Consider the following 57,671-nt stretch of genomic DNA (forward strand, 5'->3'; position numbering starts at 1 on the left):
ATTACAGCAGTTGTGCCTATCGGTGTTGCCGCTGTGGGCGGATCAGATTCACGCTGCAAAAACACTGACCAGCAGCTCAATTGATGAATTGAGTGCCAAGTTTGCTGGGTTGTCGCAAAGTGTACGTACGGTCACCAGCCATGGGCAATCGCAGAGTAATGCGCAATTGCTTGAATTGCTCAATTTAAGCCAGGAGCAGTTAGCCACGGTGATTGCCTTGCTCAAAAACAGCATCGAAGAAAAGCAGACGCTGCTAGAGGCCGTGTCTACCTTGTCCAGTTATACCAAAGAGCTGTTGGATATGGCGGATATCGTGACCCGCATTGCCAAGGAAACCGGGATGGTCGCTGTGAACGCGGCGATTGAAGCCGCGCGTGTAGGTGAGCGCGGCCGAGGCTTTGCTGTGGTGGCGGATGCCGTGAAACGACTTTCCTCAGATGCTGGTCGCACCGGCTCGCATATTTCTGAAACCGTGAATCGCGTGTCGCAAGCGATTAAAAATGTGTCGCAAGTTTCAAAAGAGTTTGAAAAGAAAGATGCGCAAACCTTGATCGAGGCAGAGCAGATTGTGAATACGGTGCTGGATAAATTTGGCCATACCGCGAATGAGGTGGTCGAAGAGAGCCAGCAGATGGTGAAAGAAAGCCAGCATGTGGCCCAAGAGATCGATCATGTTTTGTATTCATTACAGTTTCAAGACCGCGTCAGTCAAATGTTGGGCCATGTGCAGCAGGATATCGAAAAACTGAATCAGCGCGTGGACGATGTGAAAGGACTGGGTGGTGTCGATGAATGGTTAAAACAACTGAAGTCCACTTACACCATGCGTGAGCAAACCCAGATTCACGACAAGCGCTCCAGGCCAACTGCAGGCGCCAGCAAAAAATCTTTCACTGCGAGTGCCGCGCCACCGGCCAGCACTAGCAACGATGCAGATGACATCACTTTCTTTTAAACGCTTTAAATAATAAGGAATTAGCCATGGCAAAAACCATACTTATTGTAGATGACTCTTCTTCTTTGCGATCCGTAGTTGGCACCGCCCTCAAAGGGGCAGGTTACGATGTGATTGAAGCCGAAGACGGCAAGGACGCACTGACCAAGCTAAACGGGCAAAAAATCCACCTCATCATTAGTGATGTGAACATGCCCAATATGAACGGCCTTGAGTTCCTCAAAGCCAGCAAGCAAATCCCCGCCTATAAATTTACGCCAGTAATCATGCTCACAACCGAGAGTGCCGAAGAGAAAAAGATGCAGGGTCAGGCCGGGGGCGCCAAGGCATGGATGGTGAAACCTTTCCAACCGCCACAATTGTTGAACGCCGTGTCCAAGCTGGTGTTGCCATAGCGCATCGCCCACAGCCATCCATCGATTTTCTATCTTAGGGAGTTCCAGTATGCCAGTCATGATTGATACCAATGAAGCGCGTTGTGCGCTGACCTTTAGTGGTGAATTAAATATTTACAACGCGGCAGAGACCATGGCCCAGGTGAAGGCCGAGTTAAGCAAGACCTTGCCCTTGCAGCTTGATTTGGCAGAGGTGGACGAAGTCGATGCGGCCGGCCTGCAGATTTTGATGGCGATCCGCTTGCATGCGCTTTCACATGGGGTGGATTTCCAACTTGCAAATCCCAGTGATGCGGTCATGGATTTGATTGAGCTCTCTGACACCGCTGGCTTTTTTGGCATCACCCAGGTGCTGACAGAAGTTGCCGCTTGAGACCACTATTTAAGGAGGAAACAAGATGCAACTAGATGAATCCCTGCAGATTTACATCATTGAAAGCCGTGATTTGCTACAGCAGATGGAAGAAGCGCTGCTGACGCTGGAACAGAATCCCGGAGACGAAGAAAAGATTAATGCCATCTTCCGTGCGGCCCACACCATTAAAGGCTCGGCCGGCTTGTTTGGCTTGGACTTTATCATCAGCTTCACCCATGTGGCTGAAAGCGTGCTGGATAAAGTGCGGAATGGTGAAATTGAAGTCACTGAAGAGATCGTGGCCCTGTTTCTTGAAGTGGGCGACTTTATCAGCAAGCTGATTGATCATGTGGCCGAAGGCACTACCCCAGATGCCGACACCCTGGTGGTCAACGACAGTTTGATTCACCGGCTCAATGTTTACCTGGAAGCCAAGCAGACGGCCAAAGCCGTGGCTGAGTTGCCGGTTGCAAGTGACACTGCCGCTACCGAGCCGGGCGCGCTAGAAAGTATGGACACCGCAGAAACCGGTTGCTGGCATCTCTCCTTGCGCTTCGGCCCGGATACCTTCCGCAGTGGCATGGATCCGTTCAGCTTCTTGCGTTACATGAATACCATGGGCCGCATTGTGCACATGGTCACCCTCACGCAAGCCCTGCCTGCACTCGAAGACATGGATGCCGAAAGCTGCTTTCTGGGTTTTGAAATCAGTTACGAAAGTCAGGCCAGCAAAGTCGAGATCGAAGGTATTTTTGATTTTGTGCGTGATGATTGCGAGATTCATATCCTGCCGCCGCATGGGCAGATTCAGCACTATATCGACTTGATCGACCGCCTCTCCAATGAAGACATGAAACTGGGTGAGATTTTACTCAAGTGCGGCACACTGACGCCCAATGAGCTAGAGGCGGCGCTTGCCAAACAGGCCAACCCTGCAACTGGCGACAAGCAGCCCATCGGCCAGACACTGGTCAATGAGCAACTGGTGCAACCCGCGGTGGTCAATGCGGCGCTGGAAAAACAGCGTCAGGTCAAAGAAACCAAAAATGCCGAATCCAACTATATCCGCATTGATGCCAACAAGCTGGATGAGCTGATCAATCTGGTGGGCGAACTGATTATTGCAGGGGCCGGCGCCACACTGATTTCCAATAAGATCGGTGATAGCGCCATGAATGAAGCCACTTCCAATATCTCTACGCTGGTGGAGCAAGTGCGTGACTCAGCACTGGCCTTGCGTATGGTGCAAATCGGCGCCACCTTTAGCCGCTTTAACCGTGTGGTACGTGATGTCAGCAAAGAGCTGGGTAAAGATATCCGCCTGGAGATCAGTGGCGAAGAAACCGAACTCGATAAAACCGTGGTGGAGAAAATCAGTGATCCACTCACGCATCTGGTACGCAACTCCATGGACCACGGCATTGAATCGGCCGAGGTGCGTGTTGCCAAAGGCAAACCCGCTTATGGCACGCTCAAACTCAATGCTTTCCACGACTCCGGCAGCATCGTGATTGAAGTCAGTGATGATGGCGCGGGCCTTAACCGCGACAAGATTCTGGCCAAAGCCATAGACAAAGGCTTGGTCAGCCCTGAGCAGTCACTCAGTGACAAAGACATTTATAACCTGATTTTTGAAGCAGGCTTTTCTACCGCAGACGCCGTCAGCAACCTGTCTGGCCGCGGGGTGGGCATGGATGTGGTCAAACGTAATATTCAGGCCCTGCGCGGCACCATTGATATCCAGTCGCGGCCTGGCTTGGGTTGCACCATGAGCATCCGCCTGCCACTGACGCTCGCTATTATTGATGGCTTTCTCGTGGGCGTGGCCGACTCTTCTTACGTGGTCCCACTCGATATGGTGGTGGAATGTATTGAGCTTTCTGCAGCGGATTATGAATCCTCTGTCAATGATCAAAGAAACTTTATTAACCTGCGGGGCGAGGTCTTGCCTTACCTCAAACTCAGGGATGAGTTCGAAAGTAAAGGTGAGCCTCCTGCACGGCAAAACATCGTTGTGATGCAGTATGCAAACCAAAAAATAGGATTAGTGGTGGATAAGTTGATTGGTGAATTCCAGACTGTGATTAAACCCCTGGGTAAGGTGTTTGAGAACGTCAAAGGTATTGGTGGCTTCACCATTCTTGGCTCAGGCAGCGTGGCACTGGTATTGGATGTGCCGCGCATGATGCAACTGGCCAATATGGAAAGCATAAAAGAACAGGCGCTTCTCGACAGTTAAGTAAGCTCCAGCGATTTAACCAAACAATTTATTAATTAAAGAAGGCGGGTTTGTAATGAAAGTTTCTCAAAAAATATCACTCATGATTGCTATTGCAGTTCTTGGACTATTTAGTTTGATCGGCCTCAACTACAGCAGTCTCGAAAAAGTGTTTGAAGCGACCAACAATGCCAACGTGAACGGGATTCCAAGCATCAGTACTTTAAACGAAGTCATGAAGAAGTTTGGTCAATTGCGGGTCAGGGTGTATCGCCATGTGCTGAATACCGATCAAAATGCGATGACTGCCATTGAAACTGCGATTAACGAGGCGAAAAAAGGTGTTGAAGATGGCCTGGTGAAATATAGCAACGAGAACATCTTTGATGCAAAAGATAAAGAGCTGTTAGACCGTGTGCGTAAAGGCTATGAGGCTTATTTACCTGGTATGACTGAAGTCATCAAGCTCTCGAGAGAAGGTAAGCAAAAAGAAGCGCTTGCTATTTTAACTTCAAATGCAAAAGTGGCTGAAGAGTTGAATGCTGCGATTGATGAGCATATGGCTTACAACCAGGCATTGGCTAAAGCCTCGGCTGAAAATGCGATTGAAGTTAAATCTAGCGCTGTGACAACTGGCTTGATTGTGGGTGGTTTACTTTCGTTTGCTGTATTGGCTCTCGCGCTCTTTATCATCAGATCCATCACCCGCCCACTCAATAGCGCTGTGATTTCTGCTAATGCCATTGCCAATGGGGATTTAACGCAAACCGTTGAAGTGACCTCCAATGATGAAATCGGCCAGATGATGGCCTCCATGAAAACCATGTCTGAAAAAATCAGCACGGTGATTAATGAGATCAAGGCCTCTGCAGACAATATTGCCAGTGCCTCCGAGCAAGTGAGTGCGACGGCGCAAAGCATCAGCCAGGCCACCAACGAACAAGCCGCTTCTGTCGAGGAAACCTCTGCGTCAGTCGAGCAAATGAGCGCATCTATTAACCAGAATGCTGAAAACTCCAAAGTGACCGACGGCATTGCCGGTAAAGCAGCCAAAGATGCTAACGAGGGTGGAGCTGCGGTGAAAGACACGGTGGTGGCGATGAAGAGCATCGCTGACAAGATCAGCATTATTGATGACATTGCCTACCAGACTAACCTGCTGGCCTTGAACGCTGCGATTGAAGCGGCGCGTGCCGGTGAGCATGGCAAAGGCTTTGCTGTGGTGGCGGCAGAAGTGCGCAAGCTGGCTGAGCGTAGCCAGGTGGCGGCACAAGAGATTGGCGAAGTGGCGAAAAACTCCGTGGGTCTGGCAGAGCGCGCCGGAGACTTGCTGGATGAGATCGTGCCTAGCATCAACAAAACCAGTGATCTGGTACAAGAGATTTATGCAGCAAGTGAAGAGCAAAGCAGTGGAGCCTTGCAGATTACGGCTGCGATGAATCAACTGAGCCAGGTGACCCAGCAAAATGCCAGCTCCAGTGAAGAACTGGCGGCGACGGCTGAAGAGATGAGCGGTCAGGCTGAGCAACTGCAACAACTGATTGGATTCTTCAAGGTGGGGGTGGATGATCATCTGGTCTCGGCAGCCACTAAAAAGGTGATCAAAAAAGTCTCTAAACCAACGATTGGTCATGTGACTGGTGCCAAGTCAACTAACGACTATGCAGCTCAAGTCGATGAAGCACAGTTCGTAAAGTTCTAAGGAATATTGATTGTCGACATTTGCAGCAGCCTACTGGCGAGCTTGCGAGAACTGCCGACAACCTTGAAAGGAAAAGTCATGAGTGAACTGAGTGTGGCAGAGCCACCAAAAACGCAGCAAGCAGTGTTAGAAAACGGGATTCAGCAGTACCTCACCTTTGTCCTTGGGCGGGAGACCTTTGCCCTCAATATCCTCAATATCAAAGAGATTATTGAGTATGGGCAATTAACCGAGGTCCCCAAAATGCCAGCGTTTATTCGCGGCGTCATTAACCTGCGCGGTGCAGTGGTGCCGGTGATTGATATGGCTGCCAGGTTTGGCAAGCCTAGTGCCGATATCACACGTAAAACCTGCATTGTCATTATAGAAGTTGCACATGTAGAGGCGACGCAAGTGGTTGGTGTCATGGTCGATGCTGTCAATGAAGTGGTGGATATTGAAGCGGCCAATATTGAGCCTGCGCCAAGCTTTGGTGCCAATATCCGTGCGGACTTTATTGAAGGTATGGGCAAAATTGATGGCAAGTTTGTAATTATTTTAGATGTGAACAGCGTACTGTCGGTGGATGAAATTGCCACGCTGGCAGGCAGTAACGTCAGCACTGCTGCTGAGTAATGATAAAGGGCTTTATCAAGTAAAGCGCTAAAAGAACTTTTGGATTGTAAATCCATAAAAACGAAAGGTAGTTAGATATGAAACTGACTGTTGCAAAAAAAATGCTGTTTTTAATATTCACTGCGGTGGTTGGTATGGTGGGCTTGGTCATCATGGCGAGCACGCAAATGGAGAAAGTGTTTAACACTGTCAATGTCGCTAACGTGAACTCCATCCCCAGCCTGATTGATCTGGATCAGATACGCAAACACACTTTGCGCTTTCGTATCCAGTTAAATCGCCATATTGTCACTGATGCTAGAGATATCAAGGCCTTAGATGACACAGAGGCCAAAATTGAAGAGCATAAAAAAGCGTCACTAGAGGCATTTGATCATTACATCCAAAACAATGTGGCCGATGAAAAAGATAAACAGCTGGTCACCAAAAGTCGTGATTTGTTTGTGCAGTACATGTCGCATGCGCCCGCAATCATTGCGCTTTCCCGCGCCAATAAATCTGAGCAGGCGCGTGAAGCCTCTGCCGAATTGATGGGGTTGGCAGATGAAGCGGCTAACGTACTTAATGAGGATTTTGATTACAACGTAGGGCTGGCTAAACAGGGCGCTGAAAAGGCACAAGCAGTTAAAGCACAAGCCAGCTTGGTTGCTTTCACTATCGCCGCGATCATCATCGCTATTGCAGGGGTCGTCGGCTGGATAATTACTTCAGGCCTGCTTAAACAACTGGGCGGTGAACCTGATTATGCAGCTTCTGTGGTCAAAACGGTGGCCTCTGGCGACTACACCGTTCAAGTAGAAACCAAGCCAGGCGATACCAGCAGTATGTTGTATTCCATGAAGCAAATGGTCGAACAATTGTTGACTCAAATTGGTGGTGAGCCCGCCTATGCCGCAGGCATTGTGAAACGTGTCGCTGAAGGGGATTTAACTGTTAAGACGGATTTACGCCCCAATGATAACAGCAGCATTTTGTTTGCCATCGACAATATGGTGAACCGCCTGACCGGCATTATTTCTGAAGTGCGAGGCTCTGCCGACAATATCGCTAGTGCCTCTGAGCAAGTAAGTGCCACCGCACAAAGTATCAGCCAGGCCACTAATGAGCAAGCAGCCTCTGTCGAAGAAACCTCTGCCTCTGTTGAGCAAATGAGTGCGTCTATTAACCAGAACGCCGAAAACTCCAAAGTCACCGATAGCATTGCCGGTAAAGCCGCTACAGACGCCAACGAAGGCGGCGCAGCGGTGAAAGATACCGTGGTTGCCATGAAGAGCATCGCTGACAAGATCAGCATTATTGATGACATTGCCTACCAGACTAACCTGCTGGCCTTGAACGCAGCGATTGAAGCTGCGCGTGCGGGCGAGCATGGTAAAGGCTTTGCTGTGGTTGCGGCAGAAGTACGCAAGCTAGCCGAGCGTAGCCAGGTCGCTGCGCAAGAGATTGGTGAAGTGGCCAAGAACTCCGTGGGCCTGGCAGAACGTGCTGGTGACTTGCTGGATGAGATTGTGCCTAGCATCAACAAAACCAGTGATTTGGTACAAGAGATTTATGCGGCGAGTGAAGAGCAAAGCAGTGGTGCCTTACAGATTACTTCTGCCATGAACCAACTGAGCCAAACCACCCAGCAAAACGCGAGTTCGAGTGAAGAGCTGGCCGCGACGGCAGAGGAAATGAGTGGCCAGGCTGAGCAACTGCAACAACTGATTTCCTACTTTAAGGTAGGTTCCGAAGGCAGTGGTGGTTTTTCAGCTGCAGTGAAAAAGAGCGTTAAAAAAGTGACCACACCAGCCAGCAGTAAAGCACCACTGCATGTCGCGACTGCGGCGGCCGATATTGATGAGTCACAGTTTGTTAAATTTTAATGATTGAGTGCAACACCAAACGAGTCCCTGATGGCATCTCCCTCGTTTTAGAGCCAATCTCCGTGCAGATTTTGTAGGCGGCACGGAGCAGAGTCAGGGACAGTTTGTAATGAGTTTAAATGTGAATAGTGTTTTGTCTGTATGCAGGATAGCAATCTTGGCTGGTACGGTTGAGAAGTATCACTAAATGTTGAAAAGGAAGTTGAAATGAAAATGACCGTTGCAAAAAAAATGATACTGCTGATTGGCACAGCGGTATTTGGCCTGATTTTAATCGCTTCCATGGCGCAGTATTACCTGGACCAGGTATACACCAAAACCAATTACCTCAATATCAATACCGTGCCCAGCATTATTGTTTTGGATGAAATGTCCAAAGCTTATGCGGATATGCAGGAAACAGTTTATCAGCATATCGTCAATACAGATGACGCGACCATGACACAGTTGGATCGCGTGATTCTGGAATACCGGGCCAAGCTTGATGAAGGCGTTAAGAAGTATGAGTCCGAGAATATCACCGACGATAAAGATCGTAGCTTGATTGAAGGGATTAAATCTGAGCTGAGAAGTTACGATACAGTGCGTGAGCGTGTATTGTCGCTCTCACGTGCCAACAAAATTGATGAGGCACGTAAGGCTGTCTTCGCTGCGAAAGATGACTTCCTTAAAGTTTCACAAGCGATTGAAGCGGATAGAAAGTACAACGTGGAAATCGGTCAAAAGGCTTCAAAAGACGCCTCTGACACACAGGCCACCGCTTTACTGCTCTCCCGCACAATCGCCTTGGCCGTCATCGCGCTAGCCGCCGCAATCGGCTTCTTTATTACCCGTAACCTGTTAAAACAATTGGGCGGGGAGCCGGATTACGCAGCCGCTGTTGTGAAAACGGTAGCCGCGGGGGATTACACGATTCAAGTGGAAACCAAGCCTGGCGATACCAGCAGTTTGTTGTACTCCATGAAGCAAATGGTTGAGCAATTAATGTCTCAAATTGGTGGCAAGCCAGAGTACGCTGCTTCGGTCGTGAAAACAGTCGCTTCCGGCGACTACACGGTTCAGGTAGAAACCAGACCCGGCGATACCAGCAGTCTGTTGTACTCTATGAAGCAGATGGTCGAACAATTGCTGTCTCAAATTGGTGGCGAGCCTGCTTATGCTGCGGGCATTGTCAAGCGCGTCGCTGAAGGGGATTTGACTGTTAAGACGGATTTACGCCCCAATGATAACAGCAGCATTTTGTTTGCCATCGACAATATGGTGAACCGCCTCACCGGTATTATTTCTGAAGTCCGTGGCTCCGCTGACAATATTGCCAGTGCTTCGGAGCAAGTGAGTGCGACGGCACAAAGTATCAGCCAGGCCACCAACGAACAAGCCGCTTCAGTAGAGGAAACTTCTGCTTCAGTGGAGCAGATGAGTGCTTCTATCAACCAAAACGCTGAAAACTCTAAAGTGACCGATGGCATTGCCGGTCAAGCAGCTAAAGACGCCAACGAAGGCGGGGCCGCGGTGAAGGATACCGTGATTGCCATGAAGAGCATCGCTGACAAGATCAGCATTATTGATGACATTGCCTACCAGACCAACCTGCTGGCCTTGAACGCGGCCATTGAAGCGGCACGTGCGGGCGAGCATGGCAAAGGCTTTGCGGTGGTAGCGGCCGAAGTGCGCAAGCTGGCAGAGCGTAGCCAGGTGGCGGCGCAAGAGATTGGTGAAGTGGCTAAGAATTCCGTGGGTCTGGCTGAGCGTGCCGGTGACTTGCTGGATGAGATCGTGCCTAGCATCAACAAAACCAGTGATCTGGTACAAGAGATTTATGCCGCGAGTGAAGAGCAAAGCAGTGGAGCCTTGCAGATTACGGCTGCGATGAATCAACTGAGCCAGGTGACCCAGCAAAATGCCAGCTCCAGTGAAGAACTGGCGGCGACCGCTGAAGAGATGAGCGGCCAGGCTGAGCAACTGCAACAATTGATCTCCTACTTTAAGGTGGGTTCAGAAGAGAATGCTTTTTCCTCTTCAGTGAAAAAGAGCGTTAAAAAAGTGACCAAGCCAGCCAGTAGCAAATCAGCGCTGCATGTAGCGACGGCCAATGCCGCCGATATTGATGAGTCACAGTTTGTGAAGTTTTAACTTGATCGAGATGTATGTGGCTGATGTTGGGAAGCATGAGCCACACGGCCAGTAGGCTAAAAATTTGTTAAATCAAGTGTAATTATGTTGGGAGAAACAGTATGTCTATTTTGAACTACAGGGCAGTCAATAAAAGTCGCATTCAGGTTGCGCAGCAATATTTAATGCAATTGGGTAAGGGACAGTTGAATCAATCACTGGACTTAAGTGTTCAAGATGAGTTAAGTCCTCTTTTTTTGCAAATTTACGAGTTGCAACAGCAATTGGCGCAGAAACAACAGGTGCTGGATGATTTCATGAGTGATCTTAAGCACATGTCCAAAGAGCATGATACTGGAGATATTGATGTAGCGATGAATGCAGATAAATTCCAAGGCGATTTCAAAACCATGGCGGTAGGGGTGAATACCATGGTTGGTGGACATATTGCGGTGAAGAAAAAAGCCATGGCGGTCATTAAGGCCTTTGGTGAAGGTGATTTTGATGCACCGATGGAGCAACTGCCAGGTAAAAAAGCGTTTATCAATGAGACCATTGAAAAGATGCGCAGTAATCTCAAGGGCTTTATTGCCGACATGAACCATATGTCGAAAGAGCACGATGCCGGTGACATTGATGTGGCGATGAATGCAGATAAATTCCAAGGCGACTTCAAAACTATGGCAGCGGGCGTGAACACCATGGTTGGTGGCCATATTGCGGTGAAGAAAAAAGCCATGGCGGTCATCAAAGCCTTTGGCGAAGGTAACTTTGATGCGCCAATGGAGCAATTGCCAGGTAAAAAAGCCTTTATCAACGACACCATTGAAAAGATGCGCAGCAATCTTAAAGGCTTTATTGCCGACATGAACCATATGTCGAAAGAGCACGATGCGGGTGACATTGACGTGGTGATGAATGCAGATAAATTCCAAGGCGATTTTAAAACCATGGCGGTAGGGGTGAATACCATGGTTGGTGGTCATATTGCGGTGAAGAAAAAAGCCATGGCGGTCATCAAAGCCTTTGGTGAAGGTAACTTTGATGCGCCGATGGAGCAACTGCCCGGTAAAAAAGCGTTTATCAACGACACCATTGAAAGCATGCGCAGTAACCTTAAAGGTTTTATTGCCGACATGAACCATATGTCCAAAGAGCACGATGCCGGGGATATTGATGTGGTCATCAATGCAGATAAATTCCAGGGCGATTTCAAAACTATGGCAGTCGGTGTGAATACCATGGTCGGCGGCCACATTGCAGTGAAGAAAAAAGCCATGGCGGTGATTAAGGAGTTTGGTGAGGGTAACTTTGACGCGCCAATGGAGCAATTGCCTGGCAAAAAAGCCTTTATCAATGACACCATTGAAATGGTCCGCAGCAATATGAAAGCCATGTCAGGTGAAATCAATATGCTGATTGAGGCCGCTTCACAAGGTAATTTGACTGTACGTGCAGACTCAACTTTGTATAAGGGCGATTACCGCAAGATGGTGCAAGGCCTCAATGACATGCTGGATAACATTGTCAATCCGCTGGTAGAGGTCATGGCATTGATGAAAGAGGTTGAGCAAGGCGATTTGACCCAACGCATAGACAATGAATATCAAGGCCAACTTGAAGAGCTGAAGCTGTCCGTGGTCAATACGGTAGAGCGATTGATGCAAGTCATCCTCGAGGTGAGAGGCTCCGCTGACAATATTGCCAGTGCCTCCGAGCAAGTGAGTGCGACCGCGCAAAGCATCAGCCAGGCCACTAACGAACAAGCCGCTGCTGTTGAAGAGACTTCGGCCTCCGTTGAGCAGATGAGTGCCTCAATTAACCAGAATACCGAAAACTCTAAAGTGACCGATGGCATTGCCGGTAAAGCCGCGAAAGACGCCAACGAAGGCGGGGCTGCGGTGAAAGATACCGTGATTGCCATGAAGAGTATCGCTGACAAGATCAGCATTATTGATGACATTGCCTACCAGACCAACCTGCTGGCCTTGAACGCGGCCATTGAAGCGGCACGTGCGGGCGAGCATGGCAAAGGCTTTGCTGTGGTTGCGGCAGAAGTGCGAAAACTGGCAGAACGTAGCCAGGTGGCAGCGCAAGAGATTGGTGAAGTCGCCAAGAACTCAGTGAGCCTGGCAGAACGTGCCGGTGACTTGCTAGACGACATCGTCCCTAGTATCAATAAAACCAGCGACCTGGTACAAGAGATCTCAGCGGCCAGTGAGGAGCAAAGCAGTGGTGCATTACAGATTACGGCTGCGATGAACCAGCTGAATGAGGTGACCCAGCAAAACGCGAGTTCTAGTGAAGAACTGGCAGCGACGGCAGAAGAAATGAGCGGCCAGGCCGAGCAACTGCAACACTTAATCGCTTTCTTTAAAGTGGGCAGCGAACATCATGCACCTGCAGGATCAGAAAGACAAAGGACGAAGTCTTTAAGTAGTAAACCAGTTGGTAAAAAATCTAAGGGGGGCAAGCCAGTCATTAGCCAGTCTATACCAACGCCAAAAACTGGCACCTATGGTGGCGGCATTGATGAGGAGCAGTTCGTTAGGTTTTAAGTGATTGGGCACACATTGACGTGTGTCCATTCGGTACTTAAAACAGAAAACGAAAGGATCTAAAATGAGTGAATTGGTCGTTGTAAAACAAGAAAGTAATCCGCTGAATGGTTTGTCTGGGGCTGTGCAGCAATATTTAACATTTATGCTTGGACGCGAAGTGTTTGCCCTAAATATCCTCAATATCAAGGAAATTATCGAGTATGGGCAGCTGACTGAAGTGCCCAAAATGCCTGCGTTTATCCGAGGGGTAATTAATTTGCGTGGTGCGGTGGTGCCTGTGATTGATATGGCAGCACGGTTTGACAAGCCAACGGCGGACATCACGCGCAAAACCTGTATCGTGATTATTGAAGTTGCGCATGCTGAGGGGACACAAGTCGTCGGCATGATGGTGGATGCGGTGAATGAAGTGGTGGATATTGAGGCTGGCAATATTGAGCCGGCGCCGAGTTTTGGTGCCAATATCCGCGCTGATTTTATTGAAGGCATGGGCAAGATAGAGGGTAAGTTTATTATTTTACTCAACGTGAACAAGGTATTGTCTGTCGATGAGGTCTCTAGTCTGGCGACTGGCGCCGCTTTGGCGAATTAACGCTTGAAGCAAGTGAGAGATTGGAAACTAATCGCTAGTCTGATAAACATTGGCGAGTTAAAGGGTAAATAAGATGGATCAGATTGAATCATTAACCGTCAAAGAGTTTGGCTTGTTTAAAAGCTTTATTTACTCACAAGCAGGCATTGCCCTGTCTGACGTTAAAAAACCGTTGGTGAGTGGCCGGCTCAGTAAGCGCCTGCATTTTCATAAACTGCATTCATTCACGCAGTATTACAAGTTGATTAATGATCCGGCCAATGCGACGGAAAAGCAGATTGCGATTGATTTGCTCACCACCAACGAAACGCATTTTTTCAGAGAGCCCAAACACTTTGACTTCTTTAAAGAAGTGATTCTGCCCAAGCGTAGCAAAGGCAAGCCTTTCCGGGTCTGGAGTGCGGCGTGCTCGTCTGGTGAGGAGCCCTATACGATTGCCATGTTGCTTGATGAACATCTGGGCAAAGAGCCCTGGGAAATTGTCGCCTCTGATTTAAGCACCAAGGTGTTGCAGCAAGCGCACAGCGGTTGTTACAACATGCAGCGTGCCTCCGAGATCCCCAGGCCTTATCTGACCAAATATTGCCTGAAAGGCACCGGCGATCACGACGGCGAGCTGCTAATTGTGAAAGAGCTCAGGCAACGGATCAAATTTTTGCAGGTTAATCTGACCAAGCCTTTTCCTGATCTGGGCCAGTTTGATGTGATTTTTTTGCGTAACGTGATGATCTATTTTGATGTCGAGACCAAACGGCAGATTACAGATCAAATGTTGCCCTTGCTCAAGGATGGCGGCTACTTCATGATCAGTCATTCCGAGAGCTTGAATGGCGTCACTGAGAAATTTGTCTCTGAAGCGCCTTCTATTTATAAAAAAGCTGCTAATTAGTTGTTATGTTGATGCGTACCCAGCCTACCTTGAGTTTTGGATTATTCGATAAAAAGCCTGAAGAGGTTTTTGAGGTTTTTTTGCAGCCTGGTGAATGGTACTGGGGCGATGCTGATACCAGAGTCCGAACCATTCTGGGCTCCTGCGTGGCAATCACCATCTGGCACCCGGTAAAACAGATGGGAGGCATGTGCCATATCCTGTTGCCGCAGCGGCATGCCTCACGTAAAGACAAGAATGAAACAGCTTCTGGCAGGTCAGGCAAATATGCCGATGAAGCGATTGCCTTGATGATGGAAGAAATGGCCAAACTCAAGCTTCGCCCGCAAGACTGCCAGGTGAAAGTGTTCGGCGGCAGCAATATGTTTCCGCAATTGCAGATAAACCAGAAAAACAATATTGGGGACCGGAACTTGCATGCCGTTTTGATGCTTCTGGCCGAAAACGGCTTTCAAATCCATGCCAATCATTATGGCGGTGAGGACTCACGCTATATTATTTTTGATATCTGGAGTGGGTTTGCCTGGGTGAAAAGCAAGGCTTAACGAGAATATTAATTATGAAAAAAATCAGGGTCATGATTGTGGATGATTCAGCAGTGGTCAGAAAAGTCCTTGCTGAGAAAATTACAAAATGTTCAGAGATTGAGGTCATTTCTGCGGCTTCCGATCCCATTTTCGCCATGGATAAAATGATGAAAGATTGGCCGGATGTGGTGATTCTTGATGTGGAGATGCCTAGAATGGATGGCATCACCTTCCTCAAGAAAATCATGTCGCAGCGCCCCACGCCGGTCATTATCTGTTCGACACTGACCGAGAAGGGCGCCGAAACCACCATTCAGGCGCTGGCAGCTGGGGCGGTGAGCATTGTCACCAAGCCCAAGGCGGGCTTGAAAGACTTTTTAGAAGATGATGCCAACGACATTATCAATGTGATCAAGGTTGCGGCAAAAGCCAATCTGAAAAGAATCACGCATGCTGAACCTGTGGCCAAGGTCGCCCCCAAGCTGACAGCGGATGCGGTACTCGCTGCGCCCAGTAACCGGGCCATGGCACAGACGACAGAAAGCATTATCGCTATTGGCACCTCCACTGGCGGCACCCAAGCGCTAGAGGCTGTGCTCACCAGCTTGCCACGCGTCTCGCCTGGCATGGTGATCGTGCAGCATATGCCAGAAAATTTTACGGCCGCATTTGCCAAGCGACTCAATGAACTCTGTGATATCGAAGTCAAGGAAGCTGCCCATGGTGACCGCGTCATCCCTGGCCGCGCCCTGATTGCCCCGGGCGGCAAGCACATGCTGCTTAAACGCAGTGGCGCGCAATATCATGTTGACGTGATTGATGGCCCGCTGGTCAGCCGCCATCGCCCCTCGGTCAATGTGCTGTTCCGTTCGGTCGCCCAGCAGGCAGGTAAGAATGCCTTGGGCATCATCATGACGGGCATGGGCGACGATGGCGCACAAGGCCTGAAGGAAATGCTGGAGGCAGGGGCCGAGACACTGGGGCAGGATGAAAGAAGTTGTGTGGTTTACGGCATGCCCAAAGAGGCACACAAATTGGGCGCGACACAAAGAGAAGTGCCGTTGTCGAAAATCCCTTCTGAAATTATGAATTACTGGAACAAGAAATGACGTGCTTTTTAACAGCCCTGCCAGCCAAGATATTTCTTCAACGACTACCGCGCTTGTTTACGTTGTTGCTGGTCGGGATCACCGGACTTGCTCGGGCAGAAGTCGAAGAAGACGGCCGTTATTGGCTCAATATTTATGCCCAAGGTAAATTGCCGGTAGAGAATTTATACTGGAGCATGGACACGCATCCGCGCTGGCGTGATGAGGGCAAGCATTTTGATACGCTGATTCTGCGCCCGTCCATTTTTTACAAGGTGACGCCCAAGGCCAGTGTCTGGTTAGGGTATGACACGATTATCAACCATCCGGCAGGCGCCTCGGCCTATCAGGAAAACCGCTTGTGGCAGCAGTTTTCTTACCAGTTTGACCCGATTGGCGGGGTAAGCTTGAGCAGCCGTTCCAGGCTGGAAAACCGTGAGCGGGAGGACTTTAGCCAGCACGCCTATCGCTGGCGGCAAATGGTGCGCGCCAGTCTGCCTTCGAGCTTGAATCCGCAATTATCCTGGGTGGTGTATGACGAGTTGTTTATCAACTTTAACGATACGCACTGGGGTCCACGCAAGGGGTTTGACCAGAACCGCCTGTTTCTGGGCGTGAACTGGAAATTCAGTGACTTTAGCAATGCCGATATCGGCTATCTGAACCAGTTTATAAATACCAAAACCGTAGACCGTGAGAATCATGTCCTCATGACAGCGATCCGTTTTAATTTTTAGCGGAATTTGTCGTTAAATGGTTGTGATTTTAAGAAAGATGTTTGTCGTACTGTTGGCCTTGGCCGCAGGTTTGCCGCTGGTTGTCAGCGCAGAAGAGACGCCTGCAGCGGAGACGGTTGCACCATTGACGCTAAGTGGGTATGTCGAGAGCTATTATGTGCGTGATTTTAATGATCCGCCCAACCATAAACGGCCCGACTTTATCTACAGCCATAACCGGGCCAATGATTTGAGCATCAACCTGGCCATGGTCAAGGCCAGTGTGAATACGCAGCGCGTGCGCGGTAACCTGGCGCTGGCTTCTGGCAGTTATATGCGCGCCAATTACGCTGCCGAGCCTAAAGATTTGCAACATATTTTTGAAGCCAATGCGGGTGTCAAGCTTTCAGCCAACCACGATCTCTGGCTGGAGGCCGGGGTGATGCCCTCGCACCTGGGCTTTGAAAGTGCGATCGGCACCGAGAACTGGACGCTGACGCGTAGCTTGATGGCAGAGAATTCGCCTTATTTTGAAACAGGGGCCAAACTCAGTTATACCTCTGCTGATGGCAAGTGGATGGCGAGTGGCTTGGTGTTGAATGGTTGGCAGCGCATCCGTGCGCCGCAAGGCAATACGACGCCGTCCATCGGCCATCAACTGACCTATAAACCGAATGACCGGGTGACGCTCAATAGCAGCTCGTTTATCGGCAATGACAAATCTGACCGTGCGCGGCAGATGCGTTATTTTCATGACTTTTATGGCATCTTTAAGCTGGATGAGCAATGGAGCCTGATTACCGCGTTTGATATTGGCGCCGAAGAAAAACCGCCAGGAGCGGGCGACGGCTACAATGTGTGGCTGGCGCCGGCTGTACTGGCCAAATACCAGTATTCCAGCCAGTTCAGTGTCACCGGGCGCGTGGAATACTATCAGGACAAACAAGGGGTGATTATCAACACCGGCACCCCTCACGGTTTTAAAACCATGGGCTACTCGGTGAATGCGGATTACAAAATATGCCCGCGTGTGACCGTGCGCGCCGAGCTGCGGCAGTTGCAAAGCCGGGATGATATTTTTAATGAGTCTGGCCGTCGTCAGACGGACCATAACCTGACCGCGGCCACGGCCATTGCCGTCCAGTTTTAGCCTTGCCTGGTCTGCAGGCTAGCCTGGGCCTGCTAATACGATCAGGATGTAAACGTTTTTATGAGGATGCAGTGATGAATGCAATGACACAAAACAGCAGCGCGGATAGCGCGAGCGCCAAACAAACTGCGGGCGAATACCTGACTTTTATTCTCGGCAACGAGCAATACGGGATTGATATCCTCAAAGTACAGGAGATCCGCGGCTATGATCCGGTGACCCATATTGCCAATATGCCTGCGTTTATCAAAGGCGTGGTCAACCTGCGCGGCAAAATTGTGCCTATCGTGGATTTGCGTATCAAGTTTGATCTGGGCGAGGTGGTCTATAACGAATTCACGGTCGTCATTATTCTGAACCTCAGTGGTCGCGTCGTCGGCATCGTTGTCGATGGCGTATCGGATGTGCGGGAGTTGTACGAAGAAAATCTGCGTGAAATGCCGACACTGGTGACACGGATTAACACCAACTATGTGATTGGTCTGGCAACAGTTGAGAGTGAAATGATTATTCTGGTGGACATCGAGCGGTTGATGGCCAGTGATGAAATGGAATTGATGGACAAGCCCGCCGAATAAATGCACCGCTGCCAAACAAAAAATAAACCTGCGCAAGCAGGTTTATTTTTTTGTGGCTACCCAAGCTTACTTTTTAACTGTCTCGCTAGGGTTGTGATATCTCGCCAGCCAATGGGCATAAGGGGCTGGCAACACCCAGGCGGCCTGATCCTTGCCTAGCGCCTTGGCCGCAAAATAAGGCCAATGCGGATTTTCAAGGTGCGCGCGGCCGATCATGGCCAGATCCAGTTGCTCGTTGCGGATGGCACCATCCGCCAGGGTGGGGGCACCAAAGCCCCAGGCGGAAGACACCGGAATCCCGGCTTCTTGACGCACGCGCTGTGCAATCGGCGCCAGAAAAGCGGGCCCCCAGGGAATATTGGTTTCAGGGATGGTAAAGCCGACACTCACACTGAGCATATCCAGGCCACGATCACGCCAGGCTTTCACCAACTGGATAGACTCACTCAAGGTTTCTTCATCTTTGCCATCATACTCAATCACGCCAAAGCGGGCTGTCAGTGGCAGATGCTCCGGCCAGACGGCGCGAATGGCTTCCAGGGTCTCAATTGTAAATCGTGAGCGGTTTTCAAAACTACCGCCATATTGGTCGGTACGCTGGTTAGAGTGCGCCGAGGTAAAGCTTTGGCCCAGGTAACCATGCGCAAAGTGGATTTCTAGCCATTCAAAACCAGCGGCCAGTGCACGTTTGGCTGCCGCCACAAAGTCATTTTGTACGCGGGCGATATCTGCAAGCGTCATGGCTTGGGGGACACGTGGCAAGCCACCGCCAAAGGCCAGGGCAGAAGGTGCAATCGGTTGCCAGGCACGCGCATCACTTTCGGCCATATGGTCATCGCCCTCCCAGGGTTTGTTGGCACTGGCTTTGCGGCCGGCATGCGCAATCTGGATGCCGGGGACTGCGCCTGCAGCTTTGATGGCCGCCGCAATCTTACGCAATTGCTCTGCTTGCGCATCATTCCAGATGCCCAGACACCCAGGTGTAATGCGGCCTTCAGGTGCTACGCCGGTCGCCTCCACAATCACCAGGCCACTGCCACCGCGGGCCAGTGTCGCGTAATGCGCCTGGTGCCAGTCGTTGGCGACGCCATCTTCGGCCATGTACTGGCACATAGGTGGCACCGCAATACGGTTTCTGAGCGTAACGTTTTTTAATGTGTAGCTAGAAAATAAGTCAGTCATAAGCGTCCTTTAGGTGAATTTTTCAATTGGTTAATGCGTTAAAGTGGCCAATTAAATCTTGGCTTTGTGCGGAAAAAACTGCATTTCTAAGACGGCCAGTGCGAGGCCAGCTGAGACGATACATGCGGCAATCCAGCCTATGGCGGTCAAGCCCAGTCCTGATGAAATGACCAGACCACCCACCCAGGCGCCTGCTGCATTGCCAATGTTAAAGGCGCCAATGTTCATGGCAGAAGCCAGCGTCGGCGCGCCACTCGCCTTTTCCAGTATTTTGATCTGCAATGCAGGCACCACGGCAAACCCCGCAATCCCGAGTAAGCCCACCAGGCTGACGACGGCGAATTTGTCCTGCGCAAAAAATGAAAAGCCCGCCAGAATGGCAATGATGCACATCAATGCCCCAATCAGCGTGTGGTCCAGATGGATATCCGCTAGTTTGGCACCTATGATATTGCCGACCACCATGCCTGCGCCAAAGAGCAGAAACACCGGCGAAACTGCCGCAGGAGAGAAGTGCGCTACATCGGTCAGGATAGGCGCAACGTAGGTCAGAATGGCGAACAAGCCTGTATCAGAATGATGGTTAACAGTAATCCGGCAATGACTTGCGGTTGCAGCAGGGTATGGATTTCGGAGGCCACATCCACCGTTGTCGCGTGGTGATCTTTGGGCACCAGCAAGTAGATGGCAGCGAGCGCGATTGGGCCTATCATCGTCACCGCCCAAAAGGTCGAACGCCATCCCAGCATCTGGCCTAACCAGGTTCCGGCTGGCACGCCAACCACGTTCGCAACCGTCAGGCCGGTAAACATCAAGGCTAGTGCAAACGCCCGTTTATCTTTGGCGACCAGATCTGTGGCCACGATGGCACCTATGCCAAAAAAAGTGCCATGTGCGAATGAGGTAACGACCCTGGCCAACATTAAGGTCGCATAATCTGGCGCGATGGCGCAGGTCAAATTGCCTAAGGTGAAAATAGCCATGAGCCATAACAGGGCGTTTTTACGCGGGAATTTTGCCATCAGGATGGACATGATCGGTGCGCCAATCGCAACCCCCAGCGCATAACCGGTGATTAACAGGCCGGCGCTAGGAATGCTCACGTGCAAATCCCGGCTCACGTCAGGTAACAATCCCATGATCACGAACTCGGTCGTCCCGATGCCGAATGCCCCCGCCATCAGTGCGAACAGGGCCAACGGGATCCCTTGGGTGGACGTTTCTTTTTTCATAGGCTCTTTCAATCAATCGTCTGACTAAATTCTATTGTTCGAATATAATCGAACAATAGAATAATATCAAGTAGTATGTTATATTTAAAGGATGCGACAAATTAAACATCCCAGCATAGAGCAGGTAGAACTCACCGACCTCATGTATGCCTTGTCTGACCCGACCCGGCTTGAAATTGTGGGGCGGCTGGCGGTGGCTGGCCGAAAGATGACTTGTGGCGAGTTCGACCTCAACCGGCCTAAATCCAGCCTGTCGCATCATTTTAAAATTCTGCGCGCGGCCGGGCTGGTGGAAACCCTTATCGAGGGCACCGAGCATATGAATGCACTGCGTCTGGAAGAAATTGAGCAGAAGTTTCCAGGGGTATTGCAATCGGTGTTGCGCGCCCTTAGCCAAGCATAAGGGCTTGGCTGCCGAAACCAATAAGCGACGCTGATGTACAGAGCGACGAGATGGCTGCCTCTCTTTCATCATACCGAATGATGTTCAGCATCTGCTGACTCACTTACCAATGACTGCTGGTCAATGTGGTGCATGAAGCCTATTTGCCGGTGAGATTCAAGGAATCAACAATGTTTGCTGATCAATCATCCCTGACATTTTCTGAAATCAAGACCAATGTGCTCAGTGGGCTGACGGTGGCCCTTGCCATGGTGCCAGAAGCGATTGCCTTTGCGCTCATCGCACATGTCTCTCCACTAACTGGACTCTATGCAGCGGTGCTTGTCTCTTTGATTACCTCTGTTTTCGGCGGTCGGCCAGGGATGATTTCCGGTGCGGCCGGGGCCTTGGCTGTCGTGATGGTGGCGCTGGTGGTACAGCATGGCGTGCAATATCTGTTTGCGACGATTGTGCTCATGGGCCTGCTACAAATTCTGTTTGCGGTGGCAAAATTGGGCAAATTTATTCGTATGGTGCCGCATCCGGTAATGTTGGGCTTTGTGAATGGGCTGGCGATAGTCATTTTTCTGGCTCAGTTTAATCACTTCAAAACCATCCAGCCCGATGGTTCAATGGGCTGGATGACGGGCGCTGCGCTCTATACCATGTTGGGCCTGATAGCCATTACTATGGCGATTATTTATCTGCTGCCTAAATGGACACGCGCCATTCCATCGACGCTGGCTGCGATTATCGTCGTGTCGGTCTGCGTGATCTATTGGGGATTGGATACCAAGACCGTGGGCGATCTGGGATCGATTGCAGGCGGACTGCCGCAATTCCACGTGCCTGCTGTGCCATGGACGTTGGAAACACTGTATATCATTTTCCCTTATGCACTGATTCTGGCAGCGGTTGGCCTGATAGAAACCTTGCTCACACTTAACCTGATTGATGAAATGACACAAACCCGCGGCCGTCCGAACCGGGAAGCCATGGCACAAGGGGCTGCCAATGTCGTGACGGCCTTTTTGGGCGGCATGGGCGGCTGTGCCATGATTGGTCAAAGCATGATCAATATCAACAATGGTGCCCTTAAACGCCTGTCTGGCATGGCCACCTCGCTTTTTCTGCTCTCATTTATTTTATTTGCATCGCGCTGGATCGAAATGATCCCACTCGCTGCGTTGATTGGCGTGATGTTTGTGGTAGCAGAGAAAACATTTGAATGGGGCACGCTGAACTTGTTTGGCAAAGTGCCCAAGCAGGATGTGTTTGTTGGCTTGTTAGTCGGTGGCGTGACCATTATTGCTGATCTGGCGCTTGCTGTGATCGCTGGCGTCATTGTTTCTGCGCTCGTGTTTGCCTGGGAGCATGCCAAACAGCTTGCTGTCACAACCGACACAGACCAGACTGGTCATACTGTGCATCACCTGCATGGCACGCTATTCTTTGCCTCTATTGCTCACTTCCAAGCCTTGTTTAATCCTGCCAATGATGGCGCGCACGTGGTGATCGACTTTAAACAAGCCAGGGTCATGGATCATTCAGCGCTGGTCGCGATTGATAGTGTGGCCGCAAGATATCGTGCTGCTGGCAAACAACTGCATTTAAAGCATTTGAGTCAGGATTGTTTGGAATTACTTGAAAACGCCAAAGAAATGGTCGAGGTCAACTTGCTGGAAGATCCAACATATCGCGTTTCAGATGACAAATTGGCATGACCGGCTGCAGTTGGCGAGACGCCCGCTGTGCTCTGTTTTAACATGACAACGTTGTCATGCAACTCTGAACAAAGAGCGTGTTAAGCGAGGTAATAACAAACATGAGTGTGATGAGAACGTATTTGATGGCCACCCTGGCCGCCATCTTCTGGGGGGCCAATTTCAATCTGGCAAAGCCGGTGTTGGCTGAAATGAGCCCTTATCTGGCGGGTGCAAGCCGCTATGTGATCGCTGCCATGGTGATGATTCTGATTGCCAGGCTCAAGCATGCCGCGATTCCGTTGCGTGAGTGGAAAGCCTATCTGACGCTAGGCATCGTCGGCGTGTTTGGGTTTAATCTGTTTTTCTTTTTGGGCATGCAACATTCATCGGCAATCAACGGTGCCTTGATCATGGCTTTAAATCCCTTGCTGACCGCCATTCTGGGCTACTTCATTTTGGGCGATCGGCCAAGTCGACGGCAGTGGATGGCGTTCCCGATCGGCATTGCTGGGGTGGCGATTGTGGTATTAGGGGCTGGCGCACAATGGACGATAGCGACTGGCGATCTGTATATTTTGATTGCTTCGTTAAACTGGGCGCTATACAACGTGCTGGTGAAGAAAATGATGCCCAAACAGGTGAGCGGCATTGCCAGCACGGCAGCTATCATGACCGTAGGCGCGCTGGCCTTGAGCGGAGTGGCGGTCTGGCAGGGCAGTGCGTTGACCATGCTGAGCCCGCATGCAGGCCTGGCGTTGATGACGATGGCGCTCGGTGGCGGTGTCCTGGCTTACCTGTTCTGGAATGCCAGCATTAAACAGTTAGGCCCTGCCAAAGCAGCGATTTTCATGAACCTGATTCCAGTCACCACCATGGTGATTGCAGCGGTTGAACAGGCGCCACCAACGCACGCACAACTGTTTGGTGCCGTGCTCGTGATTAGCGCTGTCAGCTTTAGCGCGTTTTCGCGGCCGAAAACAGCCTAGCCTCGATTCAATTGGCTGTCATGTGGTGTGGAGCGTCGATGACGCCCCGTGCAGGATGCAGTGATGTGCAGTCAAGCCGCCTCGACCAATGGCGCGGCAGTCGGCCAGTGCGCCTGGCGCGCAGTGGGTTGCTCGAGTTTGAAGTGTTGGACCGCGTGATTCAGTTGATGCGCCTGATCCAGCATGGATTCTGCTGCTGCAGCCGCTTCTTCGACCAGCGCAGCGTTTTGCTGGGTGGCCTCGTCTATATGGGTAATCGCCTGATTGACTTGCTCTATCCCTTTGCTTTGTTCAAACGAGGCTTCGCTGATATCGCGCATGATTTCGGATACTTTTTTCACTGAACTGACCACCTCTTCCATGGTTTTGCCAGCATGGTCCACTTGTTTCACCGCATCGTAAGTGTTGCTGACCGTGGCACTAATCAGCCCATTGATTTCTTTGGCGGCGACAGAAGAGCGGTGTGCCAGCGCGCCCACTTCGTTGGCCACCACAGCAAAGCCGCGGCCTTGTTCCCCTGCACGTGCCGCTTCTACTGCCGCATTTAGAGCCAGAATATTGGTCTGGAAGGCAATGCCATCAATGACGGCAATAATATCCTCAATCTGTTGTGCACTCTCATTCATCGCATTCATGCTTGCGATGGCCTGGCGGACCACGGCGCCGCCGTTTTCAGCCACACCGGAGGCGGTCAGCGCCAGCTGGTTGGCCTCTTGCGCATTCTCGGCATTGTGTTTGACGATGGAAGCGAATTGCTCCATGCTCGCTGCCGTTTGCTCCAGGCTTGCAGCCTGGTCTTCCGTGCGACGTGAAAGCTGGTTATTGCCGGCAGCGATTTCACTGGCTGCCGTATCAATCGCCTCCACCGCCTGACGCACCGCTTTGATTGGCTCAACAATCAGATCCAGTGTCTGGTTGACCCCGGCAATCACCTGGCGGAAATCCCCAGTATGTTTCGTCTCGTCAGCCCGTACCTGAATGCGTCCCTCTTTGGCTGCCTGTGCTAACAGGGCAGAGTCTTCGACCAGGTGATTGACCGCCTGGATGCAGGTATTCAGATTGCGTTTGATTTCGTTAAAATCGCCATGATAGGTTTCGGTAATCAAGGCCGGAATCTCGCCCCGTGAAATGCGGGCGACATAACTGGCCGCCATGTTGAGTGGCACGATCACGGCATCCAGTGTCGCATTGACGCCTTCGACAATTTTGCGGAAATCTCCCTCATGTTGACGGGCTTCGGCACGGGTGGACAGCTCGCCCCTCACCGCGGCTTGCGACAACAGATGGGCATCCGCAATCAATGCATTGATTGCGTCAATACACTGGTTCAGGTTGTTTTTGATGGTATTAAAATCCCCGCGGTAAGTGTCTGTGATTTTTTCCGGGATACGACCTTTGGCAATATGATCCACATATTCTGCAGCGACATTGAGTGGAGAAATGACCGCATCCAGCGTATGGTTCACGCCCTCAACAATTTTGCGGAAATCGCCTTCATGTTTGCTCGCATCTGCACGCGTAGATAAGCGTCCGGCAACCGCCGCCTCTGACAACATATTGGCGTCCGCAATCAGCGCATTCACGGCATCAATGCAATGATTAAGATTATCTTTAATGGCATTGAAATCGCCATGATACGTTGCAGTAATCTTGTCAGGGATATTGCCTTTGGAGATATCTGCCACATAGCTCGCCGCCACATTTAACGGCACAATCACACCATCCAGCGTCTGGTTAAAGCCCTCGACCAAACGCTTGAACTCGCCATTAAAGGCTGCCGTCTCTGCACGCGTAGACAATTGCCCTTCAATCGCGGCTTTCGCCAGCCGGTTGGTTTCCGTTGAGAGTTTGCTCAGTGTGCGTTGGAGTACCTGCATGGAGTGCGCGACACTGGTTTCATCGCCAACAGGCAATGCAATGTGCGCTGAAAAGTCACCATCAGAAAAACGGCCAGCCAACTCTGACAACTCAACAGGATCCATCCCCAAACGTTTTTTAACCGTGCTGACGATGAAATAGCCTAAGCCGCTGGCAAACGCGATCAGCAGTAACACCATCACATAATTGGCGATCTCACCCTTGGAAATGACTTGCGCTGTTTCAGCTTCCAGCGTTTGCGCTGTCTTGTTTGTGTAGATGACCACCTGATCAACAATTGTTCGATGGGCCTCGTAGGCAGCGTTTAACTCGTGCAATGCAGACTCAATCTGCTTTTTATCCTGCGCATTCAGCGCAGGGATAAATTTGTGATCGTATATTGCAAAAAAAGCCTGGCCTGAGGCATACAGCTGTTCAGCCATCAAATGCTTGATCTCGGGGTTATTAAGTTTCTTCTCCCAGTAAGCATGGCGTTTTTCAAACTCGGCCCTAAGGACGCTGACTTTTTGCTGCAGGGGGGCCGCTGATGATGCATTCATGGCGACACTTTGCAGGATCAGTTGCCAGGTTTCGATCAAATACTCCGGCGGGGGTAATACGTCAGCGACCAGATCCTTCTGGTCTATGATCTTGTTGTATTGCTCCCCATTAATCGCCACTGTTTTATTGGCCTGCATATTCAAAAACACGAACAGGCAAACAGCCAGCAGGATAGTCGTCAAAACGCTGACTATCAAGGTAGACAGCTTGAGACGTGCAATTTGCATGAAAAATGTCCTCTTTAGTAATAGTTACACGCTGTGAGTCTGTTATTAAACCTTTAAAGCGTTGGTGAATATGTGCCAATAAAAACCGATTCATACCCTTAAATGATTGATTTTTATGAATATAATTATCGAGGATATTTATTTATGTTAATTTATTCTGGATGCTGACCATCTGCATGCGATGGCATATGTCGATAGCGGCCTCAAGGCCGGATGAGGCGGCTGCATGCCAATATCCGTCAATGGCAATGGCTGGATGCCGGGTTAAAACAGCGTGTTCTCGGCGGACATCGTGGTTTGCAAATAGGTACAGATCGCTTGCAATAGGGTCGGATTCGCATGATGTTTATGCCAGTAAACGCCAATCGAACGACCAATCGCCGGTAAGGCAAAGGGGATATAGTGCACATCCTGATCCTCATGGTTGATGGCTGTGCCAGGAATCACGGCCAGCCCCAAACCATGTTTGACCATCATCCTGAGCGCTTCAAAGCTCACCGCCTTGAAATCATCATCTTTGTGCAAATGCTGCCGGGCAAAATTGGCATCAAAATGCTCCAGAATTTGCCGGTAATGCGACTGATCCTCCACCAGAAAAAGCAGGGGTTGCTGGTTTAAATCACTGAGTTGCAGGCTTTTGCATGAGGCATAGGCATGATGGCTGGGCACGACTACGTACAACGGGTCATCCAGCAGTTTGATGCCCGTCAGACTGGCATGCGTGACCGGCAATGGCAGCAAGGCAAAATCAATTTCCTGATTCACCAATAAATTGATGAGCACATCCACATCTTCTTCCACATGTTGCACTTTAAATGGCTTGAACTGCTGTTTTAGATGGAAGATGTATTGCAGTGGCAGGGCATGCCCAAGAGACGGAAAACTGCCAAAGGTGAGCTTGGTAGAGGCATGCTGCTTGAATTCGCGTGCAATATGAACAATCTGGTTTGCATGCTCGATCACCTGCGTGGCGGCCTCAATAATCTTTTCTCCCACAGGGGTGACCCGCACAAAATGCGTGCCTCTTTCAAAGATCTCCACCTCCAGATAGTTTTCCAGCTTTCTGATCTGATTGCTCAACGTGGGCTGCGTGGTCGCACAATGTTCAGCCGCCTTGCTAAAGTTTTTATATTCAGAGACGGCTAATAAATACTTCAAATCACGTAAGTTCATGGCTTATCGGTCCTTGGCTGAGTGTGGGGTCAGAGGCGCTGGCAGGCAATCTTTCCACCTTGGTCAAAACGAATGGTGGGGGCATGCATCTCATCATTCCGGTGGCGGCGCAGGGTCAGGCCCCGGCTTGGGCAAGACAGGCGGATAGGGCTGCGGCGGACAGGAAATCCGAACCGAATGTTGACGCAACAAGGTCTGTGGTGTGTGAACTGGTGTCAATTTCAAGAGACTTGTCCCAAGCTTGGTTTCAATATCAGGACAAGGCGTATGGTCGTGTCTACACCACCCGTCCCGGGTTCGTGTAGACATCATCAGCACTGGGCGGTTGAGGAAGTATTTACTCGCGACTCCCAAGGAGGAATGTCATCTCCTATGGGGTTTGATATTAGATGGGCATCAATCTATCGTCAAGGGAATCTACTCCCTATTTAAGGCTTTGTAAGCTCGCCGTAAGACGCCAAAGGTTCCATTGTTTGTTTGAATAAATCCATTCAAACAAACAATTTCATTTGCTCCCAGACTCCGCGTAAATTGCACCTCACAACGTACTGTTGTTTATCACTAGGAGTCATAAAATGAAATTGTTATCTACCCTTGTTCTCTTGTCTTTTTCAGTGGCTGGTTTTGCGGCCGATCAATCAAACGCCACAGATTTAAGCGCAGTTGAAAATATGCTGCATACCAAGTTTGAATCTAGCCAAGTCAGTGTACAGAGCGCCTCAAACTATACCCTCGGCCAGAATCCCTTTATCGAGCAAGTGATGGAAAATAATGTGCAGTCACAGCATCAAGTGGCTGCTGCCCATGAACATCACGGCTAACCCATGGGGAATGATTGCGTCATCCCCGCATAATGCGCGACGACAGTGACTGGCACTGCCGTTCGCCCGCAAACAAATCACCATCATCCATCCGGGCTGATGGTGATGGTGTTTTTAGGGCGTTAATCACTCACCAGCGCTTTAGCCACCAGTTGTTCAATTTCATTGGTGATGTCGGTCATGACGCTGGCGACCACGGCAAACTCCTTGCCGGCGTCGCCAGACCGTGCGGCGATGACCTGCGCGTTAAAGGAAACAATCTTGGCTTCTTTGGCGATCTTCTGGATGCTGCTCATCAGGTTTTCCTGCTTTTTGCGTCTGAGCAGTTCGCAGTGTTTGGATTCATTTTCGTACGTGACCGTAATCTGGTTGAGGACGGCCACGATCAAGCTGGCCTCTTCGCCCAGCAAGGGGATCATGGCTGCAGGCAGACCCTGATTACTTTCGCAGGCGCTAATCGCCTGTTGGCAATGTTGAATAAATTGCCGGATTTTGGCCTCGTTATCTTCCGGGCCAAACAATACTTTTTCCAGCGCGGCAAAATAAACACCGGGATACTCATGGTTGCCTTTGACCAGAAGTGTATGTGTCTGGCTAAACAAGGCCAACGCCTCTTTGGCTTGGGCCAGTGCTTCAGGCTGGTGTGCACTCAACAGGATATTGAGCGCAATGCGTTGCGATAGCATGCGCTGGCGGCCAGAGAGGTTGATCAGCGCCACCATGCGGTCACTATTCAGGATGGTGTGCTGGCCGGGTTTATCGGTCTTTTTCATGGCGTGCATGGTTCTGTCCTCTGAGTCACCCTGGTTATCGTTGTACCCACACCTTGCCATCCCTGACTTCGACCGGGTAAACATTCAGACACACGGTTGCGTCCTCAACACAGAGGCCAGTGCGTAGCTGGTAGTGATGCTTGTAAATCGGTGAGGCGACTACAGGCTCGCCGCCCAAATCACCGACCAGGCCGCGGGATAGCACATTGGCCTCGCTATGCGGGTCGTGATTATCCAGCGCGTAGAGCTGGTCGTCTTTAAGGCGGAAAATGGCAATTTGTTGGCCTTCAATCAGGGCACAGACCCCCATATTCGGCCAGATATCCTCGAGTGCGCACACTGGGTGCCATGCGCCTGCCTCGGCAGGCTGGGCGTTTGTTGCTTGTAACTGATTCATAGACGGTTTCCTTGATTACTCTGTTGCTGCCAGGATGGGGATGACCTTGGCGGCAGGTACGGTCTGCTGTTTTTCTGCGGGCGTGGCCGGGCGGATCTGGTTGCGCTCATTGACGAAGACAATATTGTCGTCACCTGCCACACTATTGACGAAGCTGCGGAAGCGCTTGCGCACTTCGGGGTCAGTAACGGCGGTTTTCCACTCGTCCTGATAGTTGTCTACCACGTGTTGCATTTGGGATTCCAGTTCAGCGCCCAGCCCTAACGAATCCTCAATCACGACTTGCTTGAGGTAATCCAGGCCGCCTTCGAGGTTATCACGCCAGGTGCTGGTGCGTTGCAGGCGGTCAGCCGTGCGGATATAGAACATCAGGAAGCGGTCTATCATGCGGATGGCGTCTTCTTTGCTGAGGTCGCTTGCAAGCAGCTCGGCATGGCGTGGCTTCATGCCACCATTGCCGCACACATAGAGGTTCCAGCCATTTTCAGTCGCAATCAACCCCACATCCTTGCCTTGCGCTTCGGCGCATTCACGCGTGCAGCCCGAGACACCAAACTTGATTTTGTGTGGGGCGCGCAGGCCTTTGTAACGGTTCTCCAGCTGCACGGCCAGGCCGACACTGTCATCCACGCCATACCGGCACCAGGTGGAGCCGACACAGCTTTTGACGGTACGTAACGATTTGCCGTAGGCATGACCAGATTCAAAGCCGGCAGCAATCAACTCTTCCCAGATATTGGGTAATTGCTCCACGCGGGCGCCAAACATGTCCACGCGTGCGCCGCCGGTGACCTTGGTATACAAGCCATATTTTTTCGCGATCTGGCCGATGGCGATCAGGCCATCAGGCGTGACTTCGCCGCCCGGCATGCGTGGCACCACCGAGTAGCTGCCGTCTTTCTGGATGTTGCCCAAGAAGTAGTCATTGGAATCCTGCAAGGACGCCAGGTCTTTTTTCAGGATAAATTCGTTCCAGCATGAGGCCAGAATGCTGGCGGCGGTGGGTTTGCAGATATCGCAGCCCAGGCCCTGGCCGTGTTTATGCAGTAACTCATCAAACGATTTGATCTGGCCCACACGTACCAGGTGGTAAAGCTCCTGGCGCGAGTAGGGGAAGTGTTCGCACAGGTGATTGTTGACGGTCATGCCCAGTTTCACCATCTGTGCTTTCATCACCTGCGTCACCAACGGCACGCAGCCACCACAGGCGGTACCGGCTTTGGTGCAGGACTTGATGGCGCCTATGCTGCAATTGCCAGCCGCCACCGCTTCGCCAATCGCGCCCTTACTGACATTATTGCAAGAACACAGCACCGCGGTATCCGGCAGGGCATCCACGCCCAGGCCAGGTTTTTCCTTGCCATCACTGGCTGGCAGAATCAGGAATTCAGGATTTTCCGGCAGCGGCATTTCGTTGATGGTCATCTGTTGCAGCGTGCCGTATTCATCGGCATTGCCAATCAGCACGGCGCCCAGCAGTTTTTTGCCATCTTCGCTGACGACGATTTTTTTGTATATATTGCGCACCTCATCGGTGTACTGGTAGCTTCGGCAGCCATGGGTTTTGCCATGGGCATCGCCCACGCTGGCAACGTCCACCCCCATCAGTTTGAGCTTGGTGCTCATATCTGCGCCCTGGAAAGTGGTCGATGTTTCACCCAGCAGGTGTGCGCAGGCAGTACGGGCCATGTCATAGCCAGGGGCGACCAGGCCGAACATCTCGTCGTTCCAGCTGGCACATTCGCCGATGGCGTAAATATTGTGGTCACTGGAGCGGGAAAAGTCATCAATGGCGATACCGCCACGCGCGCCGATGGCCAGGCCGGATTCACGTGCCAGTTCATCGCGTGGACGGATCCCGGCAGAGAACACGATCATGTCGGTTTCCAGCCAGGTGTCATCAAAAAACACCATGCGGTGGCGTGCAGTCGCTCCATCGACAATCGCCGTGGTATTGCGGCTGGTGTGCACGTGTACACCCAGCTCCTCAATTTTGCTGCGCAGCACTTTGCCGCCCGCTTCGTCTACTTGCACCGCCATCAAACGGGGCGCAAATTCAACCACATGGGTTTCCAGGCCCATGTCTTTCAATGCCTTGGCGCATTCCAGGCCCAGTAGGCCACCGCCAACGACGACACCGCTCTTGGCGGTTTTGCCTGCTGCCGTCATGGCTTCGAGATCTTCAATGGTGCGGTAGACAAAACAGTTTTCACGGTCACGCCCGGTGACAGCAGGGACAAATGGATAAGAGCCTGTCGCCAGTACCAGCTTGTCGTAGGCCAAGATCGTGTCGTCTGTCAGTGTAACGGTATGCTGGTGGCGGTCAATCTGGCTGACGCGTGCATTGAGGCGCAATGTCAGGCCCGGCCGGTCATAAAACCCAGGCTCGACCAGCGACAGGTCTTCCGCCGTGCTGCCCGAGAAAAAACTGGAGAGGTGCACGCGGTCATAAGCCGGGCGTGGTTCTTCGCCCAGCACGGTGACTTGCAGGTTAGCCGCGGCCAGGTCAGGGTGGCGTTTCACCAGCGCTTGCACAAAATAATGACCCACCATGCCGTTGCCGACGACGAGGATGCGTGTGTGTTGATTCATCTTGTATTCCTAATCAGATGCAAGCAGGCAGTGTCACGATGTTTTCATGTCAGTTGCGTGCATTGCGTTACCAAACTCAAAGCCTAAAAACAAAAACGGCGTCCATAGCCTATGCCGCGATTGCACATTGCAATCCTGCGAAACAAGCTATGGACGCCGTTGTCCAGTATGAGATTTGCCGACGATGGAAAATCTCTGATTTAAAAATGGCATGATAAAACGCCACTTTGTGATAAAAAAGCAATTGGCATGCCAACCGCCAGGATGGGGGCGCAGATGAATCAGGATTTATGCTAAGTCATTGTTCCTGATGTGTTTTATCTGCGATATTGCGTGTATGTTTGAGCTTGCGGGCACCGTGCGATCCATCTGCCATTGGTTTGGTGCACGCTAATGAGGCATGTGCACAGGATTGCACCATCCTTGGCGCAATCCTGTGCAGACAGGCGATCAACTGCATTCAGGTGCGCGCGTGATGTCCTTATCCCGCATGGGTTTTGCCATGCAGTTTGACCAGCCGCTTGAGTTCCGGCACGCAGGAGCCGCAACTGGTGCCACATTTCAGCTTGGCTTGCAGCGTCGGTAAATCCGCTCCCATTTGACAGGTCTCGATAATCTCGTTTTCTGAGACATCCAGGCAGTTACAGACGATCTTGCCGCGTGATTTTTGTCCAGTGGGGGGCGCCGCCAGCGGCGCCAGTGCCCATTTGCGCAATTCATCGGTGAACTGGCCTTCGAGCATGACTTGCTTGAGCCAGTCTGCGGCCAGCATTTCACCAATCAGGCGCACCGCGCTGACTTGGCCTTGCTCGACCAGAATGCGTTTACTGATGCCGCGTTTGACATCATCCAGCCGTAGCATGGGCGCATCTTCTACCATGCCAAGCAACTGATCCAGCCGGGCGATCAGTTGGCTATCTGGGGCAGCGTGGTGCGCCGCGCGCAGAATCAGCATGCCGTTGCCACGGCCATACAGTCCCACGGTGGCGTAATCAAAGGCCACCAACAGCGCGCGGATGTCGGCGAGCAAGTGCAGGTCGTTGCAGCTGCGCATCACCGTCATTTGCCAGGGCAAGCTCAACTTTTCGATCTTGACCGCCGTGTGCTTGAGTTCCGGTTGCTTGGAGGTTTTATCAAAAGCCGGTGGCATCAACACATTCACGCCCAAGCCGTGCATAAACTGGCTGCCCCAGTGCATGGGGATAAACAGCTCGGCCGGTTTGACTTCGTCTGATTGCTGCACCTTGATGATTAACTCGCCGCGCTTGTTACTCAGTTTAACGATGTCGCCCTCGCTGATCTGGCGACGTTGCATGTCATCGGCATGCATGGAAACCACTGGCTCTTCGACATGGTTATAGAGCTGCGCCAGCGTGCCGGTGCGGCTCATGCCATGCCATTGGTCGCGCAGGCGGCCGGTGAGCAGGCGGAAGGGATGGCGCGCGTCCGGCTTGTCAGCGGTTGGTTTATACACCGCGCTGACAAAATGCGCCTTACCGCCCGGTTTCTGGAACACGCCATCGGTGTACAAGCGGGCTTCGCCCTGGCTGGCGCCCGATTTAAACGGCCATTGTTGTGGCCCGCGGGTTTCCAGAATCTGGTAACTCAAGCCAGTGATATCAAGGTCGCGGCCACGCGTGCTTTCACGGTGCTCGTTAAAAATGGTTTCGGTATTCGGGTAGTTAAACAGGGTGTCTGGTTTACCCAGTTTTTGTGCCAAACGGTGGGCAAAGTCGACCACTGCCTCCCAGTCATGACGGGCTTCACCCGGCTTGGGGGCGGCTGGCTGCACGCGCGTGATGCGGCGCTCCGAATTGGTGACCGTGCCTTCTTTTTCGCCCCAGGTCGAGGCAGGCAGAAATACATCCGCATAGACATTGCTGTCGGTATTGTTAAACGCATCTTGCAACACGACCAGCTCAGCCTGTTGCAGGGAGGCCAACACATTGTTGAGGTCTGGCATGGAGTGGGCGGGGTTGGTGCAGGCAATCCAGATCGCCTTGATCTCGCCGCTTTTAACCGCCTCAAACATCTCTACCGCGGTTTTGCCCGGCGTGGCCGGGACGTCGGGCACGCCCCACAAGCGCGCGACTTCTGCACGGTGTTCGGCATTGGCGAGGTCGCGGTGGCCCGACAGCAGGTTGGCCATCCCGCCGACTTCGCGGCCACCCATGGCGTTGGGTTGACCGGTCAGCGAGAATGGGCCTGCGCCGGGCTTGCCGATCTGACCGGTGGCCAGATGCAGGTTGATCAGCGCGGCATTTTTTTCAGTGCCATGGATGGACTGGTTCAGCCCCATGCAATACATGGACAAGGTCGGGCCCGCACCAAACCACTTGGCGGCCTGGATAATATCGGCCTCAGGCACGCCACAAATATCGGCTACCATCTTGGGCGTGTATTCGCGCACGGTTTCCTTGAGCGCTTCAAAGCCTTCGGTATGGTTGCGGATATAAGCCATATCGAGCAAGCCTTCCCACAGCATCACATGCAACAGGCCGTTAAACAGCGCCACGTCGGTGCCGGGCAAGATCGCCAGGTGCAAGTCTGCCAGCTGTGCGGTATCGGTGCGGCGCGGGTCTACCACCACAATTTTCATGTCCGGGTTGTTCGCCTTGGCATCTTCAATGCGGCGGAACACAATCGGGTGGGCAAAAGCGGTATTGGAGCCGGCAATGAACAGGCATTGCGTATGGTCGATATCCTCATAACAGGCCGGTGGTGCATCGGCGCCCAGCGTGGCCTTGTAACCGGCGACGGCAGAACTCATGCACAGGCGCGAGTTGGTATCGACGTTGTTGGTGCCAATCAGGCCTTTGGCCAGCTTGTTAAATACATAATAATCTTCAGTCAGCAACTGGCCGGAGATATAAAAAGCCACCGCATCCGGGCCATGGGTGTTGATAATCTCGGCAAAGCGCTCAACCACATGATCGAGCGCGGTATTCCAGCTGACGCGCGTACGCGGCAGGTCACGCGACAGGCGCAGTTCCGGGTAGAGGGCGCGTGCGTCCAGTTTGGCGGTCAGGTGCAGGGTCGAACCCTTGGTGCACAGGCGGCCAAAGTTGGCCGGATGCTCGGGGTCACCTTTGACATCGACAATCTGCTGGCCCTCGGTGGTAATGATGACGCCACAGCCGACACCGCAATAGCAGCAGGTGCTGCGGGTTTCACGTCGTTGCGGATGGAAGGAGACCGGTACTGCGGTGAGCAGATCGTTTGCAGTCTGGAGTTGTTGCTGTTGCGACATAAGGGAGCTGTCCGTGTTGCCTGAAAATTACGGGTTTAATTGCAGATAGACCATGCCATCTTCGACCTTGACTGCATAGCAGGCGGTCTGGCCGACATCGGGCGCTTCGGCCTGGCCATCGACCAGGCTGATTTTCCAGCTATGCAGCGGGCAAGCGACTTTGTCACCATAGACCAGGCCTTGCGACAGCGGGCCGCCTTTGTGCGGGCAACGGTTGTTGAGCGCAAACACGCGGTCATCTTCAGTGCGGAACACACCAATGTCGGTCTCGCCATGACGCACCACACGTGCGCCCAGGGCAGGGATGTCGTTTAGCGGGCAGATTTTCGTCCAACGCATTTTTTTCCTCTTTTCCAATTTGTTACTGGCCTTATGAGACCAGTAACAAATAAATCAATAACACATTCACGCACAATGAAATGATGGCCAGCCACTGCCATTTGACCAGCCGCGCGCGGGCAATCAGTGGCGTGCGCGGGATGACGATGGGTCTGAGTTCGCCATGCTCTAGCGCCAGCAGCATTTCTTCGGCGGTTTCAAAGCGGTGTTCCGGTTTGCGGGCAATCGCTTTCAGAATCAGGTTTTCTAGCCAGGCCGGAATCTCGGGGCGGTAGCGGCTGGGGCGCACCGGTTCACCAAAGCGCGGTGACTGGAACGGCTCGATTTCGCCATAGGGATACTTGCGTGTCAGCAGGTGATACAGCGTGACGCCTGCGGCATAAATATCCGCCTGGCGGTCGGCCAGTTTGCCGTCAAACAATTCCGGCGCCATATAGCTGGGCGTGCCGGGATTTTCCATCTGCTCGGGCATGGGCAGCGTGGTGTTAAGCGCGACGCCAAGGTCGAGGATGCGCAACCGTGTATCGCTACCCAGGTGAATATTGGCCGGTTTGATATCGCGGTGCACAATATTGAGCCGGTGCAGCATGCTCAAGCCACGCAACAGATCCTGGCCGATATTGGCCACGCCATTGATGGTGAAGTGATGGCCGGCATCCAGCCGTTGCTGCAAGGTGGCCCCTTCATGCCAGGTCATCACATAATACAAATGCGTGCGCTGTTCACGCGTGAGGGGCAAAATTTGCGGCACACATTGCGACACCACGCGCTTGCCCAGCCACTCTTCATTAAGCAGGGCTTCGCAACTGGCCTTATCTTCCGCGCGGGCGGGTTGCAGGGTTTTCAGCACAAATAATTGCCCGGCGGCATTTTTTACCTGATATAACAAACTGATGCGTGCATCATGTAACACGCGGGTGACGGTGAAGCCATCCAGGGTGTCGCCCACCGCCAGCTTGGGCGGCACCGGCAGGCTCAAGGCATCGGCCAGCATGTCGGTCAGGTGGTCTTGTCCCAGCTGATCGATCCGCACCACCACGGCAGAGGCATTATCCTGACCGCCTTGTTCCAGCGCTTGCCGGGTCAGGTGTTCGGCCATCAACTGCGGTGTATGGTAAAGCATCAATATTTTGTGCAGCTCGGCCTCGCCCAGTGCGGCCCACACACCATCACTGATAATGGCATACACATCGCCGGTTTGCAGCAGGCCTTCGGCATAATCCACGCTCAACTGGTCATCGAGGCCGACTGCACGCTTGAGTACATGCCGCATATCTGGCCGGTCCCAGACATGGTCGGTGGTCAGACATTGCAGAGACTGCTCGCGCAGGCGATAGATGCGGGTGTCGCCGACATGCGCCAGCACATAGCGCTGACCGCGCAGCACCAGCATGGACAGCGTGGTCGCCATGCCGGCCATCTGGCTGTGTTTGCGTGCCTGCGACAGCACCCAGCGGTTAGCCGCCTGAACCACCTTGTCCAGCGCATGCTGGATCGTCCAGGTATCGAGCGTGGCGTAATAATCTGCCGACACCGTGCGTATCGTCATCTCGGCAGCTTCGGCCCCGCCAGCCCCCCCGCTGATGCCATCAGCCACCGCCAGCAGGGCGCCCTTGATCTCCAGCTGCGCATCGGCAGGCGTCACCAGGCCTACGTAGTCCTCGTTACGAGGCCGCGGTCCGGTGAGGCTGCTTTCGCCGACGCTGATCCGTAATTTCATGCAGGGGTCCGTGATGACGCTAACATTTCAATGCTGGGCGGTTGTCCGATGCCATTAAATTTTGGCGCTGGTGACTGTGGCTGCGCCCCAGGTGGTGCGCCAGCGGTTTTTTACGCGTGAGAGGCCGATCAGCGCCAGAATTGCCAAGCCGGCAAAAATGGTCAGGCCGACCTGATAACTGCCCGTCACTTGTTTAGAGTAGCCTAAACTGGACGCCAGGTAAAAGCCACCAACGCCCCCGGCCATGCCGACCAAGCCGGTCATGACGCCGATTTCCTTGCGGAAACGCTGGGGCACCAGCTGGAAGACCGCGCCGTTGCCCATACCAAGTGCTGCCATGGCGAGCACTACTACCAGCAAGCCTAGTGACTGGCTAGCCATGCCAAAACTTAGGATAAACAGGAATACCGCTGCCAGCACATACATGGTGCTCAGTGAACGGATACCGCCGATGCGGTCAGCCAACCAACCGCCAATGGGGCGCACCAGTGAGCCGGCAAAGACACAGGCTGCAGTGAAATAACCCGCGTGCACCGCATCCAGGCCATACTGGTCGTGGAAGTAAATAGTCAATGAAGACGCCATGCCCACAAAACCACCAAAGGTGACGCTGTAGAAAAACATAAACCACCAGGCATCTTTATCTTTGAGCACGGCCAGGTATTGCGACAGCGATTTTGGCGCAGGCGTATCCGGGGCGTCTTTGGCCATCGTGACATAGACCAGCAACGCCAGCACCAGTGGAATCAGTGCCAGGCCAAATACATTGTTCCAGCCAAAGGCCACGGCCAGGCCAGGGGCGAACAAGGCCGCCAGGGCCGTGCCCGAGTTGCCTGCCCCGGCAATGCCCAGCGCCGTACCCTGGTGCTCTGGTGGATACCAGCGCGAAGCCAGTGGCAAGGCCACTGCAAATGCAGCACCGGCAAAGCCCAGAAACATGCCTAGCAACAGCGCTTGCTGATAGGTATGGATGCCATGCAGCCAGGCTGTCAGCAGCGCGGCAATCACAATCACCTGACCAATCAGGCCGGCTTTTTTCGGCTTGAGCTGATCCACCAATACGCCCATGACTATCCGCAGCAGCGCGCCTGTGAGTACCGGGGTGGCGACCATCAGGCCTTTTTGTGCTGGATTCAATTGCAGGTCGGCGGCGATTTGCACCGCCAGTGGCCCCAGCATGACCCAGACCATAAAGCTTAGGTCAAAATAAAAGAAGGCCGAAAACAAGGTGGGTTTATGGCCCACTTCCCAAAAACTTTTTTGCATCTTAATTCTCCTGGGCGTGCCAGCAGGATGCTGCCACGCCACTTTTCATTTAAACAGTATTTGTCGTTACACGGTAATTGTGTCGAACTCTTTGTGGGCATCACGTTGGTTGACGCGTTCTGCCCACGGGTCCACCGCGCCTTGCAACGCATACAGCAGACGCTCATATGCCGCTTTGCGGCCTTCAGCATCTTCAAGAATGCGTTTTTTCACATAATCCAGCCCGACACGTTCGATCCAGTGCACGGTGCGGTCCAGGTAACGGGCTTCTTCGCGGTAGAGCTGGATAAACGCGCCCGAGTATTCAATCACTTCCTCAGCGGTCTTCACCTTACACAGAAACTGCGCCACTTCGGTCTTGATGCCGCCGTTGCCGCCGACATAAATCTCCCAGCCAGAATCCACGCCGATCACGCCGACGTCCTTGATCCCGGATTCGGCACAGTTGCGCGGGCAGCCTGAGACCGCAAACTTCACCTTGTGCGGGGCCCACATATGGTCAAAGGCTTTTTCGATATCAATGCCCAGTTGGGTGGAGTTTTGGGTACCAAAACGGCAGAACTCCGAGCCAACACAGGTTTTGACCGTGCGGATCGATTTACCGTAAGCATAACCGGACGGCATATCGAGGTCAGCCCACATGCTGGTCAGGTCTTCTTTTTTCACGCCCAGCAAGTCGATGCGCTGACCGCCGGTGACTTTCACCATGGGTACCTTGTACTTGTCGGCGACATCGGCGATTTTGCGCAATTGCTCGGGCGAGGTGACACCGCCGTACATACGTGGCACCACAGAGTAAGTGCCGTCTTTCTGGATATTGGCATGCACGCGCTCATTGATAAAGCGTGACTGCGGATCATCCTTGGCTTCATGCGGCCAGGTGGAAATCAGGTAATAATTCAACGCCGGCCTGCAGGTGGCGCAGCCATTCGGCGTTTTCCAGCCCATGCCCTTCATGGCGGCCGGGATGCTCAGGTATTTGTGTTTGCGGATTTCGTCGCGCACTTCTTCGTGGTTAAAGTCGGTGCAGCCACACACTGCTTTGCTGCTCGAAGGCGGCGCATAGCCACCGCCCAGCGTCGAGGCCAGAATCTGCTCAACCAGGCCAGTGCAACTGCCACAACTGGAGCCGGCTTTGGTGTGTTTTTTGACGTCGTCCAGCGTGAACAGGCCTTGTGCCTGAATCGCTTTGACAATGGTGCCTTTACAGACGCCATTACAGCCGCAGACTTCCATTTCGTCGGTCATGGCAGACACCTTGTCCTGACCCTGGTGGCCGGTATTGCCCAGACTATCCTGCCCGAACATCAAGTGATCCCGGATTTCGTGGATCGGCTTTTTGTCGCGCAGCAGCTGGAAATACCAGGCCCCATCCGTCGTATCGCCATATAGCACGGCACCGATGATGGTGTCATCTTTGATCACGAGTTTTTTGTATACCCCGCCGACCGCGTCGTGCAGCAAAATTTCTTCGGCATCGTCACTGCCCATAAAATCACCGGCAGAAAACAAATCTATGCCGGTCACCTTCAATTTTGTCGAAGTGACCGAGCCTTTGTATACACCAATGCCGAAGTTGGCCAAATGTGTGGCGCACACTTTGGCCATTTCAAATAAGGGGGCCACCAGGCCATAAGCAATGCCACGGTGGTTGACGCATTCGCCCACGGCATAAATGCGCGGATCATAGGTCTGCATGGTGTCGCTCACCACAATGCCGCGGTTGCAATAAATGCCTGCCGATTCGGCCAGCGCATAGTTGGGACGGATGCCTACCGCCATCACCACCAGGTCTGCAGGCACTTCCTGGCCATCTTTAAAGCGCACGGCGACCACGCGGCCGTCTTTGCCGATCAATTGCTCCGTGTCTTTTTGCAGCAAAAACTGCAGCCCGCGCGTTTCTAGGGATTTTTGCAGCATCTTGCCTGCGGTTTTGTCGAGCTGGCGTTCCAGCAGCCATTCGTTTTTGTGCACCACGGTCACGTCCATGCCTTGTACCTTGAGGCCATTGGCAGCCTCCAGCCCAAGTAAGCCGCCGCCGATGACGACGGCATGCTTGTAGACTTTGGCCGCAGCGATCATGTCGTTGGTGTCTTTGATATCGCGGTAGCCCAGCACCCCTTGCAAGTCTGCACCAGGGATCGGCAAGATGAACGGCTTGGAGCCGGTTGCCAGCAACAGGCGGTCGTATTCGACCGTGAGGCCGTTGTCGGCGGTCACGGTGCGGGCCTTGCGGTCTATCTTGTTGACGCGGGCGCTGGTATGCAAGGTAATGTTGTGTTCGGCATACCATTCGCGGCTATTGAGAATAATGTCATCGATGGTCTGCTCGTTGGCCAGCACGGGCGACAACATGATGCGGTTATAGTTTGGGTAGGGCTCATCGCCAAACACGGTAATGTCGTACATGTCCGGCGCGATCTTGAGCAGTTCTTCCACCGTCCGCATGCCAGCCATGCCGTTGCCGACCACCACCAGTTTCTGTTTTATCATTGAATCACTCCTTTCAGCGCTTATGCTGCATCGCCGATGCTGAGCCAGTGTTGCAGATTTTGTTGCCAATCTTGTTCCTGTTGGCTGTTTCTGGCTAAGTTCACCACTTCGCCGACCACGATAATGGACGGACTTTTAAGACTTTGCTGATGGGCCAGGTAAGGCATGGCTTGCAGCGTTGAGGTCAGACCACGCTGTTCGGCGCGTGTGCCGTTCTCCACCACCATACAGGGCATGTCTGTGGGCATGCCTGCAGCGATCAGTTCACGGCAGATTTCAGCCAGATGCTGCATGCCCATGTAAATGACCAGCGTGGTATGGCTGGCCACCAGCGCTTGCCAGGGCAGGGGGCCGCCATCTTTGGTATGGCCAGTGACCAGCGTCACGCCATGGTTGTAGGCGCGGTGGGTCACCGGTACCTCCATGCTGGCGCAACTGGCAAGGCCACTGGTCATGCCCGGAATAATTTCATAATCAATATTGGCGGCACGCAGTGCCAGCATTTCTTCGCCACCACGGCCAAATACAAACGGGTCACCGCCTTTCAGGCGGGCCACGGTTTGGCCTTGTTCGGCCAGGGCGATCATCATGCGGTGAATAAAATGCTGTGGCGTAGACTTGCAACCGCCGCGCTTGCCCACCGGCACAATACGCGCCTGCGGGCAATGCTTGAGCAGTTCCGGGTTAACCAGGTCATCGACCAGCACCACCTCTGCCAGCTGCAAGGCCTTGACCGCCTTGAGCGTGATGAGCTCAGGATCGCCAGGACCGGCACCGATTAAATACACTTTGCTTGCTGACATGAGAGGCTCCTTAGGTTTGAGACGAGGCGTCCGCTTAGAATGTATACATGGCGGTCAGCCACAGTTTTTCGGTATCACGGATACGGCCAGCATTGCTGGTCGTGTTCGCCGCAGTGGCGTAATGATCATCCTCGCTGTATTTGCCATACTCGAGTTTGGTCATCCAGTTTTTATCCACATTCCAGGTGACGGCGGCGTTCCACTCTGTACCGTAACGGCTGCCATTGCGGTTGGTGCCACTACCCACGGTGTAAAAGTCTCTGTCCGAGTCATATACGTGGTAGTCGGCAAAAAACAGAAAATCGCCGTAACGGTAAGTCGCCGTGATAAAACTATCCTTGATGCCATCGCGTGGGGTGACCAGAAACTTGTCTACCCAGCCTTGAAACAAGTGGTTGGTGCCAAACGGGGTCTGAAAGGCATATTTGCCGTTGTTGCTGGAGAGTAATTCCTGGTCTACACGCAGGTTGAAGTTATCAATGCCAAAGCCACCGCCCAACTTGTAGTAATGCGCATCAATGCGGCTGTCACCGCCGCTGTAGTCAGACTGTTTGGCGTATTCAGCGGTGTAGTGCGCGCGGTAGTTAGGGGTGAAGGGGTGGGTGCCGTCCAGGCGGAGGCCAATAATTTTGTTGCTTTGGTCGGCAAACTGGTTGTTAGTGCCTTTGGGGTTGTTAGAGGCCCCTGCACCAAACCAGGCATTACCAAAGCCCAGGTTTTCAAAGTCTGAGAAATAGCCATAGCCGACCAGAAACTCGGTCGGGGAAATACGGTAGCGGCCATTGAGAACTTCCAGCGCACCATGATGCGCTGCCGTGGTGATCTGGTTCACCTTGCTAAAGTGGGCTGCATAAATTTCGGTATCTGGGATGGTCTTGTTAAATACCGAGACACCGTCAAACACCTGCATGACCTGGCGGAAGGCAATGTCACCAATAAAACGTACATTATCCAGGTTCACTTGTTGGCGGCCCGCACGTACACGGGTGTTTTTGATGCCGGTCCAGTCGACAAACAGCTGGTTGATATCGGTGTAGTCCGGGTCTACCACTTTGGCATACTGAATGCCGCTGTTCTGGTTGGATGCGCCGTTGATCAATACATTGTTGGTGCCGTCATTAAACTGGCTATTCAATTGGGTTACATTGATCAACTGCCCGGCCACACTCCAGTTGTGGTAAGGCGCGGTTTGCCAGCCAATCAGGCTGCGCAAGGTGTATGCATGCGCTTCTTTCAGGTTCTGGTTTGCCGTCGGATTCGGGCTGCCATTGGCATAGGTCCCAGGCTGCAAGCCATCCTGATCGACGTTTTCATAACGCAATCTGAAGCTGCTCATGTTTTTACCGGTTTTAATGGCGTCCATAAAGGTATATTCAGGCAGGGCCTCTTCTTCGGCCATTGCCGGTGAGCCAAGTGCGGCCAGCAGGATGGCTGCGGAAACTTGACGCAAGCGGGGGTGTAGGTTAGCGTTCATGTGTTGCTCCTTTTCTCTATTGGGGTAACCTTGCTTGGATGAGGGTTGCTTTTGATAAGCAAGTGGCGCTGGCAGGTGGCTGCCTGCCAGCGCCTTTCACTTAGGCCGCTTTTTTGGCGTGCCGCTCATACAGAAACTTCAAAACTTCGCTGCGCAAATGCGTGTAAGCCGGGTCTTCCACCAGCTCCAGGCGTTTGCGTGGACGGGGTAAATCGACCTCCAGGATTTCACCGATGGTGGCTGCCGGGCCGTTGGTCATCATGACGATGCGGTCCGAGAGCAGCACGGCTTCATCTACATCGTGTGTCACCATGACGGCAGTACACCCGGAACGTGCCATGATGGCCATCAGTTCGTCTTGCAGGCCAGCACGGGTCAGCGCATCCAGCGCACCAAACGGTTCATCCAGCAGTAACACCTTGGGCTCCATGGCGAGTGCCCGGGCAATGCCTACCCGCTGCTTCATGCCGCCAGAGATTTCATTCGGGCGTTTTTCCATGGCGTGGCTTAAGCCCACCAGCTCCAGTGCCGCGCGCGTACGTTCTGCCAGTTGCGGCTTACTCTCGGTGGCAGCAAACACGCGTTCCACCGCCAGATAGACGTTTTCAAAACAGGTCAGCCATGGCAGCAGGGAGTGGTTCTGGAACACCACGGCGCGTTCAGGGCCAGGTTTGGCAATTTCGCGTCCGGCACAAAACAGGTAGCCGTCTGTCGGTTGCAGCAAGCCGGCAATCAGGTTGAGCACGGTCGATTTGCCGCAGCCGGAGTGGCCGATGATGGAAATGAATTCACCTTCCTGGATAGACAGGTTGATGTCTTTTAAGGCCTGGAAACTGCCTTTTTTGGTGTTGAAAATCATGTTGACGTTTTCAATCAACACATAGCGGTCTTGTTTTACAGCGGTGGTCATGATCAGAGTCCTTTACCAGTCAATGAGGTGTCGTGGTTATTCGTAGCTATAGCGTTTGGCCAGCATGACCAGACACTGCTCAAGCAACAGGCCGACAATGCCCACAATGAAAATCGCGATGATGATGTGCTCAACGTTCAGGTTGTTCCATTCATCCCACACCCAGAAGCCAATGCCCACGCCGCCGGTCAGCATTTCTGCCGCCACAATCACCAGCCAGGCAGCACCGATGGAGAGACGCACACCGGTCATCATGTAAGGCATCACATACGGCAGCAGGATTTTGGTGATCACCTTCCACTCGGACAGGTTCAGTACCTTGGCCACGTTCATATAGTCTTGCGGTACTTTGCTGACACCGACGGCGGTGTTGATGATCATGGGCCAGACCGCGGTGATGAAAATCACCCAGATCGCGGCCGGGTTGGCCGCTTTGAATACCAGCAGGCCGATCGGCAACCAGGCCAGTGGGGAGACCGGCTTGAGCAGGCTGATAATCGGCGCCGCCATTTTTGACATAAAGGCATAGCGGCCGATGATAAACCCCATGGGGATGCCGACAATCGCTGCCAGCGCAAAGCCGGTGGCGACGCGTTTGAGCGAGTTCAGGATGTTCCAGCCGATACCCATATCATTCGGGTTGTTGATATAAAACGGGTCGCTAAACAGCTCCACCGCCGAATGCCAGGTCTGCACCGGCCCTGGCAAGCCCTGAGTCAGGGCGGCCACGGTAGACCAGATGGCGCCAAAGATCAGCAAGCCAATCACAGGCGGTAACAGTCCTTCAAAGACACGTTTGGCCATTGCCGCCCATGCCCCGGCTTTTTTGCTTGCCGGGGTGGCTGCTGTTGCGGTGGCCGAGAGAGGGCTCACCACCGCGACAACCGGTTTTGCTTGCTTGGCTGGCATTGCTTTGGCAGCCTGCTCACTGTTTTGCATGATTTTTTCCTTGTTAAAGCTGACGACACTCATGGTGACTCTCCTTGAAAGAATTACGCTTTAACCTTGAAGCTGTTGGCATAAGCTTTAGGGTCTTTACCATCCCAGACCACGCCGTCAATCAGCTTGCTGCTGCGCATCACGTCTGTTGGCACGCTAATGCCCAGAGATTTGGCGGCTTCGGTATAAATATCAATGCGGTTCACCTTTTTCGCCACGCCGAGGTAATCCGGGTCAGACTTGAGCAAGCCCCAGCGTTTGTGTTGGGTCAGGAACCACATGCCGTCTGACAGGTAAGGGAAACTGACCTTGCCATCATTGAAGAACTTCATATAGTTGGGGTCTTCCCATTTTTTGCCGATACCATTGTCGTAGTGGCCGAGGAAGCGACCTTCAATCACTTCTTCTGGCGCATTGACATAGGCTTTGCCTGCGATCAACTTGGCCACTTCGGCACGGTTTTTGGTCGCATCAATATAGCGTGAGGCTTCGAGGATGGCTTTGGTTAACGCCAGCGCGGTATTCGGGTTCTTGGCGATAAAGTCAGCGGTGGTGCCCAACACTTTTTCCGGGTGGTCTACCCAGATATCTTGTGAGGTGGCGACGGTGTAGCCGATCTTGTCGTAAATGGCACGTGCGTTCCAGGGTTCGCCCACGCAGTAGCCATCCATATTGCCAATCCGCATGTTGGCGACCATTTGTGGCGGCGGTACGACGATGGTTTTCACGTCCTGCATTGGATTGATGCCATAGGTCGCCAGCCAGTAGTACAACCACATGGCGTGCGTGCCGGTGGGGAAGGTCTGGGCGAAGGTAAAGTCGCGGTTTTCGTTATCCAGCAAACGTTTCAGCGTGGCACCACTGGTGACGCCTTTTTCCTTAAGCTGGTTAGCCAGCGTGATGCCCTGGCCGTTGTTGTTCAGCGTCATCAGCACGTTCATGTCTTTTTGCTGGCCGCCGATGCCCATTTGTACGCCGTAGATCAGGCCATACAACACATGTGCAGCATGCAATTCACCATTGACCAGCTTGTCACGTACGCCTGCCCACGAAGCTTCTTTAGACGGCACAATCTTGATGCCATATTTTTTATCAAAGCCCATTTGCGCGGCGACAATAATCGGCGCACAGTCCGTCAGCGGGATAAAGCCCACTTTCACTTCGGTGATTTCTGGCGCATCCGAGCCTGCCGCCCAAGCCTGGCTACGGATGGCGGAAGGCACCATGTTCATCATGGCGGCAGCACCAAACGCGCCTGCCAGCGTATTCATAAAGAAATGGCGGCGTTGCTGGTTCACCTGGTCAACCGGCGTTGCCTCGGTGGGGGATACATTTTTTTTGTCAGAACTGCTCATGTCGGCTCCTTGAGATTTGATTCGAAAAAGGGGTTCGGAAAATACAAAACAAAAAAGGCGTCCTGAATGCAGACCGTGGTCTACACTCAGGACGCCTTTGTCCTTATCTTTGCCAGCCGTGGATGATGAAACAGCAACGGCTAGTCAGAAATTCAAACTGGGGTTTCCAGTTTACTTACTACAAGCAACGCACCGCCTTTGGTAGCTTGCTTGATTTTATATAAGCAAAGCTTGTGCCAAGTGGGTTGTTGTTTTTAAATGTTTGATTTTTATTGGGTTTTAACGGAACTTTTTTCAAGTAGGGCTTGAAAAGGGGGCATGCCTCTCGCACCACGTGGGTGCGGATGCACCAATTTGAAGGTCTGGGAGCGTTATGAAAACCGTTATCGCGTTACGGTATGATGGGCCAGAATATTTTCGGCCACATCAATAATTTTACGGTTCTGCTCCATGGCCAGGCTACGCATGGTTTTGTAGGCTTCCATTTCATTGAGGCCGCGCGTACTCATGAGCAAGCCCTTGGCGCGCTCAATCAATTTGCGCTCGGTCAGCGCCTTTTTGGTGTCTGACAGCTCTGTTTCCATGTCGGCAATTTGCCGGGACTGGTGTTGCAGCAAGGCGATCATAGACGCCATGGGATAGGTTTGCGAGGTGTCATGGGCCTGAAAGTTCAGCGCATTTTCGATGGGAATCGCCAGGTTGAAAAACGTGCTGTTCAAGTTGGCCTGCGGACTGGCTTGGATAGTTTGCAGGTACTGCCGGGTTTGCTCGTAATCTTGTTTGGCCTGGCGGGTGAGCCCGGCCAGCAGTTCATGCATGGTGTCGACCAGCTGGCACTGAATCTGCCACATCTCGCTCAGGCGGCGGCTGCATAAGTCAAACCAGAGGTCGGCATGGCTGGGGGTCAGGGTTTGTTGGTCGCGCGCGCTGGTCAGCTTGGCGCGGTACTTGGCATGTTGCTGCTGCCAGTCACTGGCTTGCCACTGTTGCCAGGCCTCACACAGCTCTTTGCTGCCAAACTGGCACACCAGTTCAAAGTGCCGTTCCTGCTGCGCAATCAGTTCAAACAGCTTTTGCTGGTGCGGCAGTTGCAGGCTGCCAGAGCCAAATAAATAAGCGCCTACCGCACGCTCCTGCCCGGCAAACTCCTTGCCCTGAATCAGGTTATACAAGGTGAGCAAACAGGTGGAGATCTTGCTATTGACCGAGCTGTCGGTGATCTCGAATATCAGCGCAATCAAGCTGCCGATCAAGCGGTTAAAAGATTCGATGCTATCGGCAAACGAGATATTGAGCAGGGTAATTTGATGCCGCAGTGTGGTGAGCTGGTCCAGGCCCAGCAATATCCAGGAGATCAGCGTCAGTTGCTTGGCATCGGCGCGGCTGTTTTTATCCAGATGCTGCTGCAACGCTGCCCGGAAGCCGGTTTCTATGGCTTGATTCTGTGCGACAGCTTCTGCGCGCTCTGTGGCAAAACGCTGGCCGCCGGAGGCAATATACAGACAACTGGCGCCGCGCTCAATTTGCAGCTGGTGAATCAATTGACCAATTTTCTCAACAAACGCAATACAGCTATCCAGGCGCTCAAGCTCCTCGATATGCCTGATCTTGGCCAGCGTAATGGTTTGTGCGGGGGAAATGTCGGTATTCATCACGCTTGATAAAGCAAAAACTGTGCGCAGGCAGCAACCTGCAGCCATTCAAAGGGCCTGCATTCTAACGGGATTTGGCTGGATTGGACAGTAGACCGTCGGTTTGCAGCAGCGACCGTGCAATTTCTTCCACCGTCACGCGCTTGAGCATGGCTTGTTCGCGCAGAATTTTATAGGCCTCGACTGCACTAATGCCGCGCGCATGCGCCAACATGGCCTGGGCAGCACTGATTTCGCCTGCGGCTTGCAGTTTTTCTTCGAGCCGCTGGGTCCGTTTACGCAAGGTTTTCAGTTGCTGGCAGTGATGCATGGTCATGATCAACGTTGACAGTAGCCCCTTGGCCTGCAACGGCCGTACCAGCATGCCATGGCAGCCCAGCGCGGTGGCTGTTTCCAGGGTAGTCGGGTTTTCATAATCCAGCACCCCAATCAGCGGGATCGCCGACTCTGGTGTCAGCCATGGCAGTTTCTTTTTCGCGCTGGCTTGGGCATCTAGCAGAAAAATCACCAGCTCGGTCTGCGCGGGTAGCTCAGCCACCGGCGGCCATAGCGCGACCGTCTGGCAGCCAATCCGGTGCAGTTGCTGTGTCAATACCTCGCGGTTTTCGTCCTCAGGATGAAAAATCGTGATGCAGGCATGCCGCAAATGGCGGAACAGCTCCAGCGTGGAGCGCGGCGCCTGCGCCTGCTTGGCCTGGCGCTGACCATAGTGAGGGGCGGTGGGCGACTCAGCCAACGCGATACTCCGCCGCATAAGGCAGGTTGTTCCAGCTGGCGCCTGGGTGCGTCACCAGATAAGGGTCGGGGATTACCGCTGCGGCACCGCCACCGGCGATGATCTCGAACTGGCCAGCCGCATTGACGCGCGCAATGCGCGGGTGTAGCCGGGTGTGGTGGTTGCCGGCATCAATGACAATACGGCCTTGCGGTGCGTCAAAGGCTCGACCCAGCAGCTGTGGCAACAGAGCATCATACTGGTCGCTCCCGGCCGCGCGCATCGCTTCGGCAAACAGGTGGGTTTGAAAATATGCCGCTTCCCAGGCCATATTAGGCGCAATCTCGTTGCCATACTGCTGCCTGAAGCGCGCGATGCAGGCCTGGTTCTCGGTACTGGCAATGCTTTGAAAATAGGGCGCAGACGTGATGTGGCCCTGGGCCGCACCGCCGCCCATTTCTGCCACCTCTGCTTCAGAGGTGGTCAGGCTGGCAATCGGGGTGTGCTGGGCATCCATGCCGATCTCGGCATAAGCCTGGTACAACAGGCGGGTGGCTTGCCCCACCACGGTTGAAAACACAAAGTCTGGCGATTTGGCCTTGATGTCACGCACCACCGCTAAAAAATCTTTTTCTGTCGCCGTCAGCGGTACATAACGCTCGGCCAGTTTTTTGCCGCCTGGAACTTCAAGGATAAAGTCACTCATGATGCGGTTGGACTCATACGGGTAAATGTAGTCGCAGCCGATCATGTAGACGCGCGCGCCAAAATGTCGCGTCATGTAGTCAGCCAGTTGTGCACTGTTCTGGTTGGGCGCCGCGCCGGTGTAAATCACATGCGGCGAGAATTCAAAGCCCTCGTAAGGCGTGGGGTAAAACAGCAGCTTGCGCCATTTTTCCACCACCGGAATCACGGCTTTGCGCGTGCTGGACATATAGCAGCCAAAGATCACATTGACGCCATCTTCTCGAATCATGCGCTCGGCCAGTAACTGGTATTGTTGCGGCATGCCCTGCGGATCATAGTGGACGGGCACCAGTTCTCGGCCAGCGATGCCGCCCGCGGCATTGATTTCTGCGATGGCAAAGAAAGTGGCAAATGCCTGTGAGCGTTCTATGGTCGCCGTGGCGCCGCTGGTGGAAAACAGCACGCCGACCGGGATCGGGTCAGTGTTTGCCATGAGATTCTTTCGTCAGGGGCTCCGGCCAGACCGGAGCCATTGTGTTGCATTGAGGCGATCAGCTCTAGTGTGATCTCGCCTAGTTTCATCTAGCCTAGTGTGATCGCCAGTCAGACTATCCGACTATTCGTTAGGTAAGCCTGCGATGGGCGCCTCTTTGGTGCCCAACGTCGAGCGCGTAAACGATTCTACCATGTCGCGCGCAGCCGCCGGGTCCTGTACCCATTTGCTGTAGAAGCTATATGGACACTGCGCCACGCCCTGATCGCCATCGCCTGAATTGAGCACGCCGGTGTAGCCACGGTGCAGCAACTTGAACAGGTGGTTTTCGGACTGGCCATGTTTGCGGAAATCGCGGATCAGGTGTTTGCTTAAGGCCGCATATTGCACGCCATTTTCTTCCTCGCCGCATTCGCCCAGTGTCCGGCCATCAAAGCCGATAATCGCCGAGTGGCCGAAGTAGGAATAGACGCCATCAAAGCCTGCCGCATTGGACACGGCCACATAGGTGTTATTGGCAAACGCCATCGCCTTGCTGATCAGGATCTGCTGCTCTTTGGCCGGATACATATAGCCCTGGCAACGCACAATCAGTTCGGCGCCTTTCATGGCACAGTCGCGCCAGATTTCAGGGTAGTTGCCATCGTCACAGATAATCAGGCTGACCTTGAGGCCTTTAGGGCCTTCGCTAATAAAAGTTTCCTTGCCTGGGTACCAGCCCTCGATGGGCACCCATGGCATGATCTTGCGGTATTTCTGCACGATTTCACCTTGGTCATTCATGAGGATCAAGGTGTTATACGGCGCTTTTTTCGGATGCTCTTCGTGCTGCTCGCCGGTGATCGAGAATACGCCCCAGACTTTGGCCTTGCGGCAAGCCTCGGCAAAAATATCGGTTTCCGGGCCGGGCACGGTGGTGGCATTGTCATACATTTCCTGACCGTCATACATGATGCCGTGCGTGCTGTATTCCGGGAAAATCACCAGATCCATGCCGGGCAGACCGGCTTTCATATTGACCACCATGTCGGCGATGTTGCGACAGTTGGCCAGAATCTCGGCTTTGGTATGCAAGCGGGGCATTTTGTAATTGACGACGGCCACACCGACGGTGTCCTGGCTGCTGGAAATATCACCATGTATCATGAAGCTTCTCCTGAAAAATTTAAAAAAGGCTAATGACTCGATACATACCGATTACGCATAAAAAAAGCCCACCGGCCATCAAATGGCGGGTGAGCTTTTTTGCTCGAATCATCACCGGCGCTGTTGACGGTGTGATTAAAATATGGGGCGTAGCAGGTATTAACCTTGGTGCTAATTTAACGCCAGGCAGGCCCGCACGCCATACGTTAATTTGCGTACAAGGTCATTGATGATGCCGCTTAATGCGGGCGTTCAAAGCGCCGCAACACATGGGCAGACATGCCCTTGGCCAGTTCTTCCTCGCCAAAAAACACCGCTTCGGTCTCGCCCAGTTCTTTTTGCAGGCGCAGGTATTCGTCCTCATGATGGGTACGAATCACGACTTCGATATCCGGTTTGAGCTGCTTGGCGATCTCCACCATCTTGCGGATATTCATGGCATCCGGCGTGGCAATAATCAGCAGGGAGGCATTGGCAATGTGGGCCTGGATCAACACCATCGGGTCCGCCGCGTTCCCCGAGACGGCAGGTTGCCCCTGTTTGCGCAGTTTTTCCACCACTTCACGGTTTTGTTCGGCCACCACATAGGGGATGGCGGCGGCGGTCAGTGACTGCGCAATGCGTTTGCCCACCCGGCCATAACCGACCAGCACCACCTGGCCTTCGAGGAATTTGCGCTCGGTAGTCATCGGCAACTCACCATAGGGGTCCATGCGTAGCGAGAACTGCCGGGCCAGATCAGACTTGCTGACCACCCAATTGGCAAGCGGCTTGATCGAGGCAAACACCAGCGGGTTCAAGGCAATGGAAATGAGCGCGCCTGCCAGTACCAGGCTCATGCCATCGGGGGACATCAGGTTGAGTGAGACCCCCAGCCCGGCCAGAATAAACGAGAACTCACCGATTTGCCCGAGGCTGGCGGCTACGGTTAACGCGGTATTTAGGGGATAACGCAAGGCCAGCACAATGGCCACCGCCGCCAGCGACTTACCCAGGATAATAATGGCTACCACAGACAACACCTGTACAGGTTGTTTGATCAGAATGCTAGGGTCAAACAACATGCCGACCGAGACGAAAAACAACACGGCAAAGGCATCGCGGAACGGCAGCGAATCTTCAGCGGCACGATGGCTGTATTCTGATTCACGCATGATCATGCCGGCAAAAAACGCACCCAATGCGAACGAGACATTAAATAAGGTAGAGGCAAAAAACGCCACCCCGATCGCCACCGCGATCACGGTCAGCGTGAACAGCTCGCGCGAGCCGGTGCCCGCCACATACCAGAGCAACCACGGCAACACCCGCTTGCCGACCACCAGCATGATGGCAATAAAGCCTGCCACTTCGAGCAGGGTCATGCCTATGGTTTGCCATATGGCGGCAACACTGGTTGCTTCACTCTGGCTACCGCCAAACACGCCCGCCAGGGCTGGCATCAACACCAGTACCAGCACGGTTACCATGTCTTCCACCACCAGCCAGCCGACTGCAATCTTGCCGTTCATGCTTTCTAGAATGCGGCGTGACTCCAGCGCCTTAAGCAATACCACCGTACTTGCGCAAGACAGGGACAAACCAAATACCAGGCCTTCGCCCCAGCTCCAGTGCCAACTCCAGGCGACCAGCATGCCCAGCAGCGTTGCCAGCGTCATCTGCGCCAGTGCGCCCGGCAGGGCGATGCGTTTGACCGACAGCAGGTCTTGTACCGAAAAATGCAGGCCGACGCCAAACATCAATAACATGACGCCGATTTCCGACAGCTGCGAGGCAATTTCAAGGTCGGCGACAAAGCCAGGGGTGGCGGGGCCGATCATGATGCCGGCCAGTAAATAACCAATCAGCGCAGGCAATTTGAGTTTTTCGGCAATTAGTCCAAACACCAGCGCCAGCGCAAACGCGACGGCAATGGTGGTAATCAGGCTCAGGTTATGGTCCATCGTCAGGGTTTCTTTTAAGTTATTTTATTTGCGTAGGCATACGCAATATGGGTTTCGCAAGCGTTGATGCTATTTCAAGCACAGGCATACCGCCTGTTCAGACTGACCGTGTGCTGGCCAAAAAGTTGAAATTAATTGCGATCAATGTATTATTTTTTATCTTGCCGCAAGAAGCCATGCCGCGTCAATCACCAATCGCAGGCAGCACGGGGTTAAGGCTGCGAAAAAGGCATGGACAAGCGTTGCAGGCTGTAGGTACACAATTGTTCTGCGCGCTGCCAGCGTTCACGTTCGCTCATGCTGCCAAAGTAAACAATACTGAATACGCCTTCGATCACCGATTGGCAGTAGAGACTGACCAAGTCAAAATCGACGTCAGCGGGCAGCTCTTTGTGGGCAATGGCCTGTGTCAGCAGGCTGTTGATTTGCGCAATGCGTTTTTTCTCCCAGTTGTAGCGCAGTTGCAGCAGCTCGGGCGAATCATCAATGCCCACATACAGAAAAAACAGCACGCGCTGGATAGAGCTGGGTTCGATATAACTGCGGACTTCCTGCAAACAGTAGTGTTTCAGGTTTTCTAGTGCGCTATGCGCCGGTTGCCCCTGAAACGGCGAGGCTTGCTGGATGACACGCTCGGCCATGGCCGTGGCGACTTCGAGCTTACCTTTATAATGTCCGTATACGGCACCTCGTGACAGTTGTGCGGCTTCGGCAATATCGGCCATGGTCGCCTGCGTAAAGCCTTTGCCGTAAAACACAAGCTCAGCTGCATCCAGAATCTGGTCACGGGTTTTTTGCGCGTCTTCTTTGGTTTTTCTAGCCATGTCGGGTGGTTCTAGCCTGGCGGCTCGCTGACAGTCCAGTCGTTGATGATGGCCGCTATCATACCAAAAAATAATTAATCAGTCATGATTGATTAATTATAAAAGTGCCGCTAGAATATTGTCATCCATACAATTAAGGGTAGTGCATGTCCCGTATTTCTCACTCGACGCTGGCGCTTTCGGCGCTGTTGATCTTGCAATTGGCTGCGTGCAGCAAGCCGAAAGAAGCCGCTCAGCCCGCAGGCGCGGCGCCTGTGGTGGAGGTGGTCAAGGTGCAGGTGGCGGATATTCCCGATGAGGTCGAACTCCCTGGCCGGGTCGAGGCCTACCGCATTGCCGAGGTGCGCGCCCGTGTCTCCGGCATTGTCGCCAAGCGCCTGTACCAGGAAGGGCAGGTGGTGAAAGCCGGCACGCCGTTATTCCAGATCAATCCCGAGCAGTTGCAAGCCAGCAAGCTCGAAGCCGAGGCTGAGTTGGCGCGGACCGAGGCCAACCTGGTCAATGCTAACGACAAGTTGCAGCGTTATCAGGCTTTGATTGGCGACCAGTCTGTGAGCCAGCGTGATTACCGCGCGGCACAAGCTGAGGCGCAACTGGCAAAAGCCGAGGTGGCCTCTGCCCAGGCCAAACTTAATCGTGCCCGGCTGGATTTGGGGTATGCCAATGTGACCGCGCCAATTGATGGCGTGGCCCGCCGAGCACTGGTCACCGAGGGCGCGCTGGTCGGCAAAGATGAAGCCACCCAACTGACCACCGTCGAGCAGGTCAATCCGGTCTATGTTAATTTTTCCCAGTCGTCCTCAGAAGTGTTTACCTTGCGCAAAGCGCTGCGCGATGGCCAGCTCAAAGGCAACGATGGTGACTTTAAAATTAAACTGGTCTTGCCGGATGGCTCTATGTACGCCCAAGCAGGAAAACTTTCATTCTCGGACGTCTCCGTCAACCAAACGACCGACTCTGTGGTCATGCGCGCCATTTTTGAAAACCCGCAGCAGGTGTTGATGCCAGGCGCATACGTCAGAATCAAAATCCGTCAGGCCACCAATCCGAATGCGATTCTGATTCCCAGAGATGCGTTGATGCGTGACCAGTTTTCGACGCGTGTGTGGGTGGTGAATGCCAAAAACGAGCTGGAGTCACGCGAGGTGCAAGCCGGCCGTGTCATAGACAAACAGTGGGTCATTGAGCAAGGGCTGCAAGCCGGTGAACAAGTGGTGGTCACCAATGTGGCGGCACAAACGGCGGGCAGCAAAGTGACGCCCAAACTGATCAGTGCCCAAGACAATATCACCAAAGCCGTGGCCCCTTAACCGGGCAGCGCGCAGAAAGACAGGAACCAGGCCATGAGCCGTTTTTTTATTGATCGCCCCATTTTTGCCTGGGTGATTGCCATTCTGATTGTGTTGGCCGGCCTCATCGCCATCAAACAATTACCGATTGCCCAGTATCCTGATATTGCCCCGCCTGTGGTCAATATCGCCGCGACTTATCCAGGCGCCTCGGCCAAAGTGGTGGAAGAAACCGTGACCTCGATTATCGAGCGCGAGATGAATGGCATGCCGGGCCTCATGTATGTTTCTGCCACCAGCAATGTGGGCATGGCCTCCATCAGTGTCACTTTCCGTCAGGGCACCAATCCTGATCTGGCTGCCGTGGATGTGCAAAACCGGCTCAAAAGTGTCGAAGTGCGTTTACCGGAAATCGTACGTCGCAGCGGCATCACGGTGGAAAAATCCGCTGACAGTTTTCAGCTGATTGTGTCGCTGACTTCGGAAGATAACCGCTACAGCGAGATTGATCTTGGCGAGCTGTCATCGGCCACGGTGATGCCTACGCTCAAGCGTGTGCAAGGCGTGGGTAAAGTACAATCGTTCAGCCCGGAATACGCCATGCGCATCTGGCCAGACCCGCAAAAAATGGCTGGTCTCAATGTGGGCGTGACCGAGATCGTGAATGCTTTGCGCAGCTACAACACCCGCCTGACCTTGGGGCAGGTGGGTGCCAGTGGTGTGCCGGACGGTGCGCCGCTGAGTGTCTCACTCGAAGCCGAGGCTACGTTAAAAACGGTAGACGACTTTGCCAATGTGCCTATCCGCATGCAGGCAGATGGCTCAGCCCTGTTGATTAAAGATGTGGCGAAGGTCGAGCTGGGCAGCAGTGACTACACCTACAGTTCAAGGGTCAATGGCAAGAATGCCGCCGGGATGGCAATTAAACTGGCGCCGGGTTCTAATGCGGTTGAAACCATCAAGCGGGTCAAGGTCGCGATGGAGCAGATGCAGCCGTATTTTCCGCCCAATGTCGCGTTTCAACTTTCGTATGACTCTTCTGCATTCGTTTCGATTTCGATCAAAAAAGTGATCCAGACCTTGGTGGAAGCCATTGTGCTGGTGTTTCTTGTCATGTACCTGTTCATGCAAAACCTGCGTGCGACGCTAATCCCGACCATTGTCGTGCCGATTGCCCTGATGGGGACGTTTGCCGTCATGTACTGGCTGGGCTACTCGATTAATGTACTGACCATGTTTGGCGTGGTGCTGGCGATTGGCATTCTGGTGGATGACGCCATTGTGGTGGTTGAAAACGTCGAGCGCCTGATTGTGGAAGAGGGCTTGTCCGCCTACGATGCCACGGTTAAAGCCATGTCGCAAATCAGTGGTGCCGTGGTCGGCATTACGGCGGTGTTGGTGTCGGTGTTTATCCCCATGGCCTTTTTCAGCGGCGCGGTGGGCAATATCTACCGCCAGTTTTCGCTGGCTTTGTCGGTGTCTATCAGCTTCTCGGCCTTTTTGGCGCTCTCACTCACACCTGCCTTGTGCGTGACGTTGCTACGCCACGAGACAGGTAACAAAGCGCGCTTTTTTGTCTGGTTTAACCGCAGCTTTCAGCGCATGACCGAGCGCTATACCCACCTCACTGGCGGTCTGCTCAAAAAGCCGATGCGCTGGCTGGCCGTGTTTGCCTTGATTGTCGCGCTGGCTGGCTGGCTGCTGGTGCGTTTGCCAAATGCGTTTTTGCCCGAAGAAGACCAGGGTAACTTTATGGTCATGGTGTCGTTGCCACAAGGCGCGACGCTGGCAGAAACCGCCAAAGTGCTGGGCGATATGAGTGAGTATATTCAGGCACATGAGCCCGTTGATATTATCTTTGAGGTGAGCGGCTTTAGCTTTTATGGCACCAGCACCAATAGCGGCATGCTGTTTATCACGCTCAAAGATTGGGCAGAACGGCCAAACCCAGATCAACAGGTGCAGGCGATTGTAAACCGCGTCAACCAGAAGTTTTTTGGTCGCCCCAATTTAACTATTTTTGCCATGAATGCGCCGCCCTTGCCCGAGTTGGGCAGTTTTGGCGGCTTTGACCTGCGGCTGGTAGACCGTGCCAGCGTGGGTGTTGAGGCGCTGATGAAAGCGCGTGACCAGTTGCTGGCTGAGTCTGCACAGCGGCCAGAGTTG

47 protein-coding genes and 1 riboswitch (2 of these 48 cut by a window edge) are annotated in these 57,671 nt (G+C 53.0%); of the genes, 23 read left to right on the forward strand and 24 right to left on the reverse strand.

Going from position 1 to position 57,671, the window contains the following annotated elements:
• From ACT53C_RS13725 to ACT53C_RS13800, 16 genes are all read left to right on the forward strand, one after another.
• Window positions 1–955: the 3' portion of a methyl-accepting chemotaxis protein gene (locus ACT53C_RS13725; RefSeq protein ID WP_476146870.1), read on the forward strand. Its footprint begins 23 nt before the window's first position; only the last 955 of its 978 coding nucleotides appear in the window; its start codon lies beyond the left edge, outside the window; it ends in the stop codon at window positions 953–955.
• Between the two features lie 26 nt (window positions 956–981).
• Window positions 982–1,350, forward strand: coding sequence for a response regulator (locus ACT53C_RS13730; RefSeq protein ID WP_194747259.1), 369 nt, complete (start codon window positions 982–984; stop codon window positions 1,348–1,350).
• Between the two features lie 49 nt (window positions 1,351–1,399).
• Complete coding sequence (locus ACT53C_RS13735; protein WP_476146874.1) at window positions 1,400–1,723, forward strand: STAS domain-containing protein; 324 nt, start codon at window positions 1,400–1,402, stop codon at window positions 1,721–1,723.
• Window positions 1,724–1,748: 25 nt separating this feature from the next.
• Window positions 1,749–3,944, forward strand: coding sequence for a chemotaxis protein CheA (locus ACT53C_RS13740; protein WP_476146876.1), 2,196 nt, complete (start codon window positions 1,749–1,751; stop codon window positions 3,942–3,944).
• Window positions 3,945–3,999: 55 nt separating this feature from the next.
• On the forward strand, window positions 4,000–5,625 hold the full coding sequence (locus tag ACT53C_RS13745; RefSeq protein ID WP_476146878.1) for a methyl-accepting chemotaxis protein: 1,626 nt from the start codon (window positions 4,000–4,002) through the stop codon (window positions 5,623–5,625).
• Between the two features lie 78 nt (window positions 5,626–5,703).
• Complete coding sequence (locus tag ACT53C_RS13750) at window positions 5,704–6,240, forward strand: chemotaxis protein CheW (protein ID WP_476146880.1); 537 nt, start codon at window positions 5,704–5,706, stop codon at window positions 6,238–6,240.
• A 77-nt stretch (window positions 6,241–6,317) separates the two neighbouring features.
• Complete coding sequence (locus tag ACT53C_RS13755; protein WP_476146882.1) at window positions 6,318–8,105, forward strand: methyl-accepting chemotaxis protein; 1,788 nt, start codon at window positions 6,318–6,320, stop codon at window positions 8,103–8,105.
• A 207-nt stretch (window positions 8,106–8,312) separates the two neighbouring features.
• Entirely contained in the window at window positions 8,313–10,238 is a 1,926-nt protein-coding gene (locus ACT53C_RS13760; RefSeq protein WP_476146884.1) for a HAMP domain-containing methyl-accepting chemotaxis protein, read from the forward strand.
• Between the two features lie 101 nt (window positions 10,239–10,339).
• A complete protein-coding gene (locus ACT53C_RS13765) occupies window positions 10,340–12,775 on the forward strand; it encodes a methyl-accepting chemotaxis protein (protein ID WP_476146886.1) in 2,436 nt (811 codons plus the stop codon).
• Window positions 12,776–12,839: 64 nt separating this feature from the next.
• On the forward strand, window positions 12,840–13,370 hold the full coding sequence (locus ACT53C_RS13770) for a chemotaxis protein CheW (RefSeq protein WP_476146888.1): 531 nt from the start codon (window positions 12,840–12,842) through the stop codon (window positions 13,368–13,370).
• Between the two features lie 73 nt (window positions 13,371–13,443).
• Window positions 13,444–14,259: a CheR family methyltransferase gene (locus tag ACT53C_RS13775; protein ID WP_476146889.1), complete on the forward strand. Its 816-nt coding sequence runs from the start codon at window positions 13,444–13,446 to the stop codon at window positions 14,257–14,259.
• Window positions 14,260–14,264: 5 nt separating this feature from the next.
• Entirely contained in the window at window positions 14,265–14,804 is a 540-nt protein-coding gene (locus ACT53C_RS13780; RefSeq protein WP_476146891.1) for a chemotaxis protein CheD, read from the forward strand.
• A gap of 14 nt (window positions 14,805–14,818) precedes the next feature.
• Window positions 14,819–15,895 carry a protein-glutamate methylesterase/protein-glutamine glutaminase gene (locus ACT53C_RS13785; RefSeq protein WP_476146893.1) on the forward strand — a complete coding sequence of 359 codons (1,077 nt, stop codon included), beginning with the start codon at window positions 14,819–14,821 and terminating at the stop codon, window positions 15,893–15,895.
• Window positions 15,892–16,611, forward strand: coding sequence for a DUF2490 domain-containing protein (locus ACT53C_RS13790; protein ID WP_476146895.1), 720 nt, complete (start codon window positions 15,892–15,894; stop codon window positions 16,609–16,611). Before ACT53C_RS13785 ends, ACT53C_RS13790 begins: the two co-directional genes overlap by 4 nt.
• A 37-nt stretch (window positions 16,612–16,648) precedes the next feature.
• Window positions 16,649–17,740, forward strand: a complete 1,092-nt coding sequence (locus tag ACT53C_RS13795) for a porin (RefSeq protein WP_476146897.1) — start codon at window positions 16,649–16,651, stop codon at window positions 17,738–17,740.
• 74 nt (window positions 17,741–17,814) lie between these two features.
• A complete protein-coding gene (locus ACT53C_RS13800) occupies window positions 17,815–18,318 on the forward strand; it encodes a chemotaxis protein CheW (protein WP_476146898.1) in 504 nt (167 codons plus the stop codon).
• A 66-nt stretch (window positions 18,319–18,384) separates the two neighbouring features.
• On the opposite strand, the gene ACT53C_RS13805 is transcribed toward ACT53C_RS13800, so the two are convergent.
• Genes ACT53C_RS13805 through ACT53C_RS13815 form a run of 3 tightly spaced genes read right to left on the reverse strand, consistent with a single transcriptional unit; the run spans window position 18,385 to window position 20,732 of the window.
• Entirely contained in the window at window positions 18,385–19,500 is a 1,116-nt protein-coding gene (locus tag ACT53C_RS13805; protein ID WP_476146900.1) for an NADH:flavin oxidoreductase/NADH oxidase, read from the reverse strand.
• A 51-nt stretch (window positions 19,501–19,551) separates the two neighbouring features.
• Window positions 19,552–20,064: an MFS transporter gene (locus ACT53C_RS13810; protein WP_476146902.1), complete on the reverse strand. Its 513-nt coding sequence runs from the start codon at window positions 20,062–20,064 to the stop codon at window positions 19,552–19,554.
• Window positions 20,049–20,732, reverse strand: a complete 684-nt coding sequence (locus ACT53C_RS13815) for an MFS transporter (protein WP_476146904.1) — start codon at window positions 20,730–20,732, stop codon at window positions 20,049–20,051. Before ACT53C_RS13815 ends, ACT53C_RS13810 begins: the two co-directional genes overlap by 16 nt.
• A 91-nt stretch (window positions 20,733–20,823) precedes the next feature.
• Between ACT53C_RS13815 and ACT53C_RS13820 the strand changes: the two genes are divergently transcribed.
• From ACT53C_RS13820 to ACT53C_RS13830, 3 genes are all read left to right on the forward strand, one after another.
• On the forward strand, window positions 20,824–21,135 hold the full coding sequence (locus ACT53C_RS13820) for an ArsR/SmtB family transcription factor (protein ID WP_476146906.1): 312 nt from the start codon (window positions 20,824–20,826) through the stop codon (window positions 21,133–21,135).
• 170 nt (window positions 21,136–21,305) lie between these two features.
• Window positions 21,306–22,838, forward strand: coding sequence for a SulP family inorganic anion transporter (locus tag ACT53C_RS13825; RefSeq protein WP_476146908.1), 1,533 nt, complete (start codon window positions 21,306–21,308; stop codon window positions 22,836–22,838).
• Between the two features lie 101 nt (window positions 22,839–22,939).
• Complete coding sequence (locus ACT53C_RS13830) at window positions 22,940–23,806, forward strand: DMT family transporter (protein WP_476146910.1); 867 nt, start codon at window positions 22,940–22,942, stop codon at window positions 23,804–23,806.
• Between the two features lie 71 nt (window positions 23,807–23,877).
• Here ACT53C_RS13830 and ACT53C_RS13835 read toward each other — a convergent pair whose 3' ends face one another.
• Both ACT53C_RS13835 and ACT53C_RS13840 read right to left on the reverse strand, forming a co-directional pair.
• Window positions 23,878–26,451 carry a methyl-accepting chemotaxis protein gene (locus ACT53C_RS13835; protein WP_476146912.1) on the reverse strand — a complete coding sequence of 858 codons (2,574 nt, stop codon included), beginning with the start codon at window positions 26,449–26,451 and terminating at the stop codon, window positions 23,878–23,880.
• 264 nt (window positions 26,452–26,715) lie between these two features.
• Window positions 26,716–27,624, reverse strand: a complete 909-nt coding sequence (locus tag ACT53C_RS13840; protein WP_476146914.1) for a LysR family transcriptional regulator — start codon at window positions 27,622–27,624, stop codon at window positions 26,716–26,718.
• Between the two features lie 23 nt (window positions 27,625–27,647).
• Between ACT53C_RS13840 and ACT53C_RS13845 the strand changes: the two genes are divergently transcribed.
• Both ACT53C_RS13845 and ACT53C_RS13850 read left to right on the forward strand, forming a co-directional pair.
• Window positions 27,648–27,929 (forward strand): hypothetical protein, encoded by a 282-nt coding sequence (locus ACT53C_RS13845; RefSeq protein ID WP_476146916.1) that lies wholly within the window; start codon window positions 27,648–27,650, stop codon window positions 27,927–27,929.
• Window positions 27,920–28,004, reverse strand: a riboswitch (Fluoride riboswitch). Its footprint overlaps the gene before it by 10 nt.
• Before the next feature lie 195 nt (window positions 28,005–28,199).
• Window positions 28,200–28,445 carry a hypothetical protein gene (locus ACT53C_RS13850; protein ID WP_476146918.1) on the forward strand — a complete coding sequence of 82 codons (246 nt, stop codon included), beginning with the start codon at window positions 28,200–28,202 and terminating at the stop codon, window positions 28,443–28,445.
• 122 nt (window positions 28,446–28,567) lie between these two features.
• On the opposite strand, the gene ACT53C_RS13855 is transcribed toward ACT53C_RS13850, so the two are convergent.
• From ACT53C_RS13855 to ACT53C_RS13945, 19 genes are all read right to left on the reverse strand, one after another.
• Complete coding sequence (locus tag ACT53C_RS13855) at window positions 28,568–29,218, reverse strand: type IV pili methyl-accepting chemotaxis transducer N-terminal domain-containing protein (protein WP_338656962.1); 651 nt, start codon at window positions 29,216–29,218, stop codon at window positions 28,568–28,570.
• A 34-nt stretch (window positions 29,219–29,252) separates the two neighbouring features.
• Entirely contained in the window at window positions 29,253–29,615 is a 363-nt protein-coding gene (gene nirD / locus ACT53C_RS13860; protein ID WP_476146920.1) for a nitrite reductase small subunit NirD, read from the reverse strand.
• Between the two features lie 15 nt (window positions 29,616–29,630).
• Window positions 29,631–32,207: a nitrite reductase large subunit NirB gene (nirB, locus tag ACT53C_RS13865; protein WP_476146922.1), complete on the reverse strand. Its 2,577-nt coding sequence runs from the start codon at window positions 32,205–32,207 to the stop codon at window positions 29,631–29,633.
• Window positions 32,208–32,688: 481 nt separating this feature from the next.
• Window positions 32,689–35,457 (reverse strand): nitrate reductase, encoded by a 2,769-nt coding sequence (locus tag ACT53C_RS13870; protein ID WP_476146924.1) that lies wholly within the window; start codon window positions 35,455–35,457, stop codon window positions 32,689–32,691.
• A 27-nt stretch (window positions 35,458–35,484) separates the two neighbouring features.
• The gene (gene nirD, locus ACT53C_RS13875) at window positions 35,485–35,796 is read right to left on the reverse strand and encodes a nitrite reductase small subunit NirD (RefSeq protein WP_194747233.1); all 312 of its coding nucleotides are present in this window, start codon (window positions 35,794–35,796) and stop codon (window positions 35,485–35,487) included.
• Between the two features lie 31 nt (window positions 35,797–35,827).
• A complete protein-coding gene (locus tag ACT53C_RS13880; RefSeq protein WP_476146926.1) occupies window positions 35,828–37,516 on the reverse strand; it encodes a bifunctional protein-serine/threonine kinase/phosphatase in 1,689 nt (562 codons plus the stop codon).
• A gap of 54 nt (window positions 37,517–37,570) precedes the next feature.
• The gene (locus tag ACT53C_RS13885; RefSeq protein WP_338657575.1) at window positions 37,571–38,782 is read right to left on the reverse strand and encodes a nitrate/nitrite transporter; all 1,212 of its coding nucleotides are present in this window, start codon (window positions 38,780–38,782) and stop codon (window positions 37,571–37,573) included.
• A 66-nt stretch (window positions 38,783–38,848) separates the two neighbouring features.
• Complete coding sequence (gene nirB / locus ACT53C_RS13890; RefSeq protein ID WP_476146929.1) at window positions 38,849–41,275, reverse strand: nitrite reductase large subunit NirB; 2,427 nt, start codon at window positions 41,273–41,275, stop codon at window positions 38,849–38,851.
• 20 nt (window positions 41,276–41,295) lie between these two features.
• The gene (gene cobA / locus ACT53C_RS13895; protein WP_476146931.1) at window positions 41,296–42,078 is read right to left on the reverse strand and encodes a uroporphyrinogen-III C-methyltransferase; all 783 of its coding nucleotides are present in this window, start codon (window positions 42,076–42,078) and stop codon (window positions 41,296–41,298) included.
• 34 nt (window positions 42,079–42,112) lie between these two features.
• Window positions 42,113–43,552, reverse strand: coding sequence for an alginate export family protein (locus ACT53C_RS13900; RefSeq protein ID WP_476146933.1), 1,440 nt, complete (start codon window positions 43,550–43,552; stop codon window positions 42,113–42,115).
• Between the two features lie 100 nt (window positions 43,553–43,652).
• A complete protein-coding gene (locus ACT53C_RS13905) occupies window positions 43,653–44,462 on the reverse strand; it encodes an ABC transporter ATP-binding protein (RefSeq protein WP_476146934.1) in 810 nt (269 codons plus the stop codon).
• 36 nt (window positions 44,463–44,498) lie between these two features.
• Window positions 44,499–45,434 (reverse strand): nitrate ABC transporter permease, encoded by a 936-nt coding sequence (ntrB, locus tag ACT53C_RS13910; RefSeq protein WP_194747226.1) that lies wholly within the window; start codon window positions 45,432–45,434, stop codon window positions 44,499–44,501.
• A 20-nt stretch (window positions 45,435–45,454) separates the two neighbouring features.
• Window positions 45,455–46,756, reverse strand: a complete 1,302-nt coding sequence (locus ACT53C_RS13915; RefSeq protein ID WP_338656969.1) for a CmpA/NrtA family ABC transporter substrate-binding protein — start codon at window positions 46,754–46,756, stop codon at window positions 45,455–45,457.
• Window positions 46,757–47,139: 383 nt separating this feature from the next.
• A complete protein-coding gene (locus ACT53C_RS13920) occupies window positions 47,140–48,408 on the reverse strand; it encodes a nitrate- and nitrite sensing domain-containing protein (protein WP_313983678.1) in 1,269 nt (422 codons plus the stop codon).
• Between the two features lie 64 nt (window positions 48,409–48,472).
• Window positions 48,473–49,162: an ANTAR domain-containing response regulator gene (locus ACT53C_RS13925; RefSeq protein WP_476146937.1), complete on the reverse strand. Its 690-nt coding sequence runs from the start codon at window positions 49,160–49,162 to the stop codon at window positions 48,473–48,475.
• A complete protein-coding gene (locus ACT53C_RS13930; RefSeq protein WP_379077365.1) occupies window positions 49,137–50,303 on the reverse strand; it encodes a transporter substrate-binding domain-containing protein in 1,167 nt (388 codons plus the stop codon). The genes ACT53C_RS13925 and ACT53C_RS13930 overlap by 26 nt, the downstream gene beginning before the upstream one ends.
• A 123-nt stretch (window positions 50,304–50,426) precedes the next feature.
• Window positions 50,427–51,449, reverse strand: a complete 1,023-nt coding sequence (locus ACT53C_RS13935; RefSeq protein ID WP_338656972.1) for an aliphatic amidase — start codon at window positions 51,447–51,449, stop codon at window positions 50,427–50,429.
• A 239-nt stretch (window positions 51,450–51,688) separates the two neighbouring features.
• On the reverse strand, window positions 51,689–53,392 hold the full coding sequence (locus ACT53C_RS13940) for a cation:proton antiporter domain-containing protein (protein WP_476146939.1): 1,704 nt from the start codon (window positions 53,390–53,392) through the stop codon (window positions 51,689–51,691).
• A 212-nt stretch (window positions 53,393–53,604) separates the two neighbouring features.
• Window positions 53,605–54,216 carry a TetR family transcriptional regulator gene (locus ACT53C_RS13945; protein WP_379077372.1) on the reverse strand — a complete coding sequence of 204 codons (612 nt, stop codon included), beginning with the start codon at window positions 54,214–54,216 and terminating at the stop codon, window positions 53,605–53,607.
• A gap of 146 nt (window positions 54,217–54,362) precedes the next feature.
• On the opposite strand from ACT53C_RS13945, the gene ACT53C_RS13950 reads away from it, so the two are divergent.
• Together ACT53C_RS13950 and ACT53C_RS13955 are read left to right on the forward strand one after the other, a co-directional pair.
• Window positions 54,363–55,526: an efflux RND transporter periplasmic adaptor subunit gene (locus ACT53C_RS13950; protein WP_194747215.1), complete on the forward strand. Its 1,164-nt coding sequence runs from the start codon at window positions 54,363–54,365 to the stop codon at window positions 55,524–55,526.
• A gap of 33 nt (window positions 55,527–55,559) precedes the next feature.
• Window positions 55,560–57,671, forward strand: the 5' portion of a protein-coding gene (locus ACT53C_RS13955) for a multidrug efflux RND transporter permease subunit (RefSeq protein WP_194747214.1). It continues 999 nt past the right edge of the window; the window shows 2,112 of its 3,111 coding nt (coding positions 1–2,112); it begins with the start codon at window positions 55,560–55,562; the stop codon falls past the right edge of the window.

Source organism: Methylophilus sp. DMC14 (assembly GCF_056314085.1).

Bases quoted from the DNA above. Each gene is read 5' to 3' on its own strand.
- ACT53C_RS13730 (WP_194747259.1), top strand. From the start codon at position 982: ATGGCAAAAACCATACTTATTGTAGATGACTCTTCTTCTTTGCGATCC.
- ACT53C_RS13735 (WP_476146874.1), top strand. From the start codon at position 1,400: ATGCCAGTCATGATTGATACCAATGAAGCGCGTTGTGCGCTGACCTTT.
- ACT53C_RS13740 (WP_476146876.1), top strand. From the start codon at position 1,749: ATGCAACTAGATGAATCCCTGCAGATTTACATCATTGAAAGCCGTGAT.
- ACT53C_RS13745 (WP_476146878.1), top strand. From the start codon at position 4,000: ATGAAAGTTTCTCAAAAAATATCACTCATGATTGCTATTGCAGTTCTT.
- ACT53C_RS13750 (WP_476146880.1), top strand. From the start codon at position 5,704: ATGAGTGAACTGAGTGTGGCAGAGCCACCAAAAACGCAGCAAGCAGTG.
- ACT53C_RS13755 (WP_476146882.1), top strand. From the start codon at position 6,318: ATGAAACTGACTGTTGCAAAAAAAATGCTGTTTTTAATATTCACTGCG.
- ACT53C_RS13760 (WP_476146884.1), top strand. From the start codon at position 8,313: ATGAAAATGACCGTTGCAAAAAAAATGATACTGCTGATTGGCACAGCG.
- ACT53C_RS13765 (WP_476146886.1), top strand. From the start codon at position 10,340: ATGTCTATTTTGAACTACAGGGCAGTCAATAAAAGTCGCATTCAGGTT.
- ACT53C_RS13770 (WP_476146888.1), top strand. From the start codon at position 12,840: ATGAGTGAATTGGTCGTTGTAAAACAAGAAAGTAATCCGCTGAATGGT.
- ACT53C_RS13775 (WP_476146889.1), top strand. From the start codon at position 13,444: ATGGATCAGATTGAATCATTAACCGTCAAAGAGTTTGGCTTGTTTAAA.
- ACT53C_RS13780 (WP_476146891.1), top strand. From the start codon at position 14,265: ATGTTGATGCGTACCCAGCCTACCTTGAGTTTTGGATTATTCGATAAA.
- ACT53C_RS13785 (WP_476146893.1), top strand. From the start codon at position 14,819: ATGAAAAAAATCAGGGTCATGATTGTGGATGATTCAGCAGTGGTCAGA.
- ACT53C_RS13790 (WP_476146895.1), top strand. From the start codon at position 15,892: ATGACGTGCTTTTTAACAGCCCTGCCAGCCAAGATATTTCTTCAACGA.
- ACT53C_RS13795 (WP_476146897.1), top strand. From the start codon at position 16,649: ATGTTTGTCGTACTGTTGGCCTTGGCCGCAGGTTTGCCGCTGGTTGTC.
- ACT53C_RS13800 (WP_476146898.1), top strand. From the start codon at position 17,815: ATGAATGCAATGACACAAAACAGCAGCGCGGATAGCGCGAGCGCCAAA.
- ACT53C_RS13805 (WP_476146900.1), bottom strand. From the start codon at position 19,500: ATGACTGACTTATTTTCTAGCTACACATTAAAAAACGTTACGCTCAGA.
- ACT53C_RS13815 (WP_476146904.1), bottom strand. From the start codon at position 20,732: ATGAAAAAAGAAACGTCCACCCAAGGGATCCCGTTGGCCCTGTTCGCA.
- ACT53C_RS13820 (WP_476146906.1), top strand. From the start codon at position 20,824: ATGCGACAAATTAAACATCCCAGCATAGAGCAGGTAGAACTCACCGAC.
- ACT53C_RS13825 (WP_476146908.1), top strand. From the start codon at position 21,306: ATGTTTGCTGATCAATCATCCCTGACATTTTCTGAAATCAAGACCAAT.
- ACT53C_RS13830 (WP_476146910.1), top strand. From the start codon at position 22,940: ATGAGTGTGATGAGAACGTATTTGATGGCCACCCTGGCCGCCATCTTC.
- ACT53C_RS13835 (WP_476146912.1), bottom strand. From the start codon at position 26,451: ATGCAAATTGCACGTCTCAAGCTGTCTACCTTGATAGTCAGCGTTTTG.
- ACT53C_RS13840 (WP_476146914.1), bottom strand. From the start codon at position 27,624: ATGAACTTACGTGATTTGAAGTATTTATTAGCCGTCTCTGAATATAAA.
- ACT53C_RS13850 (WP_476146918.1), top strand. From the start codon at position 28,200: ATGAAATTGTTATCTACCCTTGTTCTCTTGTCTTTTTCAGTGGCTGGT.
- ACT53C_RS13855 (WP_338656962.1), bottom strand. From the start codon at position 29,218: ATGAAAAAGACCGATAAACCCGGCCAGCACACCATCCTGAATAGTGAC.
- nirD (WP_476146920.1), bottom strand. From the start codon at position 29,615: ATGAATCAGTTACAAGCAACAAACGCCCAGCCTGCCGAGGCAGGCGCA.
- nirB (WP_476146922.1), bottom strand. From the start codon at position 32,207: ATGAATCAACACACACGCATCCTCGTCGTCGGCAACGGCATGGTGGGT.
- ACT53C_RS13870 (WP_476146924.1), bottom strand. From the start codon at position 35,457: ATGTCGCAACAGCAACAACTCCAGACTGCAAACGATCTGCTCACCGCA.
- nirD (WP_194747233.1), bottom strand. From the start codon at position 35,796: ATGCGTTGGACGAAAATCTGCCCGCTAAACGACATCCCTGCCCTGGGC.
- ACT53C_RS13880 (WP_476146926.1), bottom strand. From the start codon at position 37,516: ATGAAATTACGGATCAGCGTCGGCGAAAGCAGCCTCACCGGACCGCGG.
- ACT53C_RS13885 (WP_338657575.1), bottom strand. From the start codon at position 38,782: ATGCAAAAAAGTTTTTGGGAAGTGGGCCATAAACCCACCTTGTTTTCG.
- nirB (WP_476146929.1), bottom strand. From the start codon at position 41,275: ATGATAAAACAGAAACTGGTGGTGGTCGGCAACGGCATGGCTGGCATG.
- cobA (WP_476146931.1), bottom strand. From the start codon at position 42,078: ATGTCAGCAAGCAAAGTGTATTTAATCGGTGCCGGTCCTGGCGATCCT.
- ACT53C_RS13900 (WP_476146933.1), bottom strand. From the start codon at position 43,552: ATGAACGCTAACCTACACCCCCGCTTGCGTCAAGTTTCCGCAGCCATC.
- ACT53C_RS13905 (WP_476146934.1), bottom strand. From the start codon at position 44,462: ATGACCACCGCTGTAAAACAAGACCGCTATGTGTTGATTGAAAACGTC.
- ntrB (WP_194747226.1), bottom strand. From the start codon at position 45,434: ATGAGTGTCGTCAGCTTTAACAAGGAAAAAATCATGCAAAACAGTGAG.
- ACT53C_RS13915 (WP_338656969.1), bottom strand. From the start codon at position 46,756: ATGAGCAGTTCTGACAAAAAAAATGTATCCCCCACCGAGGCAACGCCG.
- ACT53C_RS13920 (WP_313983678.1), bottom strand. From the start codon at position 48,408: ATGAATACCGACATTTCCCCCGCACAAACCATTACGCTGGCCAAGATC.
- ACT53C_RS13925 (WP_476146937.1), bottom strand. From the start codon at position 49,162: ATGCGGCGGAGTATCGCGTTGGCTGAGTCGCCCACCGCCCCTCACTAT.
- ACT53C_RS13930 (WP_379077365.1), bottom strand. From the start codon at position 50,303: ATGGCAAACACTGACCCGATCCCGGTCGGCGTGCTGTTTTCCACCAGC.
- ACT53C_RS13935 (WP_338656972.1), bottom strand. From the start codon at position 51,449: ATGATACATGGTGATATTTCCAGCAGCCAGGACACCGTCGGTGTGGCC.
- ACT53C_RS13940 (WP_476146939.1), bottom strand. From the start codon at position 53,392: ATGGACCATAACCTGAGCCTGATTACCACCATTGCCGTCGCGTTTGCG.
- ACT53C_RS13945 (WP_379077372.1), bottom strand. From the start codon at position 54,216: ATGGCTAGAAAAACCAAAGAAGACGCGCAAAAAACCCGTGACCAGATT.
- ACT53C_RS13950 (WP_194747215.1), top strand. From the start codon at position 54,363: ATGTCCCGTATTTCTCACTCGACGCTGGCGCTTTCGGCGCTGTTGATC.